General features: G+C 72.9%; 52 protein-coding genes (1 of these 52 running past the window's edge). 19 read left to right on the top strand and 33 right to left on the bottom strand.

All coding sequences use genetic code 11. The features are described 5' to 3' along the window. The 6 genes from ACFRAV_RS23035 to ACFRAV_RS23010 all read right to left on the bottom strand — a co-directional run. Positions 1-174, bottom strand: partial view of a hypothetical protein gene (locus ACFRAV_RS23035; RefSeq protein ID WP_382558149.1) — the start only. Its footprint begins 819 nt before the window's first position; the window shows 174 of its 993 coding nt (coding positions 1-174); it begins with the start codon at positions 172-174; the stop codon falls past the left edge of the window. Positions 175-365: 191 nt separating this feature from the next. After that, positions 366-677 (bottom strand): hypothetical protein, encoded by a 312-nt coding sequence (locus tag ACFRAV_RS23030; protein WP_382558148.1) that lies wholly within the window; start codon positions 675-677, stop codon positions 366-368. Position 678: 1 nt separating this feature from the next. Beyond that, positions 679-2,409, bottom strand: a complete 1,731-nt coding sequence (gene ctaD / locus ACFRAV_RS23025; protein ID WP_382558153.1) for a cytochrome c oxidase subunit I — start codon at positions 2,407-2,409, stop codon at positions 679-681. Positions 2,410-2,695: 286 nt separating this feature from the next. Continuing rightward, positions 2,696-4,699, bottom strand: a complete 2,004-nt coding sequence (locus tag ACFRAV_RS23020) for a galactose oxidase-like domain-containing protein (protein WP_382558147.1) — start codon at positions 4,697-4,699, stop codon at positions 2,696-2,698. Positions 4,700-4,997: 298 nt separating this feature from the next. Further along, positions 4,998-5,783, bottom strand: coding sequence for an SDR family NAD(P)-dependent oxidoreductase (locus ACFRAV_RS23015; RefSeq protein WP_382558146.1), 786 nt, complete (start codon positions 5,781-5,783; stop codon positions 4,998-5,000). 226 nt (positions 5,784-6,009) lie between these two features. Further along, entirely contained in the window at positions 6,010-6,345 is a 336-nt protein-coding gene (locus ACFRAV_RS23010; protein WP_382558145.1) for a YnfA family protein, read from the bottom strand. Positions 6,346-6,521: 176 nt separating this feature from the next. Here ACFRAV_RS23010 and ACFRAV_RS23005 point away from each other — a divergent pair, with 176 nt between their 5' ends. The 4 genes from ACFRAV_RS23005 to ACFRAV_RS22990 all read left to right on the top strand — a co-directional run bounded on the left by ACFRAV_RS23005 (position 6,522) and on the right by ACFRAV_RS22990 (position 10,526). Next, a complete protein-coding gene (locus ACFRAV_RS23005; protein ID WP_382558152.1) occupies positions 6,522-7,682 on the top strand; it encodes an LLM class flavin-dependent oxidoreductase in 1,161 nt (386 codons plus the stop codon). Then, the gene (locus tag ACFRAV_RS23000) at positions 7,679-8,305 is read left to right on the top strand and encodes an FMN reductase (protein WP_382558144.1); all 627 of its coding nucleotides are present in this window, start codon (positions 7,679-7,681) and stop codon (positions 8,303-8,305) included. Before ACFRAV_RS23005 ends, ACFRAV_RS23000 begins: the two co-directional genes overlap by 4 nt. Before the next feature lie 90 nt (positions 8,306-8,395). Continuing rightward, the gene (locus ACFRAV_RS22995; protein ID WP_382558143.1) at positions 8,396-9,115 is read left to right on the top strand and encodes a response regulator transcription factor; all 720 of its coding nucleotides are present in this window, start codon (positions 8,396-8,398) and stop codon (positions 9,113-9,115) included. Positions 9,116-9,119: 4 nt separating this feature from the next. After that, entirely contained in the window at positions 9,120-10,526 is a 1,407-nt protein-coding gene (locus ACFRAV_RS22990) for an ATP-binding protein (protein ID WP_382558142.1), read from the top strand. Positions 10,527-10,640: 114 nt separating this feature from the next. Here ACFRAV_RS22990 and ACFRAV_RS22985 read toward each other — a convergent pair whose 3' ends face one another. Then, positions 10,641-11,834, bottom strand: a complete 1,194-nt coding sequence (locus ACFRAV_RS22985) for an RtcB family protein (RefSeq protein ID WP_382558141.1) — start codon at positions 11,832-11,834, stop codon at positions 10,641-10,643. 191 nt (positions 11,835-12,025) lie between these two features. On the opposite strand from ACFRAV_RS22985, the gene ACFRAV_RS22980 reads away from it, so the two are divergent. The 3 genes from ACFRAV_RS22980 (at position 12,026) to ACFRAV_RS22970 (ending at position 15,635) form a co-directional block, all read left to right on the top strand. Beyond that, on the top strand, positions 12,026-12,922 hold the full coding sequence (locus tag ACFRAV_RS22980) for a DUF3558 domain-containing protein (RefSeq protein WP_382558140.1): 897 nt from the start codon (positions 12,026-12,028) through the stop codon (positions 12,920-12,922). Between the two features lie 178 nt (positions 12,923-13,100). Next, the gene (locus tag ACFRAV_RS22975; RefSeq protein ID WP_382558139.1) at positions 13,101-13,907 is read left to right on the top strand and encodes a DUF3558 family protein; all 807 of its coding nucleotides are present in this window, start codon (positions 13,101-13,103) and stop codon (positions 13,905-13,907) included. A gap of 210 nt (positions 13,908-14,117) precedes the next feature. After that, positions 14,118-15,635 (top strand): DUF2637 domain-containing protein, encoded by a 1,518-nt coding sequence (locus tag ACFRAV_RS22970; RefSeq protein ID WP_382558138.1) that lies wholly within the window; start codon positions 14,118-14,120, stop codon positions 15,633-15,635. Between the two features lie 48 nt (positions 15,636-15,683). Here the strand turns inward: ACFRAV_RS22970 and ACFRAV_RS22965 are convergent, their stop codons facing one another. From ACFRAV_RS22965 to ACFRAV_RS22945, 5 genes are all read right to left on the bottom strand, one after another. Beyond that, a complete protein-coding gene (locus ACFRAV_RS22965; protein WP_382558137.1) occupies positions 15,684-15,854 on the bottom strand; it encodes a hypothetical protein in 171 nt (56 codons plus the stop codon). A gap of 172 nt (positions 15,855-16,026) precedes the next feature. Next, complete coding sequence (locus tag ACFRAV_RS22960; RefSeq protein ID WP_382558136.1) at positions 16,027-16,800, bottom strand: hypothetical protein; 774 nt, start codon at positions 16,798-16,800, stop codon at positions 16,027-16,029. A 201-nt stretch (positions 16,801-17,001) separates the two neighbouring features. Continuing rightward, positions 17,002-17,316, bottom strand: a complete 315-nt coding sequence (locus ACFRAV_RS22955) for a response regulator transcription factor (protein WP_382558135.1) — start codon at positions 17,314-17,316, stop codon at positions 17,002-17,004. 65 nt (positions 17,317-17,381) lie between these two features. Next, complete coding sequence (locus tag ACFRAV_RS22950; protein WP_382558134.1) at positions 17,382-17,552, bottom strand: hypothetical protein; 171 nt, start codon at positions 17,550-17,552, stop codon at positions 17,382-17,384. 220 nt (positions 17,553-17,772) lie between these two features. Continuing rightward, positions 17,773-18,135, bottom strand: coding sequence for a hypothetical protein (locus ACFRAV_RS22945; protein WP_382558133.1), 363 nt, complete (start codon positions 18,133-18,135; stop codon positions 17,773-17,775). Positions 18,136-18,313: 178 nt separating this feature from the next. Here ACFRAV_RS22945 and ACFRAV_RS22940 point away from each other — a divergent pair, with 178 nt between their 5' ends. Continuing rightward, a complete protein-coding gene (locus tag ACFRAV_RS22940) occupies positions 18,314-19,303 on the top strand; it encodes a LuxR C-terminal-related transcriptional regulator (protein ID WP_382558132.1) in 990 nt (329 codons plus the stop codon). A gap of 345 nt (positions 19,304-19,648) precedes the next feature. Continuing rightward, a complete protein-coding gene (locus tag ACFRAV_RS22935) occupies positions 19,649-22,279 on the top strand; it encodes a LamG-like jellyroll fold domain-containing protein (RefSeq protein ID WP_382558131.1) in 2,631 nt (876 codons plus the stop codon). 98 nt (positions 22,280-22,377) lie between these two features. Here ACFRAV_RS22935 and lysS read toward each other — a convergent pair whose 3' ends face one another. Next, positions 22,378-24,147: a lysine--tRNA ligase gene (gene lysS, locus ACFRAV_RS22930; RefSeq protein WP_382558130.1), complete on the bottom strand. Its 1,770-nt coding sequence runs from the start codon at positions 24,145-24,147 to the stop codon at positions 22,378-22,380. Between the two features lie 224 nt (positions 24,148-24,371). On the opposite strand from lysS, the gene argS reads away from it, so the two are divergent. Beyond that, a complete protein-coding gene (gene argS / locus ACFRAV_RS22925; RefSeq protein WP_382558129.1) occupies positions 24,372-26,162 on the top strand; it encodes an arginine--tRNA ligase in 1,791 nt (596 codons plus the stop codon). A 56-nt stretch (positions 26,163-26,218) separates the two neighbouring features. Here argS and ACFRAV_RS22920 read toward each other — a convergent pair whose 3' ends face one another. From ACFRAV_RS22920 to ACFRAV_RS22910, 3 genes are all read right to left on the bottom strand, one after another. After that, on the bottom strand, positions 26,219-26,716 hold the full coding sequence (locus ACFRAV_RS22920; protein ID WP_382558128.1) for a hypothetical protein: 498 nt from the start codon (positions 26,714-26,716) through the stop codon (positions 26,219-26,221). A 167-nt stretch (positions 26,717-26,883) separates the two neighbouring features. Beyond that, positions 26,884-29,211 carry a hypothetical protein gene (locus tag ACFRAV_RS22915; protein WP_382558127.1) on the bottom strand — a complete coding sequence of 776 codons (2,328 nt, stop codon included), beginning with the start codon at positions 29,209-29,211 and terminating at the stop codon, positions 26,884-26,886. A gap of 21 nt (positions 29,212-29,232) precedes the next feature. Next, entirely contained in the window at positions 29,233-29,661 is a 429-nt protein-coding gene (locus tag ACFRAV_RS22910) for a hypothetical protein (RefSeq protein WP_382558126.1), read from the bottom strand. A 179-nt stretch (positions 29,662-29,840) separates the two neighbouring features. On the opposite strand from ACFRAV_RS22910, the gene ACFRAV_RS22905 reads away from it, so the two are divergent. After that, positions 29,841-30,641 carry a DUF4253 domain-containing protein gene (locus tag ACFRAV_RS22905; protein WP_382558125.1) on the top strand — a complete coding sequence of 267 codons (801 nt, stop codon included), beginning with the start codon at positions 29,841-29,843 and terminating at the stop codon, positions 30,639-30,641. Positions 30,642-30,706: 65 nt separating this feature from the next. Here ACFRAV_RS22905 and ACFRAV_RS22900 read toward each other — a convergent pair whose 3' ends face one another. The 3 genes from ACFRAV_RS22900 to hemB all read right to left on the bottom strand — a co-directional run bounded on the left by ACFRAV_RS22900 (position 30,707) and on the right by hemB (position 33,221). Beyond that, positions 30,707-31,117 (bottom strand): hypothetical protein, encoded by a 411-nt coding sequence (locus ACFRAV_RS22900; RefSeq protein ID WP_382558124.1) that lies wholly within the window; start codon positions 31,115-31,117, stop codon positions 30,707-30,709. A gap of 69 nt (positions 31,118-31,186) precedes the next feature. Next, positions 31,187-32,068: an SAM-dependent methyltransferase gene (locus ACFRAV_RS22895; RefSeq protein ID WP_382558123.1), complete on the bottom strand. Its 882-nt coding sequence runs from the start codon at positions 32,066-32,068 to the stop codon at positions 31,187-31,189. A gap of 160 nt (positions 32,069-32,228) precedes the next feature. Then, entirely contained in the window at positions 32,229-33,221 is a 993-nt protein-coding gene (gene hemB, locus ACFRAV_RS22890) for a porphobilinogen synthase (RefSeq protein WP_382558122.1), read from the bottom strand. 134 nt (positions 33,222-33,355) lie between these two features. Here hemB and ACFRAV_RS22885 point away from each other — a divergent pair, with 134 nt between their 5' ends. Together ACFRAV_RS22885 and ACFRAV_RS22880 are read left to right on the top strand one after the other, a co-directional pair. Beyond that, positions 33,356-33,982, top strand: a complete 627-nt coding sequence (locus tag ACFRAV_RS22885) for a hypothetical protein (RefSeq protein ID WP_382558121.1) — start codon at positions 33,356-33,358, stop codon at positions 33,980-33,982. A 102-nt stretch (positions 33,983-34,084) separates the two neighbouring features. Next, entirely contained in the window at positions 34,085-35,185 is a 1,101-nt protein-coding gene (locus tag ACFRAV_RS22880; protein WP_382558120.1) for a tyrosine-protein phosphatase, read from the top strand. Between the two features lie 26 nt (positions 35,186-35,211). Here the strand turns inward: ACFRAV_RS22880 and ACFRAV_RS22875 are convergent, their stop codons facing one another. Further along, complete coding sequence (locus ACFRAV_RS22875) at positions 35,212-36,003, bottom strand: DUF4232 domain-containing protein (protein ID WP_382558119.1); 792 nt, start codon at positions 36,001-36,003, stop codon at positions 35,212-35,214. Between the two features lie 223 nt (positions 36,004-36,226). Between ACFRAV_RS22875 and ACFRAV_RS22870 the strand changes: the two genes are divergently transcribed. Beyond that, entirely contained in the window at positions 36,227-37,948 is a 1,722-nt protein-coding gene (locus tag ACFRAV_RS22870) for a helix-turn-helix domain-containing protein (RefSeq protein ID WP_382558118.1), read from the top strand. A gap of 357 nt (positions 37,949-38,305) precedes the next feature. Further along, on the top strand, positions 38,306-38,539 hold the full coding sequence (locus ACFRAV_RS22865) for a hypothetical protein (protein ID WP_382558117.1): 234 nt from the start codon (positions 38,306-38,308) through the stop codon (positions 38,537-38,539). Positions 38,540-38,547: 8 nt separating this feature from the next. Here ACFRAV_RS22865 and ACFRAV_RS22860 read toward each other — a convergent pair whose 3' ends face one another. The 7 genes from ACFRAV_RS22860 to ACFRAV_RS22830 all read right to left on the bottom strand — a co-directional run bounded on the left by ACFRAV_RS22860 (position 38,548) and on the right by ACFRAV_RS22830 (position 45,702). After that, positions 38,548-39,111 (bottom strand): AAA family ATPase, encoded by a 564-nt coding sequence (locus ACFRAV_RS22860; protein ID WP_382558151.1) that lies wholly within the window; start codon positions 39,109-39,111, stop codon positions 38,548-38,550. A gap of 53 nt (positions 39,112-39,164) precedes the next feature. Continuing rightward, positions 39,165-39,542: a VOC family protein gene (locus tag ACFRAV_RS22855; protein WP_382558116.1), complete on the bottom strand. Its 378-nt coding sequence runs from the start codon at positions 39,540-39,542 to the stop codon at positions 39,165-39,167. A gap of 16 nt (positions 39,543-39,558) precedes the next feature. After that, positions 39,559-40,170: a LysE family translocator gene (locus ACFRAV_RS22850; RefSeq protein WP_382558115.1), complete on the bottom strand. Its 612-nt coding sequence runs from the start codon at positions 40,168-40,170 to the stop codon at positions 39,559-39,561. A gap of 309 nt (positions 40,171-40,479) precedes the next feature. After that, positions 40,480-42,168 carry a uroporphyrinogen-III synthase gene (locus ACFRAV_RS22845; RefSeq protein ID WP_382558114.1) on the bottom strand — a complete coding sequence of 563 codons (1,689 nt, stop codon included), beginning with the start codon at positions 42,166-42,168 and terminating at the stop codon, positions 40,480-40,482. After that, on the bottom strand, positions 42,165-43,124 hold the full coding sequence (gene hemC / locus ACFRAV_RS22840) for a hydroxymethylbilane synthase (protein WP_382558113.1): 960 nt from the start codon (positions 43,122-43,124) through the stop codon (positions 42,165-42,167). The genes ACFRAV_RS22845 and hemC overlap by 4 nt, the downstream gene beginning before the upstream one ends. Then, on the bottom strand, positions 43,121-44,914 hold the full coding sequence (locus tag ACFRAV_RS22835; protein ID WP_382558112.1) for a glutamyl-tRNA reductase: 1,794 nt from the start codon (positions 44,912-44,914) through the stop codon (positions 43,121-43,123). The genes hemC and ACFRAV_RS22835 overlap by 4 nt, the downstream gene beginning before the upstream one ends. Beyond that, the gene (locus ACFRAV_RS22830; RefSeq protein WP_351110971.1) at positions 44,911-45,702 is read right to left on the bottom strand and encodes a redox-sensing transcriptional repressor Rex; all 792 of its coding nucleotides are present in this window, start codon (positions 45,700-45,702) and stop codon (positions 44,911-44,913) included. Before ACFRAV_RS22830 ends, ACFRAV_RS22835 begins: the two co-directional genes overlap by 4 nt. A 465-nt stretch (positions 45,703-46,167) precedes the next feature. On the opposite strand from ACFRAV_RS22830, the gene ACFRAV_RS22825 reads away from it, so the two are divergent. The 4 genes from ACFRAV_RS22825 to ACFRAV_RS22810 all read left to right on the top strand — a co-directional run bounded on the left by ACFRAV_RS22825 (position 46,168) and on the right by ACFRAV_RS22810 (position 50,088). Next, positions 46,168-46,413 carry a glutaredoxin family protein gene (locus ACFRAV_RS22825; protein WP_382558111.1) on the top strand — a complete coding sequence of 82 codons (246 nt, stop codon included), beginning with the start codon at positions 46,168-46,170 and terminating at the stop codon, positions 46,411-46,413. A gap of 166 nt (positions 46,414-46,579) precedes the next feature. After that, positions 46,580-47,494 (top strand): HAD family hydrolase, encoded by a 915-nt coding sequence (locus ACFRAV_RS22820; protein WP_382558110.1) that lies wholly within the window; start codon positions 46,580-46,582, stop codon positions 47,492-47,494. Between the two features lie 367 nt (positions 47,495-47,861). Beyond that, positions 47,862-48,632 carry an ECF subfamily RNA polymerase sigma factor, BldN family gene (locus ACFRAV_RS22815; protein WP_351110977.1) on the top strand — a complete coding sequence of 257 codons (771 nt, stop codon included), beginning with the start codon at positions 47,862-47,864 and terminating at the stop codon, positions 48,630-48,632. Positions 48,633-48,855: 223 nt separating this feature from the next. Then, positions 48,856-50,088 (top strand): DUF5667 domain-containing protein, encoded by a 1,233-nt coding sequence (locus tag ACFRAV_RS22810; protein WP_382558109.1) that lies wholly within the window; start codon positions 48,856-48,858, stop codon positions 50,086-50,088. A 74-nt stretch (positions 50,089-50,162) separates the two neighbouring features. On the opposite strand, the gene ACFRAV_RS22805 is transcribed toward ACFRAV_RS22810, so the two are convergent. The 6 genes from ACFRAV_RS22805 to ACFRAV_RS22780 all read right to left on the bottom strand — a co-directional run bounded on the left by ACFRAV_RS22805 (position 50,163) and on the right by ACFRAV_RS22780 (position 56,262). Beyond that, a complete protein-coding gene (locus ACFRAV_RS22805) occupies positions 50,163-51,260 on the bottom strand; it encodes a lysophospholipid acyltransferase family protein (protein ID WP_382558108.1) in 1,098 nt (365 codons plus the stop codon). Positions 51,261-51,280: 20 nt separating this feature from the next. After that, the gene (locus ACFRAV_RS22800; protein WP_382558107.1) at positions 51,281-52,333 is read right to left on the bottom strand and encodes an NAD-dependent epimerase/dehydratase family protein; all 1,053 of its coding nucleotides are present in this window, start codon (positions 52,331-52,333) and stop codon (positions 51,281-51,283) included. A 229-nt stretch (positions 52,334-52,562) separates the two neighbouring features. Then, entirely contained in the window at positions 52,563-52,661 is a 99-nt protein-coding gene (locus ACFRAV_RS22795; protein ID WP_003948845.1) for a 30S ribosomal protein bS22, read from the bottom strand. Between the two features lie 154 nt (positions 52,662-52,815). Beyond that, positions 52,816-53,028, bottom strand: coding sequence for a helix-turn-helix domain-containing protein (locus ACFRAV_RS22790; protein WP_159105670.1), 213 nt, complete (start codon positions 53,026-53,028; stop codon positions 52,816-52,818). A 1,398-nt stretch (positions 53,029-54,426) separates the two neighbouring features. Continuing rightward, on the bottom strand, positions 54,427-55,599 hold the full coding sequence (locus ACFRAV_RS22785) for an acetoin utilization protein AcuC (protein ID WP_382558106.1): 1,173 nt from the start codon (positions 55,597-55,599) through the stop codon (positions 54,427-54,429). Between the two features lie 18 nt (positions 55,600-55,617). After that, positions 55,618-56,262 carry an HAD family hydrolase gene (locus ACFRAV_RS22780; protein ID WP_382558105.1) on the bottom strand — a complete coding sequence of 215 codons (645 nt, stop codon included), beginning with the start codon at positions 56,260-56,262 and terminating at the stop codon, positions 55,618-55,620. Positions 56,263-56,375: the final 113 nt, after the last annotated feature.

The raw sequence follows: 56,375 nt of genomic DNA, 5'->3' as shown, positions 1-56,375 counted from the left end.
CGCGGCGGGTTCCGTGGTCGCCGCACCGCCGGTCTCCGGGGTCCCGCCCGCCGACCGGCTCTGCGAGGCGGCCGGTATCGGGTCCTCGGCGAACGCCGCCGGAGCCGACAGCAGGGTCAGCGGTGCGACGACGGCGGTGGCCGCCGCGACGGCCAGGGCACGGCGAACTCTCATGGGAACCTCTCGCAGGTCAGGAGGGCGGCCACCCGGTCGGGAGCTCGGGCATGGCCAAGGGTTTCGCGGTGTGTGACCCGTTTGCCCCGGACAAGGTTGTACGGCAGGACGGAGGGATACAGGGATACCTCACCTCACCTGCCCGCACCCGCGGTCCCCGGGGGTCGCCGGCCGCCCCTCCGGCCCGGCCTTCACCGGTGCAGTTCCGCCCACACCCCCGCCGCCTCCCGGGTCTCGCGCCGGGAGAGCACCAGGGCCCTGAGCCGCAGGGCGACGGTGACCGCCGCGCCCGCCGCGCACAGCGCCAGCGATCCCACGCCGTCGGCGGGGAGGAGCACGGCGGTCAGGGCCACCGTGGTCCACGCCACCAGGCAGGCGGCGGCCGAGCTGCGGCGGGAGGGCGGCCGGTCCGCCGGGCCGACCTTCAGCTCCAGCAGGGCGGGCACGTACCAGACGTATCCGGCGAGGGCGACGACGGCGAACCCCAGGGCGAGGACACCCATCTCACTTCACCGTCCCGGTCTTCACCGTCTCAGCTTTCACCGTCTCGACCTCGCGGTCGCCGATGCCCGGGTGGTGCAGGTCGAAGGCCGGGGACTCCGAGCGGATCCGGGGCAGCCGCTCGAAGTTGTGGCGCGGCGGCGGGCAGGAGGTGGCCCACTCCAGCGAGCGGCCCCAGCCCCACGGGTCGTCCACGCCGACCGGCTTGCCGTACTTCGCCGTCTTCCACACGTTGTAGAGGAAGGGCAGCACCGACAGTCCGAGCAGGAACGACCCGATGGTGGAGAGGGTGTTGAGCGCGGTGAAGCCGTCGGCGGCCAGGTAGTCGGCGTACCGGCGCGGCATGCCCTCGGCGCCCAGCCAGTGCTGCACCAGGAAGGTCAGGTTGAAGCCGGCGGTCAGCGTCCAGAAGGTGACCTTGCCGAGCCGCTCGTCGAGCATCTTGCCGGTGAACTTGGGCCACCAGAAGTGGAATCCGGCGAACATCGCGTACACCACCGTGCCGAAGAGCGTGTAGTGGAAGTGCGCGACCACGAAGTACGAGTCGGAGACGTGGAAGTCCAGGACCGGCGAGGCCAGGATGACGCCGGTGAGCCCGCCGAACAGGAAGGTCACCAGGAACCCGGCCGCCCACAGCATCGGCGTCTCGAAGGACAGCGAACCGCGCCACATGGTGCCGACCCAGTTGAAGAACTTCACGCCCGTGGGCACCGCGATCAGCATCGTCATGAAGGCGAAGAAGGGCAGCAGCACCCCGCCGGTGACGTACATGTGGTGCGCCCACACGGTGACGGAGAGGCCGGCGATGGCGACGGTGGCGCCCACCAGGCCCATGTAGCCGAACATCGGCTTGCGGGAGAAGACCGGGATGACCTCGGAGACGATTCCGAAGAACGGCAGCGCCAGGACGTACACCTCGGGATGGCCGAAGAACCAGAAAAGGTGCTGCCACAGCAGCGCCCCGCCGTTGGCCGCGTCGAAGATGTGCGAGCCGAACTTCCGGTCCATCTCCAGGGCGAAGAGCGCGGCGGCCAGCACCGGGAAGACCAGCAGGATCAGCACGCCGGTCAGCAGCACGTTCCAGGTGAAGATCGGCATCCGGAACATGGTCATGCCGGGGGCGCGCATGCAGATGATCGTGGTGATGAAGTTGACGGCGCCGAGGATGGAGCCGAAGCCGGAGAGGGCGACGCCCATGATCCACAGGTCGGAGCCGATGCCCGGCGAGTAGAGCTCCGAGGACAGCGGCGCGTAGAGGAACCAGCCGAAGCTGGCCGCGCCCTGCGGGGTCAGGAAGCCGAACGCGGCGATCAGCGAGCCGAACAGGAACAGCCAGAAGGACAGCATGTTCAGCCGCGGGAACGCCACGTCCGGCGCGCCTATCTGCAGCGGCATCATCCAGTTCGCGAAGCCGGTGAACAGCGGCATGGCGAACATCAGCAGCATGATCGAGCCGTGCATGGTGAACGCCTGGTTGAACTGCTCGTTGGAGAGGATCTGCGTCCCGGGGCGGGCCAGTTCGGCGCGCATCAGCAGGGCCAGGACGCCGCCGACGCCGAAGAAGACGAAGGCGCTGACCAGGTACATCGTGCCGATCTTCTTGTGGTCGGTGGTGGTCAGCCAGTCGACCCAGTTGGCCCGCCGGGCCCCGGGGCCGGCGAGGCCGGGATCGGTGCCGGAGGCGGGGCCGGGAGGAGGTGGTCCGGTGACGGCCTTCCGTTCGTCCGTCTCCATCGGCTGTGCGGTGTCCACCGGGTCGTCCTCCCGAAGCGCTGATACGTCGGGCGGGCCGGGAGAGCGGTCCGGTCCTACGGGGGAGGAGGACGGCTGACGGCCTTCCCGGCCTGCCACCGCTCATGCTGGCCCGGGCGGGGGCCACGCCCCAGGGCCCTGGGACCCGTCGCCGGACAGCGAAAGTCCCTGGTCGGAGGGCCCCAGGTCCCGGCCGACCAGGGACTTCGGTCCCGGCGAGGTGGATGCGCGGCGTGGCGAGCGCCCCGGACGGGGCGCCGCCGGCCGCCTAGAGCGCGGGTGCGGGCGGCTCCTCGGTGGTCTTCAGCGACGTGGCGTCGTCGGACACCGGCACCTTCACCCACACCGCCTCCGACGGCACTCCCCGCCCGTCGACCGCGGTGAGCATGTACCAGCCGGGCGGCACCAGCGACGGATCGTCGGGCAGCGTGACCTTCACCCGGCCCCGCTGCTTGGTGAACTGCACCGCCACCGACCGCTGTTCCACGTTGGTGACGTGGGTGAACGCGCCCGGGCGGATCAGCCGCATCTTCTCGATCCGCGCGGCGTCCGGGCTGGCGTAGGTGGTCGACGCGCCGAGCTCGACCGTCCGGCGGGAGTCCTCGCCCTCCCGCAGCCGCGGGCGCTGGCCGCCCTGGTGCAGGTAGGGCGGGGTCCAGATCTCGATGCGCTGGTCGAAGACGGCCGGCTTGGAGTCGGCCTTGTCGGAGAAGAGCGAGTCGGAGCCGAAGGTCATCACCCGGCCGTCCGGCAGCAGCAGGCCCCCGGAGTGGTAGTTCCGCCCCACCAGCGGCTCCGCCGCCTCGCGGAACCGGTTGCTCGCCGGGTCGTAGACCGCCGCCCTGAGCACGTTGCTGTCGCCCTTGCCGCGGTAGTCGCCGGAGCCGTTGGTGACCAGGACGGTGTCGTCGGGGAGGATCACCGCGGACGGGTAGCGGGCCTGCGCGTACAGGTCGGGCCCAGAGACGAAGGCGGGCTCCTTCGCCTTCAGGTCCACCAGTCCGGTCCGGTCGGTGGACCGCGGGCTCTCGCCCACGCCTCCGCCGCCGATCACCATGTAGCGCTGCTTCTGCGCCGGCGGCAGCAGCACCGACATCGAGGTCTCCAGCAGCTTCGGGTCCTCGAGCCCGGGCACCTCGGTGAAGGCGCCGCTCTTCAGGTCCCACAGGCCGGGCTCGCGCCCCTTGTCGGCGGGCCCGTACCCGGCGTTCGACCCGGTGTAGAAGATCTTCCCGCCCTGGGCCAGGAAGAGCGCCGGGTAGGTCGGGAAGAAGCGTGACCTGGGGACGAACTCCCAGTCCTTCTTCTTCGGGTCGTAGACCTCGTTCTTGCCCGGGACCACCTGCCCGATCTCGTCCAGCCCGGAGACGGAGAGGACCTTTCCGTCCTCCAGCGTGGTCAGGGTGGGGTACCAGCGGGCCTCGTGCATCGGGTCGACCTTGATGTACCTCTCGGCGACCGGGTCGAACTCGTAGGCCTCCTTGATCCCCTGGAAGTCCTTCTTGTCGAAGGAGAGCTTCTGCGCGATCCCGTAGACGTTGCGCTTCTCGGCGCCCTTCAGCCCCTTGATCCGGTACTGGTCCTGCGAGCCGGTCTGGTGCCGCGGACCGTCCTGGGTCGCCTCCACGTAGACCCGCGCCGAGGAGGCGGTGACGGTGGCCTTCCCGGTGCCGGGGTCGATCTCCTTCTTCGCGCGCGGCACCACCAGGCTCGCCCGGGAGGCGAAGGTCTTCCCGCTCTCCTTGCCGGTGAAGAGGGTGCCCTCGGGCAGCGTCTTCGGCTTGTCGGGGTTCTCGTTGTAGACGATCATCAGGCCGCCGGCCCGTTCGACGTCGCCCTGCAGCGTCTCGTACCGCTGGGTGCCCCCCGCCACCAGCAGGTTGCCGCCGGGCAGCTGGGTGTGGCCGGCGCAGAACAGGTCGCTGGGGGTCTCCACGTTCTTGAACGTGTTGCGGACCGGGTTCCACACCACGGTGCGGAAGGACTTGGCGTCGAACATCTTGGCGTTGTTGCCGGACCCGGCGATCAGCAGCACCTTGCCGGTGCTCAGCAGCGCGGCGTGGATCGTGTTGATCCGGAACCGCTCCGGGACGTCGACGATCTGCCAGTGACCGTGATCGGCCTTGTACGACGTCTGTTCGATCAGATGGGCGTGGTAGGTCCGGGAGGCGAAATCGTAGACGGCGGGGGCGTTGAGAGCGGCCAGGACCAGCACTCCCGCGGCGCCGAGAACGGTCCGGCGGGTCCGCGGACGACTGTTCGTATCTGCCATGGAGGTGACTTCCGGAATCGGTTGCGCTGACGTTCGCTGGATCCCCGCCCCTGCAGCTCATCGGATGGATCATCAGATGTTGAGCAGCTGGGAAGATCGTAGGAACATCCGCCACTCACACCGGGCAGCGAAACGCCACGGAGAGTCACGACCCCCTCGTTCGGCGGTGCGGTCGCCACGGCGTCGGCGCGACGCGGCGGCGCCCGTCCACAGGGTGTGGACGGGCGCCGGGAGGCCGCCGTGGCCGGCTACGCGGCGTGACCCCGGTCCGGTCCGGGTCACCGCGTGGCCGCGGTGGTCACAGTTCGCGGTGCACCTTGGTGTTGGAGGCCTGGGCGCGGGGGCGCAGGACGAGCAGGTCGACGTTGACGTGGCTGGGGCGGGTGACCGCCCAGGCGATGGTGTCCGCGACGTCGTCCGCGGTCAGCGGCTCGGCCACGCCCTGGTAGACCTTGGCCGCCTTCTCCTGGTCCCCGTGGAAGCGGGTCAGGGCGAACTCCTCGGTCTTGACCATGCCGGGCGCGACCTCGATCACCCGCACCGGGGTGCCGACGATCTCCAGCCGCAGGGTCTCCGCGAGCACGTGCTCGGCGTGCTTGGCGGCCACGTAGCCGGCGCCGCCCTCGTAGGTGCTGAGCCCCGCGGTGGAGGACACCACGACCACCGTGCCGTCGCCGCTCGCGGTCAGCGCGGGCAGCAGGGCCTGGGTGACGTTGAGGGTGCCGATGACGTTCGTCTCGTACATCGTGCGCCACTCCTGCGGGTCGCCGGTGGCCACCGGGTCCGAGCCGAGGGCGCCGCCGGCGTTGTTCACCAGCACGCCGATGGTCTTGAACGCGGTGGCGAACTCGTCGACGGCGGCGCGGTCGGTGACGTCGAGGGCGTACGCGGTGGCGGAGTGGCCCGCCGCCTCGATCTCCTCCGCGAGCGCCTCGATGCGGTCCTTGCGGCGGGCGGTCAGCACCACGCGGTACCCGGCCGCCGCCAGCTGCCGCGCGGTGGCGGCGCCGATGCCGCTGCTCGCGCCGGTGACGACGGCGATGCGGGAGGCGGGGGTGGGGGTGGCGGTGTAGGCGGCGGTCATGTCGGCGCGGCGCTCCCGTTCGAATGCGTTTCCAGGACGCCGCCAGAATAGGCACGCCCCCCGCCCCGGCGGTAAGCCGTCCCATTACGTGACGGCCCTGCTCGCGGCCCCGCCTCGGCCCGTGGCCCCGGCGACGGGACCGCCCACGCCGCCGCGCGGGTACCGACCACCGCCGGCCTCCCCCGCGACGGAGGCCGGCGACCGCAGGCGAGATCAGCGGGCGAGATCAGCGGCCGCGGGGCGCGTACATGATGAGGGCCATGCCCGCGAGGCAGACGAGGGCGCCGGTGACGTCCCAGCGGTCGGGGCGGTAACCGTCGGCGATCGCCCCCCACGCGAGGGACCCCGCGACGAAGACCCCGCCGTACGCGGCCAGCACCCGCCCGAACTCCCCGTCCGGCTGGAACGTCGCGACGAACCCGTACGCCCCCAGCGCCAGGACCCCGGCGCCGATCCACGCCCAGCCGCGGCTCTCGCGGAAGCCCTGCCAGACGAGCCACGCGCCGCCGATCTCCAACACCGCGGCCAGCACGAAGAGCGCCGCGGACCTCACGATCCCCATCGGGCCACCCTGTCACGCCCGCCGCAGCCCGTCCGCCGCCGGACACCCCCGGTCCGCCTCCGGTCCGCCTCCGACCGCCTCCGACCGCCTCCGACCGCCCAGGAATACCCGTCGCACCCTCCTCGTTGTCGGATATAGTTCAACAATCAACAACATTGGAGTGAGCGACCATGACCATGGAGTTCGGGATCTTCTCGGTCGGCGACGTGACGGCCGACCCCACCACCGGCCGCACGCCGACCGAGCGTGAGCGGATCAAGGCCATGGTCGCCATCGCCCTCAAGGCGGAGGAGGTCGGCCTCGACGTCTTCGCCACCGGCGAGCACCACAACCCCCCGTTCGTGCCGTCCTCCCCCACCACGATGCTGGGCTTCATCGCGGCGCGCACCGAGCGGCTCACCCTGTCCACCTCGACGACGCTGATCACCACCAACGACCCGGTGAAGATCGCCGAGGACTACGCGATGCTCCAGCACCTCGCGGACGGCCGGATGGACCTGATGATGGGGCGCGGCAACACCGGCCCGGTCTACCCCTGGTTCGGCCAGGACATCCGCGAGGGCATCAACCTCGCGATCGAGAACTACGCCCTGCTCCACCGCCTGTGGCGCGAGGACGTGGTGAACTGGGAAGGGAAGTTCCGCACCCCGCTGCAGGGCTTCACCTCCACGCCCCGCCCCCTGGACGGCGTGCCGCCGTTCGTCTGGCACGGCTCGATCCGGTCCCCCGAGATCGCCGAGCAGGCCGCGTACTACGGCGACGGCTTCTTCCACAACAACATCTTCTGGCCCGCCGACCACACCCGCCGGATGGTCGAGTTCTACCGCACCCGCTACGCCCACTACGGGCACGGCCGCCCCGAGCAGGCCATCGTCGGGCTCGGCGGCCAGGTGTTCATGCGGAAGAACTCCCAGGACGCGGTCCGCGAGTTCCGCCCCTACTTCGACAACGCCCCGGTCTACGGCCACGGCCCGTCGCTGGAGGACTTCACCCGGGACACCCCGCTGACCGTCGGCTCCCCGCAGCAGGTCATCGAGCGCACGCTGTCCTTCCGCGAGGTGGCCGGCGACTACCAGCGCCAGCTGTTCCTGATGGACCACGCCGGCCTGCCGCTGAAGACCGTCCTCGAGCAGCTCGACATCCTCGGCGAGGAGGTCGTCCCGGTGCTCCGCGAGGAGTTCGCCAAGGGACGCCCGGCCGACGTGCCGGACGCCCCGAGCCACGCCGCGCGGGTCGACCGGGCCCGGGAGCGCGCCGCCGCGGAGGCCACCGCCCCCGCCACCGCCGCCCCCGCCACCACCGCCGTCACCGCACCCGAGAAGGAGGCCGCACGATGAAGCTGGTCGTCGTCTCGGCGGGCCTGAGCGTCCCGTCGTCCACCCGTCTGCTGGCCGACCGCCTGGCACAGGCCACCGCCGACCGCACCGGCGCCGAGGTCACGGTGGTCGAGCTGCGCGACCTCGCCGTGGAGATCGCGCACAACTTCACCAACGGCTTCGCCGGCCGCGAGCTCGCCGCCGCCCAGGAGGCGGTGGCGGCCGCCGACGGACTGGTCGTCGTCACCCCGGTCTTCTCCGCCTCCTACAGCGGGCTCTTCAAGGCCTTCTTCGACGTCCTCGACCAGGACGCCCTCGACGGCAAGCCCGTGCTGATCGCCGCCACCGGCGGATCGGCCCGCCACTCCCTGGTCCTGGACCACGCCCTGCGGCCGCTCTTCTCCTACCTGCGCGCCGTGGTCGTGCCCACCGGCGTCTACGCGGCCTCGGAGGACTGGGGCGCCGAGGGCCTGCAGGAGCGGATCACCCGCGCGGCCGGGCAACTGGCCTCGCTGATGACCGGCCCCGGCCGGCTGCCCGCCGCCCGGGCCGCCCAGGAGGACGAGAGCGACGTCGTGCGGGTCGGCGACCTGGAGACCGTCCCCTTCGAACAGGCCCTCCAGGCACTGCGCCGCCCCTCCTGACCCCGTCCCGGCCCCGCCCGGCCCACCACCCGCGCCGGGCGGGCCGCCGCGGCCCGAAGGGGCCGGGCACAGGAATGACACACTGGGCCCGTGCCCCACACCGTGCTGCTCGCCGAGGACGACCGCGCCATCCGCAACGCCCTGGCCCGTGCCCTCACCCTGGAGGGCTACGAGGTCACCGCCGTCGCGGACGGCGCCGCCGCGCTGGAGCAGGCCGCCGCCACCGCCCCCGACGTGCTGGTGCTGGACGTGATGATGCCCGGCGTCGACGGGCTCCAGGTCTGCCGCGAACTGCGCGCCCGCGGCGACCGCACCCCCATCCTGATGCTCACCGCGCTGGTCGAGACCGCCGACCGGATCGCCGGCCTGGACGCCGGCGCCGACGACTACGTGCCCAAGCCGTTCGAGGTCGACGAGGTCTTCGCCCGCCTGCGCGCCCTGCTCCGCCGGGCCGGCAAGGAACCCGTCCACGCGCCCGCCCCGCGCCCGGCGGACTCCGCCCAGGACCCCCGGACCCTGACCGCGGCCGGACTGCGGATGGATCCCTCGGCCCGCCGCGTCTGGCGCGGCGCACGCGAGATCGAACTCACCCGCACCGAGTTCGACCTGCTGGAACTCCTGCTGCGGCACGCGGGCGTCGTCCTCGACCACACCACCATCTACGACCGCATCTGGGGCTACGACTTCGGCCCCGGCTCCAAGAACCTCGCCGTCTACGTCGGCTACCTGCGACGCAAGCTCGACGAGCCGGGCGCCCCGCAGCTGATCCACACCGTGCGGGGCGTCGGGTACGTGCTGCGGGAGGGCTGAGCGGATGCGCGCGCGTCTGGGCCGGCTGGCCTCGCTGCGGACCGGCTTCGCCGTCTCCTTCGCGGCCGTCGCCGCCGCCGTCACCGTGGTGGTCGGCCTGCTCTCCTACAACGCGGCCGCCCGGATGGTCCGCATCGACCAGCAGACGATATTCGCCGAGGTGGTCGGCGACCTGCGGGCCGAGGTGCGGCAGCGCCGCATGACGCCCGAGGACTTCTCCTCGCACGTCCCCGGCCACGACATCGTCCGCCCCAGCCGCACCGTCGTGCAGGTCCTCGGCCCGGACGGCTCCGTCGACGACCCCGGCCGCCCTGCCCTGCCGGTCACCGACGACGACCGGCGCACCGCCCTCCGGCAGGCCGCCGGACACAGCGTCGAGCACGCCGACATCGAGGCGGGCCACGACATGTACCGCATCGCCACCGTCTCGCTCGGCGGCGGACGCGGCGCGGTCCAGGTCGCCCACGAGTTCAGCGACACCGAGGACCTGCTGCGCGAACTGCAGCGCCGCACCGCCTGGCAGATCGTCGCCGTCGTCTTCGCCGCGGGCCTGTTCGGCTGGTGGCTCGCCCACCGCATCACCCGCCGCCTGGTCGCCCTGACCGACGCCGCCGAGGCGGTGGCCCGCACCCGGCGGCTGTCCATCCAGGTGCCCGTCACCGGCGCCGGCGAGGTGGGCCGCCTCGGGCGCGCCTTCGACCGCATGCTCGACCGGCTCGCCCAGTCCGAGGAGGACCAGCGCCGCCTCGTCCAGGACGCCGGCCACGAACTGCGCACCCCGCTGACCTCGCTGCGCACCAACATCTCCATGCTCGGCCGGATCGACGAGCTCCCGCCGCGGGTCCGCGAGGAGCTGGTGGAGGACCTGGCCACCGAGTCCCGCGAGCTGACCGACCTGGTCAACGAGCTGGTCGACCTCGCGGCCGGCCAGTCGGACACCGAACCGGTCCGCCCGGTGGACCTCGCGGACCTCGCCGAGGACGTCGCGGTGCACGCCCGCCGCCGCACCGGACGCGACGTCCGGGTCGCCGTGGCCGGCGACACCACCGTCGACGGCCGCCCCTCCGCCCTCCAGCGGGCCATCTCCAGCCTGGTGGAGAACGCCGCCAAGTTCGACCAGGAGGGCACCGCCCCCATCGACGTCCGGGTCACCCGCCCCGAGGGCGCCGCCCACGTCCGCGTCGAGGTCCTCGACCGCGGCCCGGGCATCGCCCCCGCCGACCTCGGCCGCGTCTTCGACCGCTTCTACCGCACCCCCGCCGCCCGCAGCCTCCCCGGCTCCGGCCTGGGCCTCGCCATCGTCCGCGAGGTCTCCGCCTCCCACGACGGCGCCCCCTTCGCCTTCCGCCGCGACGGCGGCGGCTCGGTCATCGGGTTCACGGTGAACGAGGAGGACGAGAGGCAGCGGTAGCAGCGGCGGTACCGGTGGGGGCACACGAGCGGTGGGCGCCCGCCGAAGCGAACGCCCACCGCTCTCCCCCGTGTCCCCCGTGGGTCCGCTCCCGCGGTCCCATCGGCCCTGCCGTCAGCCCTTGACGCAGACGACCTGCTTCAGCTGCGCCACCACGGCCACCAGGTCCCGCTGCTGGTCGATGACCTGCTCGATCGGCTTGTACGCCGCCGGGATCTCGTCCACCACGCCGGAGTCCTTGCGGCACTCGACGCCCTGCGTCTGCCGCTCCAGGTCCGCCGCCGTGAAGCGCCGCTTGGCCGCGTTCCGGCTCATCCGCCGGCCCGCGCCGTGCGAGGCGGAGTTGAACGAGGCGTCGTTCCCCAGGCCCTTCACGATGTACGAGCCGGTGCCCATGGAGCCCGGGATGATCCCGTACTCGCCCGACCGTGCGCTGATCGCGCCCTTGCGGGTGACCAGCAGGTCCATCCCCTCGTACCGCTCACGGCTGACGTAGTTGTGGTGACAGCTGATCTCCGGCTCGAAGGTCACCTTGGCCTTCTTGAACTCCTTGCGGACCACGTCCTTGAAGAGCGCCATCATGATCGACCGGTTGAACTTCGCGTACTCCTGCGCCCAGTACAGGTCGTTCTGGTACGCGGCCATCTGCGGGGTGTCCGCGACGAACACCGCGAGGTCGCGGTCGATCAGCCCCTGGTTGTGCGGCAGGCCCTGCGCCACACCGATGTGGTGCTCGGCGAGCTCCTTGCCGATGTTCCGCGAACCGGAGTGCAGCATCAGCCACACCGAACCCTCGGTGTCGAGACAGAACTCAATAAAGTGATTTCCGGATCCGAGCGTTCCTGCCTGCTTCGCAGCCCTTTCCTGACGGAACTTGACCGCATCGGCGATCCCGTCGAACCGCTCCCACAGGTCGTCCCACGCGGCGGTGGCGAAGCCGTGCATCCGGCCCGGGTCCACCGGGGAGTCGTGCATCCCCCGGCCCACCGGGATGGCCTGCTCGATCTTCGACCGCAGCCGCGAGAGGTCGCCCGGCAGGTCGTTCGCGGTCAGCGACGTCTTCACCGCGGACATCCCGCAGCCGATGTCGACGCCCACCGCCGCCGGGCACACCGCGCCCTGCATGGCGATCACCGAGCCGACCGTCGCGCCCTTGCCGTAGTGGACGTCGGGCATCACCGCGAGGCCCTTGATCCACGGCAGCGTCGCGACGTTCTGCAGCTGCCGCATGGCGACGTCCTCGACCGCGGCGGGGTCCGTCCACATACGGATCGGCACCTTCGCGCCCGGCACCTCGACGTACGACATGACCGACCATCTCCCCCAAAACGACAACGAAAGACGCCCAGAACCTGACAGGCCAGGACAGTCCCGAAAAGCATGACCAACATCACGAATGCGACCGCAGACCGGCGTTCCCGGTGGCGTGTGCGATACACATTGTCTGCCGGGACCCGGTCCCGTCGGCAACCGATTAACCCCTGGAGAGGAGCCCGTCCGTGCAGCGGAAGGCGTACACCCTCGGCATCGCCGCGCTGGTCACGGCCGTGCTGGCCGGCTGCAGCGGCGGCCCGTCCGAGGGGGAGCAGGCCGACGACTCCAAGCCCGGCGCGGCCGACGCCACCGTGGCCGAGGCCGAGCCCGGCCGTTACCGCACGCTGCCCGAGCCCTGCGGCGCGGTCGGTGAGGAGCGGCTGGACCAGCTGCTGCCCGGCCTGCGGCGGATCGCGGACGACAAGAAGCGCGAGGCCGCCTACGAGGGCACGGCCTCCCTCACCTACGACCTGGACCGTCAGGTGGGCTGCCGCTGGCAGGCCGAGTCGAAGTCGGCGACCTCCTCGCTGTCCGTGGACTTCGAGCGGGTGGTCTCCTACGAGCCCGAGGTGGGCGACGACGACAAGGCCGCCGAGCTCTTCACCGCCCAGCGCGAGAAGGCCGGCGTGCCCGCGCCCGGCGCCGAGCCCTCCGCGGACGCCGACCCGTCCTCCTCGGCCTCACCCTCCTCGTCCTCGTCCTCCTCGTCGTCGAGGAAGCCCGCGGACAAGAGCGCGGGCGAGGCGACCGGGGACGAGGGGACCGGGGCCGCCGCGAGCGGGTCCGGGACCTCGGACGAGGCCGGGGACACCGGGAGCCCGGAGGACCCGGCCGGGTTCGGACCGTCGCCGCGCTCCCTCGACGAGCTCGGCGACGAGGCGTTCGTCGACGACACCCTCGGCACCACCGGAACCAGCGCTTCCGAGCGCACCGTGACTGTGGTGTTCCGCACGTCCAACGTCCTCGTGACGGTCGAGTACACCAGCCGTCCGACCCGCGCCGGCGAGAGCGCCGACAGCGAGGAAATGCAGGACAGGGCCCAGGAACTGGCCGCCGAGCTGGCCGAGGAACTGGCCGGCTGACACCCTGGCACAGCGCTCGCCCGCCTGTCCGCGGAACGCCTCGGGCCGGGCGACGGCCCTCGCTCACCGCGTACCGTGGCCTGTCGGACCGGATCGATCACCGGACCTGACGTCATCCGCCGGGTCGGGGGTATCCGGGTCCCGCAGGAGCCGAAGCGAAGCCGTGAGTGAAGGAACCATGCAGCGAGCGCACCGAGCCAACCGTCCCGTTCAGCGAGTCGTCCGCGCCCTGACGGGCGCGGCAGTCCTCCCCGTGATGCTCGTCGCCGCAGGGTGCTCCTCGGACGCGGAGCCGAAGTCCGACGCCAAGCAGAGCGCGAGCAGCGACAAGCCCTCCGCCAAGCCCTCCCCGACGCTGGAGCCGGCCGCCTACAAGGAGCTTCCGAAGGCGTGCGACGCGCTGGGCAAGAAGACTCTCGACGATCTGGTGCCCAAGAGCAAGAAGTCCGAGAAGGCCGGCCGCACCGACGACGCCGGCACCCGGGCGAGCTGCACCTGGAACAGCCTGGACGACAACGGCGTGAAGGGTTCGCAGTACCGCTGGCTCAGCGTCTCCCTGCTGCGCTTCGACTCCGACACGGTCCGCGGCGCGGCCGCCGAGCAGGCGAAGAAGCAGTACGAGACGTCGATCGAGGACGCCCGCGACACCGCGGACGCCAAGAAGGTCGCCGACAAGCCGGTCAAGGGCGTCGGCGACGAGGCCACCCTGGTCACCTACGACCTGAAGAAGAAGGAAGGCCTCTTCAAGCAGCAGACCGTGGTCGTGCTGGTGGAGAACGCCGTCGTGACGATCGACTACAACGGCGCGGGTCTGGCCGGCGAGGGCGCGCCGAGCGCGAAGAAGCTGAGCGAGCAGGCCGTCGACGCCGCGAAGGAGGCCGTCGGCAAGGTCACCGCGGCCAACGACGCCGAGGGCGCCGGCGACACGGACGGTTCCTCCGCCTCCCCGTCGGCCTCCGCCTCGAAGTCCGCCGCCAAGTCCTGACCCCCGGGCCGCCCGCCCGGCCCGCGAGAACGGCCCAGGCCGCGTCGCGGCGGCGGGCGGCCGGCAGGGCCGTGCGAGACGTCCCCTACGTCCTGCGCCGTCCGGGTCGTGCGGCACCTCACGGGTGCCGGTGCGGTCGACCGACCGACCGGCACCCGTACACATGTGCAACCCTGGTGCGCGCAACGGACTGTCTGGAAGGGGAGTCGGGTGGCCACGCCACAGCTCACACGGACGCATCGCATACTCATCGGGGTGGTGATCGCGGGCGCCGTGGTCATCGCCGGCATCGGCTTCGCCGGCTCGTACGCGGCCGTGCGGGAACTCGCCCTGCAGAAGGGGTTCGGGAACTTCTCGTACGTCTTCCCGATCGGCATCGACGCCGGCATCTGCGTCCTGCTGGCGCTGGACCTGCTGCTGACGTGGATCCGGATCCCGTTCCCCATGCTGCGCCAGACGGCCTGGCTGCTGACGGCCGCGACCATCGCCTTCAACGGCGCCGCCGCCTGGCCGGACCCGCTGGGCGTCGGCATGCACGCGATCATCCCGGTCCTGTTCGTGGTCGCCGTCGAGGCCGCCCGGCACGCCATCGGGCGCATCGCCGACATCACGGCCGACAAGCACATGGAGGGCGTGCGCCTCACCCGGTGGCTGCTGTCGCCGGTGCCGACCTTCCTGCTGTGGCGGCGGATGAAGCTGTGGGAGCTGCGCTCCTACGAGGAGGTCATCAAGCTGGAGCAGGAGCGGCTGGTGTACCGCACCAGGCTGCGGGCCCGCTTCGGCCGCGCCTGGCGCCGCAAGGCCCCGGTGGAGTCCCTGATGCCGCTGCGTCTGGCCAAGTTCGGCGTCCCGCTGGCGGACACCGCCGCGGCGGGTCTGGCGGCGGCGGGCATCAAGCCGGCCGTCGTCCCGGCCGCCGAGGTCGAGCGCGAGACGCACCCCGCCGCCTCCGCCGTGGGCGCCGCCGAGGCCGTCCCGCAACTGGAGGGCGCCGCCGCGCAGCAGCCCCAGGCCCGCGCCCCGCAGTCGCAGCCCCAGCAGCCTCCCCGCTACGAGCGGCAGCAGCCCGGGCAGCAGTGGCAGCAGCAGCCCCAGCAGGGCTACCAGCGGGCGCCCGCGGATCAGCAGGGCTGGGCCGGGGAGCCGCAGATGCCCGCCGATCAGCAGATCCACTACGGCGAGGACGGCAGCGCCTGGTTCTACGACCCGCGCCTGGGCAGCTACAGCCCCGCCACCTACCAGCCGGACCCGGCCACCGAACAGTGGTACGCCCAGCAGGCGCCCTACCGCCCCGAGCAGGACCCGCAGCCGGATGCCGCCCCGTCCACAGCCTCGCCCGAGGACACCGGCACCTTCCCGGTCCCCGTCGGCCAGCCCGGCGGCCGCACCCGTCGGCTCGGCGAGGGCGCCCCGCCCGAGGCGGAGCAGGCCCTCGAACCGGAGCCCGCGCCGGTGCCGGCGCCGGAGATCACCATCCCGGGCCAGCGCCAGGAGCAGCAGCCCGAAAGCAGCGCCCCGGTGGAGTTCGAGTCGGAGCGGGAGCGCGAGGACGCGTACTACCAGGTGTTCCGCCGCGCGATCGACAACGGTTTCCCCACGCCGCGTCAGTTCGGCGAGGAGATCGAGGCGGAGTACGGCCACAAGCCGACGTCGACCGAGCTCAAGGCCATGGTGGAGCGTTTCGCCACCCGTCACGACGTCGAACTGGCCCAGGACCACATCGCCTGACGCGGCCGGTGGGCGGGCCGTGGGCGGGCGGTGACGCGACCCGGCGGTTCAGCGCGTCGACCGGCGCCGCCGGTGCCGGTGCAGGACCAGGCCGAGGGCTCCGACGAACAGCACCCCCAGAATGGCGACCTCGGGCGTGCCCGCCCGGGATCCGATCAGCAGGAGCAGGGCGGCGAAGGCGATCACCACGATCACGAGCTGCCGAATGAGCTGACCCATCTGCGTTCCTTCCGGAGTGCGTACTCGAGATCGTGCGTCGTTCGTGCGGTGGACCGAGGGGCACTGTAGCCAGGCGTCCCCCGGCCGGGGACCCGAACCGGCCACCCGTGGAGACGGGCGGCCGGTTCGCTCATGTCCGGTCGGACCTGGCACTGGACCAGGTCACGTCCGGTCAGGAAGAGGCCTTGGAGCGGGAGTAGGAGCCGCCGCCCGTCACCCGGGTCTGGATGGACGGGTAGGTGGTGGCGTAGCAGCCCCAGGACCCGAAGGAGCAGAGCTTCACCTTGTACTTCATGGTCGAGTAGGCGGTCGACGTCGGCAGGGCGGACTTGCTGTTGTACTCGCGGCCGATGGTGTCCACCACCGAGGACTCACGGGTGAAGTAGTCGTAGCGGCTGCCCCAGGCGACGACCTTGGAGCCGTTGTACTTGAAGTTGACGACCGTGTGGTAGTCGTAGATCACGCTGCCGAGCAGGCTGTGACGGGTGACGGAGTAGCGGACCTGCTTCCACCGGCCGGTGGCGTCGGTGGCGTCGGGGTTCGTGCCGTCGGTGGGGGCGTCCAGTCCGGGGATGACCACTTCGTCGCTGGTGGTGAGGTCGGCCCCGGCCGGCACGGCCAGGACCTCGTTCAGCTCCTCCGAGGTGTAGTCCTCGGAGACCTTCCCGCCGTCGGCGAGGACCGTGTAGTCGATGGTCTCCTCGTGGTACTCGTCCGGCGTGCCCGGGCAGGTGAGGCCGTCCGCGATGGAGGACGTGGCGGCCAGGGAGCAGTCGGCCTGCCCCGCGGTGCCGTCGATGACCTTCTCCACGGCGGATATCACCGCCTGGTCCGAGTCCGGGTCCACGGCGTGGGCGGCCGGCATCCCGGCGGTCAGTGCCGCCACGGCGGTCGCGGCGACCAGGAGGTGCCTGGTGATTCTGTTCTTTCCGGTGGTGCGCTGCATGAGGAATTCCCGTCTGGTCGCATGGCGTGCCGCTTGTGCGCGAGAAGATGCGCGAGAAGACGGGCATTACCGCGCGAACGGTGCGCGAATTCTCTGACCTCTCAGCGGAATTGCCGGATGGCGTCGAACGGCCGCTATATTTCTCGGCCGCCGACGTCCGTCGCAATTGGACCTTCGGGATAAGCGGATCGGTCAGGGTCGTCAGACAGTGACCTTCGGCAGGGGCTCGCACGGGGATCCGGCGCCGCAGGTGCAGGGGCGCAGGATGGAGACCGCGACGACCGCGGCCGCGGTCCGGCTCTCCAGGCCGAGCTTCAGCAGGATGCGTCCGACGTGGGCCTTCACGGTCCCCTCCGAGACGCCGAGCCGCCGGGCGATGGCCTGATTGGTACCGCCGGTGGCCAGCAGCGTCATCACCTGGTGCTCGCGCACCGACAGCCGGCCGATGCGGGCCAGGGCCGGGCGCAGGTCGGGCAGCTCCGGTGCGGGGGCGGCGGGGATGGTGTTCCCGGGCATGCGTTCTCACATTCGATCGCGGGGAGTGTGCTCGGACGGCGGAACGGGCCGGACGAACTCCCAGGTCACGGACCCCAGATGCCGCTGTCCTCGCCGGCCTCCGGCTGGGACGTGACAGGGGCGTCGCCCGTCGCGCGGAGGTCACCCGGTCCGGAGGCGGAGGTGAGGCTGAGGACGAGGGCCAGCGGGACGGCGGTGAGGGCGACGACGACGGACGCGATGCGGGCGCGGATCACGACAACTCCTTGGCGGGCGGAACGGCGGGACGGCGGGTCCCGCGGGTTGCGGCTTCGGGCGGGCGGAGCAGGGGCGGGGCGCCCCGCGGTGGCGCCCGCCGGCCGCGTCCGGGTGTGCCCGGTGCGGCCGTTCCTCAGCTTCCACCACGGCCGGGACCGGAGAAAGCGCCTGGCCGTGGTCGGAAGCGGCCCTGGCACAAAGGGGCCTGGCGACGGCCGCTCAGGACGGGGGTAACCCCGGCCCGGTCCCCCGTCCGGGGCCGCCCCGGCCCGGCCGCAGCCGGAAGTCCGCCTCGAAGACGGGTGCCACGAAGGCTGCTCCGCACCGGTCGAGCCCGCAACCGGCCAGGGCCGGGTGGGAGCGCAGGACCCGCAGGCAGGCGGTCTCCGCCGCCCGTTCCGCCTCCACCAGGCTGGGCGCGGCCACGAACAGACCCAGGACCGGCCCGCCCTGGGCGTCGGGATGCGGGGTGACGTGCTCGATGCTGGTCGTCCCGGTGACCTGCGCGCGCAGCCGGGCCTTGAGGTCGTCGGGCAGTTCCAGCCCCGGGGGTCCGGTCAGCCGGGCATGGATGAGGTACATGCTGCCCACCCTGTCGAGCCCCGGCCGATCGGCCTAGGGCGGCTCGCGGGCCGCTTCGGGCCATGGCCGAAAGGGGCCGCTACGCCGTTGTCAAAGCCATGGCGAAAGATGAAGATCATCCCGCTCCGAGTGGAGGAGCCGTGCCGACCCGCCCCGGGGAGGGCGGACAGGGGGGAACATGCTGGAGACCTTGGGACTGGACCAGCAGGCGGAGGCGGTCTACCGCTGCATGCTGACGCGACCGACGATGCGCCTGGCCGAACTCATCGCGATCCTCGGGCAGTCCGAGGAGGCCGTGACCTCGGCGCTCGACCGCCTCAGCGCCCTGGCGCTGGTGCAGCCCGACCCGGACGGAGGGGTCCACGCCGTCCGCCCGGAGGTCGGGATGGAGCGGCTGCTGGCCCAGCAGCAGGCGCAACTGGCCAGCTGGCAGCAGCAGATGGAGATGTCGCGGGTGGCCGCGGCGCAGCTGATCTCCGAGTGCACCGACCTCACGCGGGGCATGGACGACCCGGGCGCCGAGCGACTGGTCGGAATCGACGCGATCCGTGCGCGCATCGCCGAGCTGACCGGGCGGCTCCGCGAGGAGATCATGACGTTCGCCCCGGGCGGGGCGCAGCGCCCCGCGGACATCGCCGAGGCCCGCACCGTCGACCGGCCGATGCTGGAGCGCGGCGTGCGCATGCGCACCCTCTGGCTGGACAGCATCCGCAACGACGGGCCGACGCTGGAGTACGCGACCTGGCTCCACTCGCTCGGCGGGAGGGCGCGCACCGTGCCCACGCTGCCGGTTCGCATGATCATCCTGGATCGCGAGTGCGCCCTGCTCCCGGTGGACACCGCTGACGCGACCGCCGGCGCGGTGGTGCTGCACGGTCAGGGGACGGTGGCCGCGCTGTGTGCCCTGTTCGAGCACCTGTGGCAGTCCGGGACCTCGCTGGGCGCCCCGCCGTCCCCGGACGAGGAGGGCCTGACCGGGCAGGAGCGGGAGTTCCTGCAGCTCCTGGGGCAGGGGCTCACCGACCAGGCGATCGCCGGCCGGCTCGGCGTCTCCCACCGGACGGCCCGCCGGATCGCGGCGGCGCTGATGGAGAAGCTGGGGGCGCGCAGCCGCTTCGAGGCCGGGCTGAGGGCGGCGGCGCGTGGCTGGCTGACGCCCGACATCTGACGGTTCAGGCGTCCCACCTCTCCGGGCCGTGGTCGATTTTCGGCCACGGCCCGGTGCCGTTTGCGTCCGCCCTCGCCGCGAGGACCGCTCCGGACGGGCCGGCCCGGCGGGAGCGGCCTGCGCAGACGTTCCCCTTCTCCGCCCCGAACGGCCCGCCACCCGCAAATCGCTTTTTGGCCAAAGATGATCAAGGCGTCGGGAATTTGTTGACCTCTCGCGATCGCGACTGCTTTATTTCGTCCGCCCTTCGCAGAAGATCCAGCCGTGTTTCGGCGCGCCGGGACGCATTCGCGATTCCCGAATTCCCGCGGCCCCCGTGGCGGTCCGCATTCCAGACGGAGCGAGATGAGAAGAACCATTTGGTCGGTCGCCGTGGCGGTCTCCGCCATGACGATCGGGGCGGTCCCGGCCCATGCCGCGCCGCCGATGTCCGAGACCCCCGCCGCGGTCGTCGCCTCCAAGGTGGAACCGGAGGTGCGCGAGCAGGCCGCCGAGGGTGAGACCGTCCGGGTCAACGTCGTCACCCGGACCAAGGCCGACATCCCCGACGCGGCCCAGGTCGGCGAGGTCATCCAGACCCTGGACCAGCTGCGCGTGGTGACCCTGCGGGTGAACGAGGGCGACCTGGCCGACCTGGCCGCCCAGCCGGGCGTGACGAGCGTGACCGAGGACCGTCCCGAGCCCGCGTCGCTCGCCCAGAGCGTCCCGCTGATCGGCGGTGACAAGGCCCGTTCCGCCGGCTTCACCGGCGCGGGCAGCGTGGTGGCCGTGCTGGACACCGGTGTCGCCACCCACCACCCGTTCCTCGCCGGCCGCATCGCGGGCGAGGCCTGCTTCTCCGTCACCGACCCCGACTACGAGGCCAGCAGCCTGTGCCCCGGCGGGGAGGACGATCAGCAGGGCACCGGCTCGGCCGACGCGGACAGCGGACCCTGCGCCGAGCTCGACTGCTCGCACGGCACCCATGTGGCCGGCATAGCCGCCGGCAACGGCAAGGACCTGGCCGGCGCCCCCGCGGCCGGCGTCGCCCCCGGCGCCGACATCCTCGCCCTCCAGGTCTTCAGCAGGATCGACTCGGAGGACTTCTGCGGCGAGGGCGCCGCACCGTGCGTGCTGAGCTTCCCCAGCGCCCAGCTCTCAGCGCTGGAGGACGTGCTGGCGAAGAAGCAGAGCGGCATGCCGCTGGTCGCCGCCAACATGAGCCTCGGCAGCGGCCAGTACGCCGCCGCCTGCGACAACGACCTGCGCAAGCCGGCCGTCGACGCCCTGCTCGCCGCGGGTGTCGCCACGGTCGTCTCCGCCGGCAACAGCGCCTACGCGAACGCGGTGAGCGCCCCCGCCTGCATCTCGTCGGCCGTCGCGGTGGGCAGCACCACCAAGCAGGACGACCTCTCCTACTTCAGCAACCGCGGCCCGCTGCTGGACGTCTTCGCCCCCGGCAGCGGCATCACCTCCTCGGTCCCCGGCGACGGCTGGGCGTCGATGAGCGGGACGTCGATGGCCGCCCCGCACGTCACCGGCGCCTTCGCCGTGCTCCGCCAGGCCTTCCCCACCAGCGGCGTCGCCGAACTCACGGCCCTGCTGAAGGGCACCGGCAAGGCCGTCACCGTCTCGGGCGTCACCACCCCGAGGATCCAGCTCGACGCGGCCACCGCGTCCGCCACCAGGCCCACGTCCGGCGAGAACCGGTGGAAGCTCGCCGCCGACGGCACGGACACCGCCGGCACCAACCCGTTCACCGCGGTCGGCGGGGCCGCCTTCGGCGCCTCCGACGCGCCCTACAGCCTCTCCGGCGCGGCCACCTTCAACGGCAGCACCGGATACCTGAAGAGCCGGACCAGCGCGGTGAAGACCACCGGCGACTACACCGTCTCCGCCTGGGTCAGGATCAACTCCGCCACCAGCGGCATGGCGCTCTGCCAGGGCACCAGCACCCACCAGGCCTTCTACCTCGGCTACGACCCGACCAACAAGGGCTGGATGTACCAGACCACCACCACCGACGACGACAGCACCGACTGGCCGACCGCCGAGGGCGGCACGGGCTCAGGACCGGTCGGCACCTGGGCGCACCTGGTCGCCACGTACAGCAGCAGCACCGGTGCGATGGCGCTGTACCAGAACGGCACGCTCCAGGGGAAGGCCGTCAACCGCACCCCCCAGTACAACTCCGCTCTGCCGCTCACCGTCGGCGGCTGCACCAACCCGTCCATGGGGACCGACCCGTACTACACGTTCCCCGGCAAGATCGCCGACGTCCGCGTCTACCCCTACGCGATGAGCTCCGCGCAGGCCGGACAGGCCAGCGTCACCGTCCCCACGGGATGGACGGACGGGATGCCCGAGGACCAGTGGAAGCTGGCCACCGCCGGCACCGACACCGCGGGCCTCAACCCGCTCACCGTCGGCGGCGGCGCCGCCTGGTCCACCGACCGGCCCGCCGGCACCAGCCTGACCGGCTCGGTCGCCTTCAACGGCAGCACCGGCCTCCTCAAGGGCAAGCAGGCCGCGGTCGACGCCCACCGCGACTACACGGTCGCCGCCTGGATGAAGATCAACTCGGCGGTGGAGGGAACCGCCGTCTGCCAGGGCACCAGTGAGCACCAGGCCTTCTACCTCGGCTACGACCCCGGCAACAAGGGCTGGATGTTCCAGACCACGACCACCAACGGCAACGACACCGACTGGGTGACCGCCGAGGGCGGAACGGGCTCGGGACCGGTGGGAACCTGGGCGCACGTGGTGGCCACCTACGACGCCGACACCGGCGCCATGGCCGTCTACCAGAACGGCGTGCTCCAGGGCCGGGCCACCAACGCCACCCCGCAGTACGACTCCGGTCTGCCGCTCACCGTCGGCGGCTGCGTCAACTCGGCCTCGGCGACCACCCCGTACCAGGCCTTCCCCGGCAACGTGGCGGACGTCCACGTCTACCCCCGCACGCTGACCGCCACCGAGGTCTCGGCGCTCGGCTGACCCGGCGTCCACGCCGCACGACGGCCGAAGGCACCGGTGCCCCGGTGGTCTCGCGACCACCGGGGCACCGTCGTGCGCGCGCCCGCGCGGGAGCGGCGTCAGCCGGCTCGGCCGCCGAGCAGCGACCGGACGCGGTCCGCGCCCACCGCGAGCAGCAGCGTGGGCAGCCGCGGGCCGGTGTCCCTGGAGACCAGCAGCCGGTACAGCAGCACGAAGAAGGTGCGCTGCGCCGTCTTGATCTCCGCCGGCAGCTCCTTCGGCGTCGCGTCCGCCGAGAACCCGGCCTGGACCTTCGGCACGCCGTAGACCAGGTGGGTCAGGCCGTCCAGCGACCAGTGGTCGTCCAGCCCGTCCAGCAGCAGCCGCAGCGACTCGCGCCCGGCCTCGTCCAGCGAGCCCAGCAGCTCCGCGTCCGGCTCGTCGCGCACGATGGTCCGCTGGTCGGCCGGCACCTGCGTGTTGATCCACGCCTCGGCCTTGTCGTACCGCGGCCGCGCCTCGTCCAGCGAGGACAGCGGGTGCTCCGGCTCCAGGTCGCTGAGGATGCGCAGCGCCTGGTCCTGGTGGCCGCCGGTGATGTCGGCGACCGAGGCCAGCGTCCGGTACGACAGCGGACGCGGCGTCCCCGGCAGCTCACCCGCGGCCGTCGACGCGGCACGCGTGTACGCGGCGATGTCGCCGGGCAGCGCGCTGCCGTCCTCCACCTTGGCCCCGAGCCGGTCCCACTCGTCGTAGAGCCGCTGGATCTCCTGGTCGAAGGCGACCTTGAACGACTGGTTCGGCCTGCGCCGTGCGTACAGCCAGCGCAGGATCTGCGGCTCCATGATCTTCAGCGCGTCGGCCGGCGTCGGCACGCCGCCCTTGCTGGAGGACATCTTCGCCATGCCGCTGATGCCCACGAAGGCGTACATCGGGCCGATCGGCTGCTCGCCGCCGAAGATCCCGACGATCTGACCGCCGACCTGGAAGCTGGAGCCCGGCGAGGAGTGGTCCACGCCGGACGGCTCGAACACCACGCCCTCGTAGGCCCACCGCATCGGCCAGTCGACCTTCCAGACCAGCTTGCCGCGGTTGAACTCGCTCAGCAGCACCGTCTCGGAGAAGCCGCAGGACTCCACCGTGCAGGTGTAGGCCATCTCGGTCGTCTCGTCGTCGTACGAGGTGACCGTCGTGAAGTCCTTGCCGCAGCCGCCGCAGTACGGCTTGTACGGGAAGTAGCCGCCGGCGCCGGAGCTGCCGTCGTCCTCCTCGGCCGCGCCGGAGCCCTCGGCGGCCTCCAGCTCGGCCTCGTCGAGAGGCTTCTGCTGCTTCTGCTTGAGCTCCTGCGCCGGGTCCTTCTTCTTGGTCCGGTACTGGTCCAGGATCGCGTCGATGTCGCCGCGGTGCTTCATCGCGTGCAGGACCTGCTCGCGGTAGACGCCCGAGGTGTACTGCTCGGTCTGGCTGATGCCGTCGAACTCCACGCCCAGCTCGCCCAGCGAGGCGACCATCGCGGCCTTGAAGTGCTCGGCCCAGTTCGGGTACTCCGAGCCCTTCGGCGCGGGCACCGAGGTCAGCGGCTTGCCGATGTGCTCCGCCCACGACCCGTCGACGCCCTCGACGCCGTTCGGCACCTTGCGGTAGCGGTCGTAGTCGTCCCAGGAGATCAGGTGCCGGACCTGGTGGCCACGGCGGCGGATCTCGTCGGCGACCAGGTGCGGGGTCATCACCTCGCGCAGGTTGCCGAGGTGGATCGGCCCCGACGGGGAGAGACCGGACGCGACCACCACAGGTTTGCCCGGGGCCCGACGCTCCGACGCCTCGATGACCTCGTCCGCGAAACGGGAGACCCAGTCGGTGGTCTCGGTGCTCTGAGCCACGATCGGCACGTCCTTCTTTCCTGAGGGGAGACGCCCGGCCGCCGCGACGCCCGCGCGGCCGTTCCCCCATTCTCCCAGGTGCGGGCCCCACCGTGAAAACGCCTTTCCCTCCCGTCCCACGCGCCGCGCCGCCCGGCCCGCCGCGCGCCCGCGAAACGGCGAGGCGGCCCGGCCCCCGGCGGTGGGATACTGGGCGGGCACACCCATCCCTCGAGGAGAACGGCACCCACTCCATGACCTCGGTCAAGTCCCTCACCGCTTCCGTCCACGCGCGCCTCGCGGACGCCCTCTCGGCTGCCCTGCCGGAGGCCGCCTCCGCGGACCCGCTGCTGCGACGAAGCGACAGGGCGGACTACCAGGCCAACGGCATCCTCGCCCTCGCCAAGAAGGCCAAGGCCAACCCGCGCGAGCTGGCGACGCAGGTCGTGGAGCACGTCGTCACCGGTGACCTGATCGCGGACGTCGAGGTCTCCGGCCCCGGCTTCCTCAACGTGACCGTCTCCGACAGGGCGATCACCGAGAACCTCGCCGCGCGCGCCGCCGACGAGTCGGGCCGCCTCGGCGTGCCGCAGCGTGAGGACGCGGGCACCACGGTCATCGACTACGCCCAGCCGAACGTCGCCAAGGAGATGCACGTCGGCCACCTGCGCTCCGCCGTCATCGGCGACGCGGTGCGCCGGATGCTGGACTTCACCGGCGAGAAGACGATCGGCCGCCACCACATCGGCGACTGGGGCACCCAGTTCGGCATGCTCATCCAGTACCTGATCGAGCACCCGCACGAGCTGGACCACGAGGCCGACCCCTCGGCGGACGTCGAGGCGGCCGGTGAGGAGGCGATGTCCAACCTCAACCGCCTCTACAAGGCCTCGCGGGCCGTCTTCGACTCCGACGAGGAGTTCAAGACCCGCGCCCGGCAGCGGGTGGTGGCCCTGCAGTCCGGCGACGAGGAGACCCTCGCGCTGTGGCAGCGGTTCGTCGACGAGTCGAAGATCTACTTCTACTCCGTCTTCGCCAAGCTGGACATGCCCGTCGCGGACGACGAGATCGTCGGCGAGTCGGCGTACAACCCGATGATGGCCGAGACCGCCCGCATGCTCGAGGAGTCCGGCGTCGCCGTGCGCTCCGAGGGCGCGCTGGTCGTGTTCTTCGACGAGATCCGCGGCAAGGACGACAAGCCGGTCCCGCTGATCGTCCAGAAGGCCGACGGCGGCTTCGGCTACGCCGCCTCCGACCTCTCCGCGGTCCGCAACCGCGTCTTCGACCTCAAGGCCGACACGTTGCTGTACGTCGTGGACGCCCGGCAGGCCCTGCACTTCCGCATGGTCTTCGAGACGGCCCGCCGCGCCGGCTGGCTGAGCGACGCCGTCAAGGCCGTCCACCTGCAGTTCGGCACGGTCCTCGGCAAGGACGGCAAGCCGTTCAAGACCCGTGAGGGCGAGACGGTGCGCCTGGAGGACCTCCTCGACGAGGCGTCCGAACGCGCGGCGGCGGTCGTGCGGGAGAAGGCCGAGGAGGGCAACATCGAGCTCACCGAGGAGGAGATCGCCGAGCGCGGCGCGCAGGTCGGCATCGGCGCGGTGAAGTACGCGGACCTCTCCACGTCCGCGAACCGCGACTACAAGTTCGACCTCGACCAGATGGTCTCGCTCACCGGCGACACCTCGGTGTACCTCCAGTACGCGTACGCCCGTGCCCGGTCCATCCTCCGCAAGGCCGGCGAGGCCCGCCCCGTCGCCCACCCGGAGCTGGAACTCCACGCGGCGGAGCGGGCGCTGGGGCTGCACCTCGACGGCTTCGCCGACCTGGTCGCCGAGGCCGCCGCGGAGTACGCGCCGCACAAGCTGACGGCGTACCTGTACCAGCTGGCGTCGCACCTCACGTCCTTCTACGCGGACTGCCCGGTCCTGAAGGCCGACACCCCCGAGCAGCGGGAGAACCGCCTCTTCCTCTGCGACCTCACCAGCCGCACCCTCCGCCAGGGCATGACCCTCCTGGGCATCCAGACCCCCGAGCGCCTGTAGCCCTCCGCCGCCCCCGGGTGAGGCCCGCCGCGACCCTTGCGGCGGGCCTCACCCGTTCACCGGACGGTGACGGTGTCCGGGATCCGGGGCCGGTTCCGACAGGGGATGTACCGCACCATCTGCCGGGCGACGTGCAGAACCACGTCCTCCTGCAGCCGGGCTTCGGAGGCAGTCAGTCGTTCGAGGCGCACCTGCACCTCCAAGGGCAACGCCGCCGCCTGTTCAGGGGGAGCCCCCCGCACCTTGCATGCCATTGCCAGCCGAAGGACGGGGTAGACCTCCGCACTGCGTTGCAGGTACAGCCCGTCTCCCACCGGCTCGTACGGCTCCCGCGGTACGCGGTTGCGCAGCATGTCCAGCGTGAACGGCGCCCAGTGAACCGTCACGCTGAACCGGGCCGTGCTCTTCAGGCTTTGCAGCCCGCACGGCTCTGTGCCGTCCCCGACCGAGGGGGACTCACCCGGTTTCCACCGAACCGCTGTGGAAGACAGCGACTCAGCGGCCTGTGCAACCTGGGTACTGCTGCTGAATGCGGTGAACGGTCCACCACCCATGGCGCGGACAACAGCGCCCACACGGTCACGCCCAAGCAACTCATCGCATCCGGGTGCGGAGGTCGAGAGGGGATTCCTTTCCCCGTCCGGCGCCGTGGCGCAACCACTCAGCGCGGTTACCAGGAACACGGCTCCGGAGAGGGCCCTCAGGCTTGGTCTCCTCCCGTTCACTGCGCCAGTTCCCTGTCCTTGATCGTGCCCCTGCCCTGGTGGTACGACCGGCCGACGTCCTGGTTCAGCTGACCCACCTGCTCGTACCCCATCCCGGACCGCATGGCGTAGCGCTCCGTGGGCCGCACGGCGCTCTTCTCGCCTTCTTCCGTAACGGCTCCGGCCTCAATGATCGCCCGCCCGTCGTTGTTGAACTCGCTGGCTTCCAAGTACTCCAACGTGTGTGTCCCGTAGGCCGTGTTGACGGTGGAGCCGACGGACTCCACGAAGATCGGCACGGCCACGGCCGTGACCACCCCCGCTGCGGGTCCCGCGATCAGCGCCACTCCGGCACCGACAACCACGCCCACCCCGGCGCTGACGCCGTTCTTCCGCCACTCGGCCGCCTGCTCGCCAGCCAGGTTCTTCTCGTCCTCCACGTCCCTGAACTCCTGGCGCACGGCATGCGCTCGCGACTCGTCCAACATGCCATGCAGCTCTGCTGTGTTCTGCGCGAACAGGCTGCCCCGGCCGTGATCGTTCTCCAGCGCCGCCAGGCCGCTCGCCACATACAGCGACTGCGCGGACTTCAGCGTCCCGTAAGCCTCCTCGTGGCCGCCCGCCAGCATGAGGAAGTTCGCGATGTCTGCCTCTCCGAAGGCCGGTTCCGATCCGAGTCTGCTGGAGTCCGCGAAGATGACCTCCCTGTTCGCGTGATCACCACCCCCGACGCCGTAGCTCCCGTAGTTGAACTCGTCGATGTACGCCGCCCCCATGCGGCCGAGGCTGTCCATCATCGCGTCCGGCGGTGGCGTCTCCCGCGTGATGTTGTACCGGTCCATCACCTTCCGCATGATCTCCACCGACTCCGGATCCCGCGGTAGCGCCCCGTGGGCGGAGTCCCACGCCGCGCCCGTGACCGCCGCCTCCAAGGCATGGCCCAGCGCGTCCGGGCCATGGGCCGCTGCGGCGATGCCCTTCTCGCTGCCGGGACTCGCCGAGGATTCCAGCGGCCAATCGAAGTCCGCCCTCGTGAGCTCGTCGAAGTAGCTGTAGCCCAGCTTCCCCGCCGGCTCCACCGCGCCGTCGTCCCGGTACACGGTCGGCGTCGCGTCGGAGAAGAACTGCTTCGCCGCCTCCGGGCTGTGTCCCAGCCCTTCCAGCACACTGGCCAAGGGGTCGTACCCGTTGCCCGTACCGCCCCGCGGGTTGAAGCCGAGGTCGCTGTCCTCACCCAAGGCCCCGGGGGTCGCCAGCTCGAAGAGGTGCGGGCTCCGATGATGCAGCTGCGTCACGTGCTCGGCGATCGGCAGCAGGAAGCGCGGGTCGTACTCCCCGTGCCGCAGCAGCCCGCCCAGGACCTGGTAGCCGAGCGGCTGCACGGGTCCCAGCGGGTTCACCGCGACCGGCTGCGTGCCCAGCCGCCGGAACTCCTCTCCCCAGCCGGCCGGCAGACTCACCCGGCTGTCCGGATCCGTCGCCGTGGCCAGCGCGAGGCCCATCCCCTCCTGCAGCCGCCGGGTGAGCGCCAGCCGGCTCGCGTCGTCGCCCTCCGTGCCGTCCAGGGACATCCGGCCGTAGAACTCCAACACCTCCTCCGGCTTCCCGAAGGACCGGTAGAACCCGGTCGCGAACTCCGCGTCGCCGACGTTCCCCTCCAGGATCAGGTCCAGCTCCCGCAGCCGCGCCTCGCTCAGCGTCTCCCCCCGCCCGGCCAGGGCCCGTGCGTGCGCGACCAGACGCGCGGCCCGCTCGACCTCGACCTGGTCGACGGTGACGTACCGCCCGTCGGCGTCGTGCGGGTCCCCGCCGTGGATCCGGGCGAGCGCCGCGGCGACGTTCTCGTCCAGCTCCGCCGCCACGTCACGGATCCGGTTGATCTCCGCCTCCAGCGCCTTCCTCCTCGCCTCCCGCGAGGTCTCAGGCTGGACGGCGACGGCGACACCCGCCGCGTCCGCCGCGTCCGCCACGGCGGCGAACCGGCAGCGGGCCCTGCCCCCGCTCGCCTCGCCGACGATCAGGCCCAGCCGCGTCGCCTCGTCCACGGCGGCACGCATCCGCGTCTGGCAGCCGGACAGCTCGGCGTGCGCGTCGCTCAGAGCCCGGTGCACGCCGCGGGCCTCGCCGTACAGGTCGCCGATCTCCTTCACCGTCATCCCGACGAACTCCCGGGACACGGTCGCGTTCACCCCCGCCCAACGCGCGGCCTCCGCCTTCGCCTTCAGGCCCTTCCGCGCCTGTTCCCGCAGTGCCTTCAGACCGGCGGCCGTCCGCTTCCAGTCGTCGGCGGCGTCCGCCAGCACGCCCAGGTCGACCTGGTACAGGTCGGAGAACGACAGCCCCATGACCTACGGCCCCGTCCGTCTCTACCTGAAGTACGTCGCGAGCACCGACACCGGTACCGCGGAGGACCCGTCCGGCCCGGTCAGCACGGCCGCGATCTCCGCGTCGTCCCGGGCATGGGACTTCCTGCTGTGGTCGAGGTGGTTCGAGATGTGCGCCGCCGCCTGCAGCACGGTCCGCACCTGCGCCGACCAGGTCTCCAGCGTGGTCGCCAGCGCGCCGCCCGTCGCGAAGCCGGAGGCCCTCAGCACCGTGGCCGCCCGCCAGGTCACCCCCTCACCGTCCGCACCGTCGCACCCGACGTCGGCGACCCCGCGCAGGCCCTCGTGCAGCACGAACGCCTCGTGCCCGACCGCGCCGAGGTCGTCCTGGTGCACCCGGAGGTCGGAGCCGTCCCGCCCCTGCCGTGCGGCCGCCTCCCCCTTGAGCCGCTCCCACTCGCTCCAGGCCATGTCCTGCCCCGTTCCACCCCTGCCCGCGCGAAGCCCCTGCTTCGGTGGAGGCAGCAGATCAGCTTGGGGCACCTCGTGTCAAAGGGTGCGAACAAGACATATGGACCGATGGTGCGATCAGAGTCAACTTCTCCGCACCGCAGGCCGACTGTCGGCGCCGCCCTCTACAGTCCGACCCCATGGCCAGCCTTCCCAACGCCCTCGTGAACCCGCCCGCCTCCCTCCGGCTGCCGCCCGGCCGTCTCGTCGACACGACCGTCGACGGCCCCTGGCACGAGCCGCTGCTCTGGTACGGCGACGCGCCCGCCGCCGTCGGCGACTGGGCGTCGCTCCGGGCCACCGGGCGCCCCCTCGGCCTCCTGCCGGTCCTCCTGGACGTCGGCACGGGGCACGGCGAGCCCGCCGGCTGGGGGCTCGACCCCGCCGGCACGACGTACCCCGGCGACCACGACCCCGCCGCCGTCCTCGACGACCACTGGTCCGGCTACCAGGAGTACGCGAACCTGGTCGGCCCCGACGAGGCGGGCGTGCGGGCCGACGCCTGGCAGGGCCTGGCCCCCGCCGCCGCGCCCCGCACCGATCCGGACCGCGACGCCGCCGACACCGCGGACGTCGTCGTCGAGGGGGTCCCCTGGCTGAAGGACGTGCGACCGGCCCTCGTCCCGGCGCGCCGCAGCGCCGACATACCCGCGGCCATCGGCTGGAGCGGCCCGCTGAACCACGAGGGGGACGTGGCCCGCCTCTGCGCCGTCCTGCGCTCCTGGGAGGACCGCTTCGGCGCCCGCGTCCTCGCCCTCACCTTCGACCAGCTGGTCCTCTCCGTCGCCTCCCCGCCGGGCACCCAGGAGCACGCGGAGGCGGTGGCCGCCGAGCACTACGCGTTCTGCCCCGACAACATCGACCAGGGCATCTCCCCCCTGAAGAGCTACGCGGAGCGAGCAGTCCTGAACACCCACCTCTGGACCTTCTGGTGGGACTGAGCGGCCGTTGCAGGTGAGTCCCGGACGTGTCGCCCCCCGCAGCACGTCCGGGACTCACCTGCGCACTACACCGGCCTCGGGGCGTGCTCCCGCAGGGCGGCGGCCTCCTCCAGGAGGGTCCAGCCGTCGGCTGTCGTCTCGCCCGGCACGTCCGGCTGCCAGCCGCGGGTCAGCGCCACCTGGAGCAGGGCGCGCACGGCGCCGGGCTCGTGCAGGTTGAGGCCGGCGCCCCGGACGAAGCCGACGTCGCCGGAGCCGGTGAAGCCGCCGCCGGGGACGTAGCGGCCGGGGCCCTGGTCGAAGACGACGCGGAAGCGGCTGACGGCCCGCTCGCCCGGGCGGTACGTCAGCGTGAGCGTCTGGCGGCAGTCCACGGGCGGCCCGCCGTTCGGCCGCCGGTGACTGTGGCTGTGCGTCCACCGGTACTCGCGCCCCTCGGCGACCAGACGGCGCGGCGCGTGCGCCTTACGCGGCATGGCACCGGGCGTGACGGCCGACGCCTCGGGCCGCGCGGAGTCCGGGCCTCCCCGACCGCCCCGGCCCGCTCACAGCTTGCGGCCCACGGCGCCGTGGACGCTGATGTCCTCGTCGGTGACGTCGTTGATGTCGGCGTACCGCAGCCGGTCCACCGGCTCCATGGCCGCCAGCAGCTCCGGGGCCGGCGGCTCGGGCACCGGGGCCGCGCCGTCGGGGCGCCAGCGGTGCACGGGGACGATGCCCGGTTCCTCGACCACCAGCCCGTTGCCGTCGAAGAAGCGCCCGACACCGGCCTCGTCCCGCAGGACGAAGGTCATGCCGCGCTCCCGCATGGTCCGCTGGACGGGCAGGATCCGCTCCGGGTTCCGGTCGTGGCCCAGGTGGCTGAGCACCATCCGGCTGCCGGAGGGCAGCGCGTCCGTCAGCCGCTTCACCGTGCCGTACGCGTCGGCGTCCTCGACGAAGTGCAGGACGGCGGCGAGGACCAGGACGACGGGGCGGTCGAGGTCGAGGGTGGCGGAGGCCTGTTCGAGGAGGGCGTCGGCCGCCCGCAGGTCGCCCTCGACGTAGGCGGTGCGGCCCTCGGGACTGCTGGTCAGCAGGGCCCGGGCGTGCGCCAGGACGATCGGGTCGTTGTCGGCGTACACGACGCGTGCGGACGGCACGAACCGCTGGGCGATCTGGTGCACGTTCTCCTGCGTGGGCAGGCCCGAACCGATGTCCAGGAACTGGTCCATGCCCTCGTCGCGGGCCAGCGAGGTGACGGCGCGGCGCAGGAAGTCCCGGTTGTGGCGGACGTCGAGGTAGCCCCGGGGGTTGACCCGGGCGGCGGCCGCGGCCGCGGCGCGGTCCACCTCGTAGTGGTCCTTGCCGCCCAGCAGCAGGTCGTAGACCCGCGCCGGGTGCGGCCTGCTGGTGTCGATCCTGCGCCACACGTCGTCGTCGGACATGGAACGTCCCCTCCCCCGAGGCATGCCGTGCCGGTTCCGGTCGACAACCTAGCGGGACGGGGGCGCGGGGCGCGGGGCGTCTTTCCGCCAAGATCGGGGCGGACCTGCCGCAGGTCCGTCCCGTTCCGTTCCGCCCCGTCCCGTTCCGCCAGGTGGTGGGTCAGCGCAGCATGCGCGCGGCCTCCACCGCCCAGTACGTGAGGATGTTCTGCGCGCCGGCCCGCTTGATGCCGGTCAGGGTCTCCAGAATCGCCTTGTCGCGGTCGACCCAGCCCTTCTCGGCCGCCGCCTCGACCATCGAGTACTCGCCGGAGATCTGGTAGGCCGCCACCGGCACGTCCACCGCGTCGGCGACCCGCGCCAGGATGTCCAGGTAGGGGCCGGCCGGCTTGACCATGACCATGTCCGCCCCCTCCTCCAGGTCGAGCGCCAGCTCGCGCAGCGACTCGCGGATGTTGGCGGGGTCCTGCTGGTACGTCTTGCGGTCGCCCTGGAGGGACGAGCCGACGGCCTCACGGAAGGGGCCGTAGAAGGCGGAGGAGTACTTGGCGGTGTAGGCGAGGATCGACACGTCCTCCCGCCCGATCTGGTCCAGCGCGTCGCGGACGACGCCGATCTGGCCGTCCATCATGCCGCTGGGGCCCACGACGTGGGCGCCGGCGTCCGCCTGGACCTGTGCCATCTCCGCGTACCGCTCCAGCGTGGCGTCGTTGTCCACCCGGCCCTCGGCGTCCAGCACGCCGCAGTGACCGTGGTCGGTGAACTCGTCCAGGCACAGGTCCGACATGACGATCAGGTCGTCGCCCACCTCGGCCCGCACGTCGCGCAGGGCGACCTGAAGGATGCCGTCCGGGTCGGTGCCGCAGGTGCCGAGGGCGTCCTTCTTCTCGTCCGCGGGGACGCCGAAGAGCATGATCCCGGAGATCCCGGCCTCCACCGCCTCCGCGGCGGCCTTCTTCAGGGTCTCCCGGGTGTGCTGGAAGACCCCCGGCATCGAGCTGATCGGCACCGGCTCGCTCACGCCCTCCCGCACGAAGGCGGGGAGGATGAAGTCGGCCGGGTGCAGCCGGGTCTCGGCCACCATGCGCCGCATCACGGGGGTCGTACGCAGCCGCCGCGGCCGCGTACCGGGGAAGGATCCGTACGTCGTCATACCCACCACGCTACGCCCGCGGACGGGCACGTCTTGCCGACGCCCGGTCGGTCCGCCGCCGGGGCGGGAACCCCGGGTGGCGCGGGTGACGTCCCAGGGGACGGACCCGGCGGCCACCACGGGGAGTGCCCGACATGGCGACGACACACCACTCGCGGCAGGAGGGCCCACCGGAGATGTCCCTCCGGCGCTGGACCGCCCTGCTGCTCCCGCCCGTCACCGCCCTCGCGGTGTACGCGTGGGCGTACTGGTTCTACTCGTCGAGCGGACTGCCCCTGTCCGTGGGCATGGCGGTGGGCGGCGCCGTGACGGTCGCGGCGCTGATCGCCTACACGGCACTGGTGAGGGGCGTGGGCTGCTTCTTCGGGGTGCTCCTGACCGCGCTCGCGCTGTTCGCCGTCGTCACCGCGGCCGAGCGCGTCACTCCGCGCGCGGTGGCCGTCGACTGCGAGGTGACGGAGGCGACGGGCGGCTCCCGGGAACCGGGCACCGACGGTCCCGCCGTACCGGGCCGGTCCGTCCTCACCCTCGACTGCCCGGGCGGTCACCCCGCGCAGATCACCACCGCGCGGGAGTACCGGGCGAAGGACCGGGTGCGGGTCTCCCACGACCCCGAACGCCGGGTCTCACCGAAGGCCGAGGGCGAACCGGCGCCCTGGTTCATCGGCGTCCTCGCGCTGCTGATGCTCGCCGTCTCCTCGGTGATCGCCCGCTACGACGGCGGCCGGACGGAGGCCCCCACCCCCCGGCGCCGCCGGTGAGGCGGGCGGGGGAGGCGGTGTCGCATGCCGCCCGCCCGGGGGACGCCCACGGTTGGGCGGGAGTTCGCCGTCGGCTCATCTCCGGCGCGCACGATCCGATGCATGACACACACATCTCGCGTCAGGTGCACCGCCCACGCCCTGGCCACCATCGCCGTACTGGCGGGCGCGACGGCCACCGCCGCCGCGACGACCCCCGGTACCGCCCACGCCACCGCGTCGCACCGGCAGGACTCCTCCCGCGTCCCCTTCACTGCGGCGGAGGTCACCGCACGGGAGGACGGCTCGTACCGGATCACCTGGCAGGCGCCCGGCGTGCACCGCGTCACCGTCCGCGCGGACGGCCGCACCGTCGCCACCGGCGGTTCCACCGGCTCCGTGACCGTCCGCGGTCTGCCCGCCGCCGACCGGCAGTGGTTCGACCTGGTGCCGGAACGGGGCGGGCCGCTCCGTCTCGCCGACCGGCTGGTGCGGCTCGACGGCGCCGTCAACTTCCGTGACGCGGGCGGCTACCGCACGGCCGACGGCCACTGGGTGAAGATGGGCGTCGTCTACCGCTCGGACTCCCTGGAGCACCTGACGGACACCGATCTGGCCAAACTGGCCCGGCTGGGTCTGCGCGTCGACTACGACCTGCGCACCACGTCCGAGCGGACGGCCGCTCCGGACCGGCTTCCCGCCCGGGTGCGGTACGTGGTGGCCGACGTCATGGGCGGCACGGACGGCGCCGGCGCCGGCTTCGAACTGCCGGCCACCGCCGAGCAGGCCGAGCAGTTCATGATCGACGGCGAGAGGAACATGGTCGGCGGGGCCACCGCACGGGCGGCGTACACCACCGTCCTCGGCGGGATCACCGCCGACGCGGGCGGCTCGCTCTACCACTGCACGGCCGGCAAGGACCGCACCGGCTGGGCGAGCGCCGCCCTGCTCACCGCCCTGGGCGTGCCCCGCGGCACGGTCATGCGGGACTACCTGGCCTCGAACGACTACCGCGCCGAGGCGAACGCGGCGACGCTGGCGGCCCTCCCGCCGGAGCAGGCGGCGGTCTACAAGCCGCTCCTGGACGTCCGCGCCTCCTACCTCAACGCCGGTTTCCAGGAGGTGGAGGACGTGTACGGCTCCTTCACCCGGTACGAGAAGCAGGCCCTCGGCCTCGACGCGCGGGACGTCAGGAGGCTCAGGGCCCAGCTCCTCGTCGGCTGAGGCCGTGCGGCCCGCCGGGCAGCGGGTCACCAGGCCAGCGCCTGGTCCATCTCCTGCTGCCAGTAGGTGACCGTGTGGGTGCTGTCGACGTACACGCCGCCCGCGGGCAGCGACACGGTGGCGGCGCCGGAGCTCGCGCCGCCGGAGCGCCCGGCGAAGGTGACCGTCACCTTGCGGGCGGTGCGGCCGCCCTCGCCCTCGCCGGTGGCCGCCGCGGTCATCACCCCGGCGTAGGCGGCCTCCCCCGGCTCGAGGGTCACCACCGCCTGGGGCCGGCTGTCGTCCAGCACCGGAACGGCCGCCTGCGCGTCGTCGAACCGCAGGAACGGCGCGTGGTAGGCGAGGCAGGGGGCGTCGCCGGTGTTGACGGCGGTGATCAGGACGTGGTTGATCGGGCGGGAGACGGTGGTGACGCGGATCTTGGTGTTGGCGGCGGTGCAGGTCACCAGGGCGGTACCGGAACCGGAGCCACCGGAACCGGAGCCACCGCTGCCGGAGCCGCCGGTGGAGCCCCCCGTGGAGCCTCCGGTGGAGCCGCCCCGGTCCGAACCCTGGTTTCCGGCGGAGCCGGTTGAGGCGCCGTCGCCCTTGCCCGTGGTGGAGGCGCCGCCGGTCGACTTCTCCGTGCCGGCCGGCTTCGTTTCCGTGCCGGCGTCCGGGCTGCCGGCGGAGGCGGCGGGACGCGAGCCCTCCGGGGAGGGAGCGGGGGAGCCGCCGTCCGAACCGCTGTCGCAGGCGGTGAGCGAGAAGGCGGCGAACGCGGCGGTCGCGACGGTGAGGACACGGACACGGGGGCGGCGGAAGGTGGAGACACGCATGGCGAAATACCTCTCAAGGCGGTGGAGTTCGGCAGCCGCTCGACCGGTCGGGCCGAGCGGCGTGCTTGGATGACCACAGTTTGTGGGCGGATTCGTCCCACCGGCGCCGATGCCGGGGCGTACGGGACGCTGGAACGTTCCCGACGCCCTGACCAGCCAGAACGCGGTCGCCTGGAACGCCCGGACGGGACGTCCCGGACGACGGACGAGGGGGAGAGGGACAGTGACGGGGGCAGAGGACACCGCGGAGTTCGCGCGGCGGCTGCGGGAACTGAAGGACCGTTCGGGGCGCAGCTACGGCATGCTCGCCAAGCGGCTCCACATGAGCACGTCGACGCTGCACCGGTACTGCAACGGGGACGCGGTGCCGGCGGAGTACGCGCCGGTCGAGCGGTTCGCCCGCGTGTGCGGGGCGTCCACGGAGGAGCTGGTGAGCCTCCACCGGGCCTGGGTCCTCGCCGACGCCGCGCGCAGACGTCCGGCCCCTGCCGCGGGGAGCGCGGCGGCGGATGGTGCGACGCCGGCGAGTGGCTCGGCGGGGGGCGGCGGTGCCGTCGGTGACGCCCGTGAGGCGCGCCCAGCCGCGCAGGCCGCCTCCGGGTCCGCGCCGGCCGGCGCGGCTTCCGCCACGGAGGCCGATCGGGCGAACGGCGCCCCTTCGGCAGTGGCCCCGGCCACGGGCACCCCGGCAGAGCACGCCTCCGCCGCGGGCACCCCGGCGGCGAACGCCCCGGCACCGGGCGACCCGACACCGAAGGACGCACCGGCTCCGGACGCCCTGACGCCGGGCACTCACCCGTTGGACACCCCCGCGGAGGCTCCCCCCACGGGCTCCGTCCGCGCGCACTCCCCGGCGGCCGACCAGGCCGGAACGGCGGTCGCCGCCGGCAGCCCGCCGAAGGCCGGGGCCGAGGCAGGAGCGGGGGCAGGAGCGGGGGCAGGAGCAGGAGCCGGGGCCGAGGCAGGAGCCGGGGCCGAGGCAGGAGCCGGGGCTGGGGCCGGGGCCGGGGCAGTGGCCGGGCCGGAAGCCGGGGCGACCCCCGGGCCCGGCACCCGCACCCCCCACTCCCCCGCCCGCCGACGCCTGCTCGTCGGCTCCGCCGTCGCCGCCGTGGCCGCCGTGGTCCTCACCGGCACCCTGATCGCCCGTCACGGGGCGGACGACGACCACGCCCCGGACCGCACCGCCGCCGGCGCGGCCGCGTCCGACAAGGACCCCGCCCCCACGCCCGCCTCCTCCGAAGACCCGGCCTCCCCCTCTCCCTCGGTGTCGGCGAGCAAGGCGAAGGAGGACGAGCCGGAGGCGCCCACTCCGCTCCCCGACGCCTCCGCCGCCCCGCAGTTCACCGGTACGCCGCTCACCATCTCCACCCGCCCCTACGTGTGGGAGAGCCCCTGCAGCCAGCACTACCTGGTGAACCGGCCGCCCGCCGAGCTGGGCCCGCCGCCCACCGAGCCGGACGCGCCCGGGTGGGTGGCCGCCATGGGCGCCGTCTCCGCGCGCGACCAGATGGTCGCGCTGACCTTCCAGGCGAAGGGCGACCGGACCGTCGTCCTCGACGCGATCCACGTCCGCGTCCTCAGGTCCGCCGACCCGCTGCCCTGGAACGACTACGCCATGGGCGTCGGCTGCGGCGGCAACGTCGCCACCAAGTCCTTCGACGTCCGCCTCGACGACCCGCGCCCGGCCGCACGGCCACAGGGGGGTCAGGGCGCGTTCCCCTACAAGGTGAGCGCCGCCGAGCCGCTGGTCGTGTACGTCACCGCGCACGCCTCGGCCCACGACGTGAGCTGGGCGCTGGACCTGGAGTGGTCCAGCGGCGGCCGTTCGGGGACGGTCCGCGTCGACGACCACGGGCGCCCGTTCCGTACCAGCGGCAGCTCCGGCCGCCCCCGGTACGAATATCCGCTGGGCGCCACCGCCTGGAACAGCCCCCTCGCATGACGCAGGATGTGCCGTGTGGGGGAACCGAGTTGACGTCGACGAGTTGCTGCGCCGCGCCGGGCTGGAGGTGGTCGCTCCGTCACGCCACGGCGCCCCGCCTCCGGTCCTGCCACCGCTCCTGCCGGTGCCTGCCGCCTGGCAGGCGGCGACCGACGGCGAGGTCGCCCCTTCGGCGGAGATCCTCGCCGACCGCCATGCCGAAATAAACGCCGCCTGGCGCGAACTCGCCTCGACGCCCGCCGCCGGCCCCGCCGACACGTCGGACCCCGGACCGGCTGCGGACGCTTCGGACCCGGGTCGGCCACGGACGCGGCGGCCCCCGGTTCCCCGTCCGGACCGGCCGAGTTCCTCGTCCAGGTGACCGGCCTCCGGAGCAGCGCCCCCCGCACCTGCGCCCACCCGCACCACGCCAACCGACTTCTCGACCCGGATCCCGATCCCGGCCCCTGGATCCGGCTGCCCGCCCGGGTGCTGGCCCGCCTCCTGCGTGATCCCCGCACCGCCGCGCGCCCGGTCGGTCACCCGGGCGTCCCCGCGGCGGTCCGCCGCCGCATGGCCGGGATCGTCGAGCTCGCCCTGGGCGCCGGCTGACGAGCCGCTCAGCCGGCGCCCTCCGCGCGGGCGCCCTCCACACCGGCGCCCTCCGCGCCAGCACCCTCCGCGCGGGCGACCACCGCCTCCTCCGCACCCGCGAGGATCGCGTCCACCGTCTCCTCCACGGTGAGCCGGGAGGTGTCCAGCCACAGCCCGAGCCGCGGCGTGTCCTCCCGCAGCGCGCGGACGAAGCCGTCCACCGCCCAGCCGCCGGCGTAGCCGTTCTTCGCCCGGCCCGCCTCCCGCTCGCGCACCGCCTCCGCCGACGGGGCGAGCGCCACCACGTACAGCGGACGGCTCCGCACCCGCGCGACGAACCGCGGCAGGTCGTCCCCCAGCAGGATGTCCTGCACCACCGCCGTGAACCCGGCGCCCGCGTACTCGTCGGCCACCGTGGCGGCGAGCCGCTGACGCAGGTCGAGCTGGGCGAGCGCGCCGGGGGCGAGGTCCGGCGTCATCTCCTCACGCCCGGAGACCACCATCCGCCGGAACACGTCACCCCGCACGTGCGCCGCCCTCGGCAGCCGCGCGGCCAGAGCCTCGGCGACGGTGGACTTCCCCGCGGCCATCACCCCCGTGACGACCACGACGGAGCCCGGCGGCGGGCCGGAGGCCCCGGCCGTCACTCGCGCACCAGGCAGAACGGGTGCCCCACCGGGTCCGCGTAGACGCGCCAGCCGCGCCCCGGGTCGCCCGCCTCGAGCAGCGTGCCGCCCAGCTCCAGCACCTTCGCCTCGGCGGCGTCGAGGTCGGGGACGCCGAGGTCGAGGTGGTACTGCTGCGGGCGGGACGGGTCCGGCCAGGCGGGCGGCCGGAGGTCGGGGGCCTGCTGGAAGGCGAGGACCGGGCCGCCCGGCGTGTGCAGGGTGGACCACGCCTGGTCGGTGGACCAGCGGGGATCCTTGCGGTCCACCTCCCCGCCGAGCAGCTCCCGGTAGAAGGCCGCGAGTTCACGCGGTCGCGGGCAGTCGATGACGAAGCACTGCAAGGTCGCGATCATGCGCCGAGCCTAGGGATCACGCCGAGGTGAAGGCGAGCGAAATGCCGAGGGCGACGAGAACGGCGCCGATGGTCCGGTTCAGCGGGACCTGACGCCTCAGCAGCCGCGCCCGCAGCGCCGGCGCCGACAGCACGCCCGCGACCAGGGAGAACCACACCAGGTGGGCGACCGAGATGAACAGGCCGTAGCCCGCCTGCCGCAGCAGCGGGGTGCCCGCGTGCACCACCTGCGTCCAGGTGGACACGATGAACAGCATGGTCTTCGGGTTGAGCGCGTTGGTGAGGAACCCGGTGCGCAGGGCCGCGCCGTGCGACAGCGGCTCGCCCACCTCGCCCGAGGTGTCCACCTCGACCCGGGAGCGGAAGGTCTTCCAGCCGATCCACACCAGGTAGCAGGCGCCGGCGATCCGCACCGCGGTGAACAGCGCCGGCGTCCCGGAGAGCAGCAGCCCGACGCCCAGCATGGTGTAGGAGACATGGACCAGGACGCCCAGGCTGATCCCCAGCGCGGCCAGCAGACCCGCCGTGCGCCCGTACAGGTAGCTGTTCCGGACGATCATGGCGAAGTCGGCGCCCGGGCTGATCACCGCGAGCACGGTGATGACGGCCACGGCCAGCACCTCGGCCACCAGGCACCTCCGGGGAAGAACGGCCGCGAGCGGCCGGGAACGGCTGGGGAACGCGAGAAGACTACGGCGAGCCCCCGGGGCGGCAGGAGCGCGGGTGACCTCCGGGCCCCGGCGACTGCCGCGGCCCCCGCGGCCATTGCGACCCCTGCGACCCCGGCGACCGCCGCGGCTCCCGCGGCCCCGGCGGCAGGGGGACGCCGGGACGTGCGAGCGACTACCGCCCCCGCGACGGGGAAGGCGGGGGCGGGGAAGCACCGCGCCCCCGCACCCGGGACCCGGGTGCGGGGGCATGGCAGGACGGACCTGCCGTCAGCTGGTCGTGGCCCTCCGGCGACGCGCGCCGGGACGCCGCTCGGACGGCCGGGTGACCGGGTCGCCCGCCGCCAGCGCGGCCTCACGCCGCTTCGCGCCGAACTCGGCGAGCGCCGCCGCCAGCTTGGTGACCGACGGCTCCGGGGCCATCACGTCGACCCGCAGACCGTGCTCCTCCGCCGTCTTGGCGGTGGCCGGGCCGATACAGGCGATCACCGTCACGTTGTGCGGCTTGCCGGCGATGCCGACCAGGTTCCGCACCGTGGACGACGAGGTGAACAGCACCGCGTCGAAGCCGCCGCCCTTGATCGCCTCACGGGTCTCCGCCGGAGGCGGCGAGGCGCGCACGGTGCGGTACGCCGTGACGTCGTCGACCTCCCAGCCCAGCTCGATCAGCCCGGCGACCAGGGTCTCCGTGGCGATGTCGGCGCGCGGCAGGAAGACGCGGTCGATCGGGTCGAAGACCGGGTCGTACGGCGGCCAGTCCTCCAGCAGACCGGCGGCCGACTGCTCGCCGCTGGGTACCAGGTCCGGCTTCACGCCGAAGGCGATCAGCGCCTTGGCGGTCTGCTCGCCCACGGCCGCGACCTTGATGCCCGCGAAGGCGCGCGCGTCCAGGCCGTACTCCTCGAACTTCTCCCGGACCGCCTTGACGGCGTTGACCGAGGTGAAGGCGATCCACTCGTAGCGGCCGGTGACCAGGCCCTTGACCGCGCGCTCCATCTGCTGCGGGGTGCGCGGCGGCTCCACGGCGATGGTCGGCACCTCGTGCGGCACCGCGCCGTAGGAACGGAGCTGGTCGGAGAGCGAGACCGCCTGCTCCTTGGTACGCGGCACCAGGACCTTCCAGCCGAACAGCGGCTTGGACTCGAACCAGGACAGCTGATCACGGCGGTCCCCCGCGGCGGCGCGCTCGCCGACCACGGCTATGACGGCCTGGCCGCCGTCCGCGGAGGGCAGCACCTTGCCCTGCTTGAAGACCTGCGCGATGGTGCCCAGCGTCGCCGTCCAGCTGCGCTGGCGGGTCGTGGTGCCGGCCACCGTCACGGTGAGCGGGGTGTCCGGCTTGCGGCCGGCCGAGACCAGCTCCGCCGCGGTCGCCGCGACGCCGTCCAGCGTGGTGGAGACGACCACGGTGCCGTCGGAGGCGCCGAGCTCGGTCCAGCAGCGGGCGTTGGCGGTGCGGGCGTCGACGAACCGCACGTCCGCGCCGTCCGCGTCGCGCAGCGGCACACCGGCGTACGCGGGCACGCCCACGGCCGAGGCGATGCCGGGCACCACCTCGAACCGCACGCCCTCGGCGGCGCAGGCGAGCATCTCGCGCGCCGCGTCGGAGTCGAGGCCGGGGTCGCCCGTGACGGCACGGACCACCCGCCTGCCGGAGCGTACGGCCGCCATGACAAGATGAACGGCATCACGTTCCGCCGGAACGGCAACGGTTGTTGACGTGCCGTCAACCACCGTGAGCTGCGGCGTGTCCGTGTCCGCGCCGGTGCTCTCCAGGACGGCGCCCGGCCTGGCGTGTGTGCGCACCACGTCCAGCACGTCGGGTTCGCCGACGAGGACGTCCGCACTCGCCAGCGCCTCGACGGCGCGCAGCGTGAGCAGTCCCGGATCGCCGGGGCCGGCACCCAGGAAGGTGACGTGCCCCTGATCGGGAACCGCGGGAAGGGTGGTGGGGCTCACTGTGCTCGCTCCCCCATCAGACCGGCCGCGCCCCGGGCAAGCATCTCGGCGGCGAGTTCGCGGCCGAGCGCCATCGCCTGCTCGTGCGTCTCGGGGACGGGACCGGTGGTGGACATCTGCACCGTCCGGGAGCCGTCGGTCGTGCCGACGACGCCCCGCAGGCGCATTTCCTTGACAATCTGCCCGTCCCCCAGAAGGTCGGCCAGGGCACCCACAGGTGCGCTGCAACCGGCCTCCAGGGCGGCGAGCAGTGATCGCTCCGCGGTCACGGCGGCCCGCGTGAGCGGGTCGTCGAGCTGCGAAAGTGCGGCAATCAGCTCCGCGGCGTCCGCGGAGCACTCCACGGCCAGGGCTCCCTGGCCGGGAGCCGGCAGGACGGTGTCGACCGACAGGAGCTCGGTGACCTCGTCCGCGCGGCCGATCCGGTTCAGGCCCGCGGCGGCGAGGACGACGGCGTCGAGGTCCCCGCTCTCCACGAACCCGATGCGGGTGTCGACGTTGCCCCGTATCGGCACCGTCTCCAGCAGCAGCCCGTTGGCCCGCGCGTACGCGTTGAGCTGGGCCTGGCGGCGCGGCGAACCGGTGCCGACGCGGGCGCCGGCCGGCAGGTCGGCCAGCTTGGCCCCACCGGCGGCGACCAGCGCGTCCCGCGGGTCCTCGCGGACCGGTATCGCGGCCAGCGTCAGACCCTCGGCCGGGTAGGTCGGCAGGTCCTTCAGCGAGTGGACCGCGAAGTCCACCTCGCCGCGCAGCAGCGCCTCGCGCAGGGCGGCGACGAACACGCCGGTGCCGCCGATCTGCGTCAGGTGCTCCCGCGAGACGTCGCCGTGCGTGGTGATCTCGACGAGCTCGACGGGCCGGCCGGTGACCCGGCCCACAGCCTCCGCCACGTGCCCGGACTGGGCCATGGCGAGCTTGCTCCGCCGGGTGCCGAGCCTCAAAGCCTTCTCTGTCATGCTCGCCCTCGGTTCTTGGCGTTGGCGTCGATCAGGGTGTTCTGGAGGGTGTCGTCGGCGCTGCGGCCGGCGGCCTTGTCGGCCCGGGAGACGGACGCCACCGTCTCCGGGTCGAGGTCGAACAGGGTGCGCAGCGCGTCCGCGTACCCGGCGCCGCCGGGCTCCGCGGCCAGCTGCTTCACCCGCACGGTCGGCGCGTGCAGCAGCTTGTCCACCACACGCCGGACGGTCTGGGTGATCTCCTGGCGCTGCTTGGCGTCGAGGTCGGGAAGCCGGCCCTCCAGCCGGGCGATCTCGCCAGCCACCACCTCGGCGGCCATGGAGCGCAGCGCCACCACGGTCGGCGTGATGGTCGCCGCCCGCTGGGCGGCGCCGAACGCGGCGACCTCGTCGGCGACGATCCGCCGCACCTGGTCCACGTCGGCGGCCATCGGAGCGTCCGCGGAGGCGTCGGCCAGCGACTCGATGTCCACCAGCCGCACCCCGGCGAGCCGGTGCACGGCGGAGTCCACGTCACGCGGCATCGCCAGGTCCAGGACCGACAGGACCGGCTCGGGGCGGATCGTCTCCACGGCCTCCGGACGACGGCGCTCGGGGATCCGGCCCACCGCGGCGGCGGTCGCGGCCAGCGCGGTCACCAGCTCCGGGTCGGGCTCGGGCCGCACGTCCTGCCCGGTGCGCGCGGCCTCCAGGCGCTCCGCGTCGCCGCGGTCCACCCAGGCGCCGTGCTGCTCCAGCGTGGCGGCGTCCATGCCGGCCACGGCCGCCTCGCCGGAGGCGGGGAAGCCGGCGCCGGGCGCGCCCTGCGGCAGTTCGGTCAGGTCGGCCGGCGCGGCCGCGCCGAGGCCGACGGGGCAGCCGTCGGCGTCCTCGGCCTCGCGGGCGCCGGAAGGCTCCGCCGTGCGCGGTGCGCCGCCGGCGGTGACGTCGGTCGGACCGGCCGGGCGGACCCGGCCCTCGACCGCGGCCGCCACCTGCTGGGCGGTGAGCACCAGGCCGGTGGCGCCGGTGCAGGACACGGCGATGTCGGCCCGGGCGAGCTCCGCGGCGACGGCGTCCATGGTGACCGCGCGGGCGCGGACCGGGGACTCGCCGCCCGCGGTGAGGATCTCCACGAGCCGCTCGGCGCGCTCGACGGTGCGGTTGGCGACCACGATCTCGGCGACCCCGCCGCGCGCCAGCGTGGCGGCGGCCAGCGACGACATCGAACCGGCGCCGATCACCAGCGCCCGCTTGCCGTCCAGCCAGGCCGGCACCTCGGCGCCGTCGGCGAGCTGCTCCAGGCCGAAGGTGACCAGCGACTGGCCGGCCCGGTCGATCCCGGTCTCGGAGTGGGCGCGCTTGCCGACCCGCAGCGCCTGCTGGAACAGGTCGTTGAGCAGCCGGCCGGCGGTGTGCAGCTCCTGCGCCTGGGCCAGGGCGTCCTTGATCTGGGCGAGGATCTGGCCCTCGCCCACGACCATCGAGTCCAGCCCGCACGCCACCGAGTACAGGTGGTGGACGGCGCGGTCCTCGTAGTGCACATAAAGATAAGGAGTGAGTTCCTCGAGCCCCACCCCGCTGTGCCGGGCCAGCAGCGTGGACAGCTCGGCGACACCGGCGTGGAACTTGTCCACGTCGGCGTAGAGCTCGATGCGGTTGCAGGTGGCCAGCACCCCGGCCTCGGCGGCCGGTTCGGCGGCCACCGTGTCCTGCAGCAGCTTGGTCTTCGCCTCCGCGCCCAGCGCGGCGCGCTCCAGCGCGCTGACCGGCGCGCTGCGGTGGCTCAGACCGACGACGAGCAGACTCATGCCGGCATCACGGCGGGGGCTTCCCCGTCGGTGCCCTTCGGGTCCGCCTCGTCCATCGCGGCGGCGGCCGCGGCCGCGCCCTTGACGGCAGGCGGCACCGGCCTGTCGGAGTCGGCGGCGGCGTCCTCGCCGGCCTTGCGCTGCTCGTGGAAGGCGAGGATCTGCAGCTCGATGGAGAGGTCCACCTTGCGCACGTCCACGCCGTCCGGAACGGTCAGCATGGTCGGCGCGAAGTTCAGGATGGACGTCACGCCGGCCCCGACGAGACGGTCGCAGACCTGCTGCGCCGCGCCGGCCGGGGTGGCGATGACGCCGATGGAGACGCCGTTGTCGCGGACGATGTCCTCGAGCGCGTCGGCGTGCTGCACGGGGATCCCGGCGACCGGCTTCCCCGTCATCGCGGGGTCGGCGTCGATCAGCGCCGCGACCCGGAAACCGCGCGAGGCGAAGCCGCCGTAGTTGGCGAGCGCCGCGCCCAGGTTGCCGATGCCGACGATGACCACGGGCCAGTCCTGGGTCAGACCGAGCTCGCGGGAGATCTGGTAGACGAGGTACTCGACGTCGTAGCCGACGCCCCGGGTGCCGTAGGAGCCCAGGTAGGAGAAGTCCTTGCGCAGCTTCGCGGAGTTGACCCCGGCGGCGGCCGCGAGCTCCTCGGAGGAGACGGTCGGCACCGAGCGCTCCGACAGAGCGGTCAGCGCGCGGAGGTACAGCGGAAGCCGGGCGACGGTGGCCTCGGGAATTCCTCGGCTGCGGGTCGCCGGTCGGTGAGTTCGGCCAGTTGCCACGATGCTCCTGCGGGTAGAGCGGGGCTGGGGGCGGCCACACGTCCCCGGACCGCCTCGTCGGATGCAGGCTATGTCTTTGTGAACGTGTGCACAAAGATGGTGTCCGTTTTGCCCCACCGACGTGACCGGGGTCACGCGGCGTTCACGCACGCGCGCGGAACCGGCGGACGGACGTCCGGCTCCCTCACTCGTCGGGGACAAAGCAGCACACGCTCCTCGTTCGATGCACGCCCCCGCAAGCAAATTCGCGGTCAAATCGTAAGCCACACAGCCGGTTCCGCCGAACCGTCACATCTGGCGAATCCGCAGGTCAGCGGCTGATTCCGGGGTCCCGTGAGAGCTATCTCTCCTCAACGGGGCGTCCCTGACCGCCGAGAGGGCGCCGCATTCGTGAAGACGATCACGACCTCGTCACCGTCCGCCCGCCGCCCACGCCTGCGCGTGACCGCTCCGGGGCGCGGGACAATGGCGGACATGAGTGGTCTGGTGACATTGATCGGCAAGCCCGGGTGCCATCTCTGCGAGGACGCGGAGAAGGTGGTGTCCAAGGTCTGCGACGAACTCGGCGTGCGCTGGGAGCAGAAGGACATCACCCAGGACACGGAACTCCACCGCGCCTACTGGGAGCAGATCCCGGTGGTCCTGATCGACGGGCGACAGCACACCTTCTGGCGGGTGGACGAGTCCCGCCTGCGCGCCGCCCTCGCCTGATCCGCCGCACCTCCCGGGCGGACCCGCGCCGTGCGCCGGCGGCGAGCGTGCCGCCGGCGTACGGGAGGGCAGCGCCCTGTGAGGGAGGGCCGCGCGGTGTTCGGTGTTCACAGGACGACAACCTCTCCGCCCCGAACCCGTCCCACGATCTGGATATGCTCACCGCATGGCCGCACTTGGATGGCTCCTCCCCCGAAAGCGCTTCGCCACGGCGCGCAGTGTCCTGGCCGGCGAGGCCGCGGCGGAGGCCGCCCGCAAGTCCTCCGGCGCGCTCGAGCAGGAGGACCGCTTCCCGGTCCTCGGCGACACCAGCGCCGCCGCCTTCTTCGACCTGGACAACACGGTCATGCAGGGCGCGGCCCTGTTCCACTTCGGCCGGGGCCTGTACAAGCGGAAGTTCTTCGACACCAAGGAGCTGCTCCGGTTCGCCTGGCAGCAGGCCTACTTCCGGCTGGCCGGCATCGAGGACCCCGCCCACATGCAGGAGGCCAGCGACGCCGCCCTGTCCATCGTGAAGGGGCACCGCGTCGAGGAACTCGAGATGATCGGCGACGACATCTACGACGAGTACGTGGCCGGCCGCATCTGGAGCGGCACCCGCTCCCTGGCCCAGGCGCACCTCGACGCCGGACAGAAGGTGTGGCTGGTGACGGCCGCCCCGGTGGAGATCGCCCAGACCATCGCCCGCAGGCTCGGCCTGACGGGCGCCCTGGGCACCGTCGCCGAGTCCGTCGACGGCGTCTACACGGGCCGTCTGGTCGGCGAACCCCTGCACGGACCCGCCAAGGCCGAGGCGATCCGCGCCCTCGCCGCCGCCGAGGGCCTGGACCTGACGCGCTGCGCCGCCTACAGCGACTCGTACAACGACATCCCGATGCTCTCGCTGGTCGGCCACCCCTACGCGGTCAATCCCGACCCCCGGCTGCGCAAATACGCACGCGAACGGGAATGGCGACTGCGTGACTACCGCACCGGCCGCAAGGCCGCGATGGTGGGCATCCCTGCGGCCGCCGGAGTCGGCGCGGTCGCGGGCGGAACCGCTGCCGCGCTGGCCCTGCACCGCCGCCGGCGCCTGGTCTGACCGGCGCTTTCCCCCGTCCCTCAGCCCGTCCGACGCCCGACGGCGCCCGGCCCCTCGCGGCCGGCGACGCCGCCGGGCGTCGTCGTGCGCGCCCCTCGCCGCCCTGACGCTCCGCTCACATCGGCCGGAGCCGGACACCGGATGCTCGCAACATGGCCGGATACGGTCGCCAAACGATCTCTCCATGTCATCGAATTCGACCCGAACCGGGCAGGGAAGCGACGTAATCGACGATTTAGGCAACTCGGCGTAGCAGGCCCTGCACGAAGCGTTATTCTCCTCAGACGCAATTCGGTACCTCTCCGTCGCCACGACGGGTGAACGGTTCCGCACTGCACGTGATGGAAGCTCTGCCTCTGGGAGTCCCGTGTACCCACACGTCGGGGTTGACGCCTCGGGCCTGGCTGCGCTCCGCTCAGCGGCCCTGGAGCTGTTGCGCGGCTTCGTCCCCACCGCGTACGCCGTTCCCGCCCTCGCCGCCCCCGCCGGCCCGTGCTACGCCCTCGCCGAGAGCTCGGGCACGGTCGTCCGGAGGGGCCGCGCGGGCGCCACCGCCGCCGCGCCCGCCCGCCGTCCCGCGGCGGACAGCGACAGCGCACGCATGATGGATCTGGTCGAACGCGCCCAGGGAGGCGAGGCCGAGGCCTTCGGGCGGCTGTACGACCAGTACAGCGACACCGTCTACCGCTACATCTACTACCGGGTGAACAGCAGGGCGACCGCCGAGGACCTCACCAGTGAGACCTTCCTGCGCGCCCTGCGCCGGATCGGCACCTTCACCTGGCAGGGCAGGGACTTCGGCGCGTGGCTGGTCACCATCGCGCGCAACCTGGTCGCCGACCATTTCAAGTCCAGCCGTTTCCGTCTCGAGGTGACCACCGGCGAGATGCTCGACGCCAACGAGGTCGAGCGCTCGCCCGAGGACTCCGTCCTGGAGCATCTGTCCAACGCCGCCCTGCTCGACGCCGTCCGAAGGCTCAACCCCCAGCAGCAGGAATGCGTCACGCTCCGTTTTCTGCAGGGGCTCTCGGTCGCCGAGACGGCGCGGGTCATGGGCAAGAACGAGGGCGCCATCAAGACACTGCAGTACCGCGCCGTCCGCACCCTGGCCAGGCTGCTTCCCGACGACGCCCGCTGACCGGGGGGCCGGCCTGCGGCCGCCCCCGGCGGCCGTGTCTCGGGAGGCCACCCTCCGCAATCATCAACTCACTTAAGGTGAAAGGCGGTTGATTCCACCGCCAGTCCGCCCGAAGTCCGTAACCGAAGTGCCCAGCCGCTCGTTGTCCGGGATACAGGCTCCCTGCGGACTCCCCGAGGTCCACGCCGGGAGTCGTCCGTCATGACGAGAGGAGGTGCCGCCAGTGATCGCGAACGTATCGGCGCACCGGCGGGCGAACGCCTTCGCCCAGGCCCTGGAGGAGCTGTCCGACCGGGGCACGGCGGCCGAGCAGCCACAGGGATCGGCGGCACCGGACCCCGCTGCCGCGGAAGACACCGGGCAGGCGGCCATGACGGCCGTCGCCGCGGGTCTCGGCGAACTGCCCAAACCGGAGCTCGACCCCGAGGTGAAGGTCGTCCAGCGCGCCCAACTGGTGGCCGCCATGGAGGCCATGGTCCAGGAGGGCGCCCTGGGCACGGACGCGTCCACGCAGGTCCCCGGCCAACGCTCACCCCGGGCGCGGGGCGCCCACCGGGCGAGCGCCCTGGGAAAGCTCCGGCCGCGTTCCCGCCTGACCAAGGGCCTGGCCGCCGGCGGGCTCAGCGTCGGCGTGGCGGCCAGTGCCTTCGGAGGCGTGGCCGCGGCCAGTTCCGACGCCCTCCCCGGTGACTCCCTCTACGGCCTCAAACGCGGGATCGAGGACTTCCGTCTCGGTCTCGCCGACGACGGCACGGAGCGCGGGGAGATGCTCCTCGACCAGGCCTCCCGGCGCCTCGCGGAGACCCGGCGGCTGATGGAGCGCGGCCGTGGCGGCCATCTGGACCACGAATCGGTGGTCGAGATCCGCCGCACCCTCTCCGGCATGCACGAGGACGCGGTCGAGGGCCACCGCCTGCTCCACGACGCCTACCGGCGCGACCCCGACTCCCTGGCCCCCATCCGGGCGCTCTCCTCCTTCACCGACCGGCACGGCCGGACGTGGCACGAGCTGCGCGGCCGGCTCCCCGTGCAGCTCGGCGACGTGAGCGAGGAGGTGTCGTCGGTCTTCGACGCCATGGAGCAGGACGTCGCCCCGCTGCGGCCCCTGCTGCCCGAGGCGCCCTCACCCGGCGACGACCTGCGGCCGGGCCACGGGACCGGCTCCCGCTCCCCCGGTTCCTCCCCGTCCGGCGAGTCCACCGCCCCGGGCAAGGACAAGGACGAGAAGGGCTCCTCCACCGGCACCGGGGGCGAGCCCGAGGCGTCCCCGTCCTCGGACACCGACGGTCTGCTCGGCGGCGGCACCGGCGGCCTGTTCGATCCGCCGGACGAGGCGGACCAGGGCTCGACCTCCCAGCCGGAGGACGAGGAGGACAGCGGCCACCGGGTCACGCTGCCCCCGCTGCTCCCCGACCTCCTCCCGGGCCTCGGCCTCGGCGGGGACTCGTCGGAGTGACGTCGTGAGGAGGGGGACGTCCGCAGGGCGTCCCCCTCCTCCGCATGCCTGCCGGGGCGGGCCTGCCGGGCCGGTCAGAAGAAGATCGACCGCCGCCGGACCAGCAGCTTGTACAGCGTGTGCTGGATCTCCTCCCGGACCTGGTCGGTCAGGTTGAACATCAGCATCGGGTCGTCCGCCGCCTCGGGCGCGTACCCGTCGGTGGGTATCGGCTCCCCGAACTGGATGGTCCACTTGGTGGGCAGCGGCAGCGCGCCCAGCGGCCCCAGCCAGGGGAAGGTCGGCGTGAGGGGGAAGTACGGCAGCCCCAGCAGGCGGGCCACCGTCCGGGCGTTGCCCACCATCGGATAGGTCTCCTCCGCGCCGACCACCGAGCACGGGATGATCGGCGCCCGCGCCCGCAGCGCCGTGGAGACGAACCCGCCCCGGCCGAACCGCTGCAGCTTGTACCGCTCCCCGAACGGCTTGCCGATGCCCTTGAAGCCCTCCGGCATCACGCCGACCAGTTCGCCCCGCCCCAGCAGCTCGGCCGCGTCCTCGGCGCAGGCCAGGGTGTGACCGAGCTTGCGGGCGATCTCGTTGACGACGGGCAGGGTGAAGACCAGATCGGCGGCCAGCAGCCGCAGGTGACGGCCCGCCGGATGCTTCTCGTGCACGGCGACCTGCATCATCAGGGCGTCCAGCGGGATGGTCCCGGAGTGGTTGGCGACGATCAGCGCCCCGCCCTCGGCGGGGATGTTCTCGATGCCCTTCACCTCGACCCGGAAGTACTTCTCGTACAGCGGGCGCAGCATCGCCATGAGCACCTCGTCGGTGAGCTCGGCGTCGTAGCCGAAGTCGTCGACCTCGTACTCGCCGGTGACCCGCCGCCGCAGGAACGCCAGCCCTTTCGCCAGCCGCCGCTCCAGCCCGCCGCCGCCGTGCGAGGGGTCCTGGCCGCCCGCACCCCCGCGAGGGGCGTCCGCACCCCCGTGGGAGACGCCCTTGCCGCTGCCGGAGGCTCCCTGACCGCTGCCGGGGCTGCCGGGGGCTGCCTCGTCGCCCTGCCCTCCCGCGCCGCGGCCCTGGGCCGGCAGCGGGACCGCGGCTCCGTCGCCGGACCTCGCGCCGCGGGGCGCGGAGCGGCGCCTGGCGCGGTCGTCGTCGAACGGTATGACCTTCGCGTCCGCCATGGTGACTGTGCTCCTTACGTCTACCGCTCGGCCTGGGTGCTGGTGTCCGGCGCCACGCGCCGGGCGATCCGGTCGACGGCCGCGGCGAGCGCGGCGGGCGGCAGGAGCCCGGGCCCGGCGGCCGAGGCGAAGTCCGCGAACGTCTCCGCCGTGCTGTGGCGCGGCTCGAAGCCGAGGATCTCGCGCATCTCGTGGGTGTCGACGACCCTGCCGTGGGTGAGCAGCCGGATCTGCTCGGGGGAGAAGTCGGAGAGCCCCAGGGTCCGCAGCAGCGACCCGGTCAGGGTGACCGCGGGCAGCAGCACCGGCGCCGTCGGCCGTCCCATCCGCCGCGCGCACTGCGACAGCGTCAGCACGCCGTCCCCCGCGATGTTGAAGGTGCCACTGTTCAGCGTCCCGCGCTCGGGCTCCCGGGAGGCCCGCAGCAGGACCTCGGTGACGTCGTCCTCGTGGACGAACTGCAGCCGGGGATCGTAGCCGAGCACGGTCGGCAGCACCGGCAGACGGAAGTAGGAGGCGAGCGGGGTGTCCACGCCCGGCCCGAGGATGTTGGCGAACCGCAGCACGCAGACCGCCGCGTCCGGCCGCCGCCGGGAGAAGCCCCGGACGTAGCCCTCGACCTCGACGGCGTCCTTGGCGAAGCCGCCGCTGGGCAGCACCTTCGGCGTCGTCGCCTCGTCGAACACCGCGGGGTCGCGGGAGGCGGAACCGTAGACGGTGGTGCTGGACTTCACCACCAGCCGCCGCAGCGTCGGCGACTGCTGGCAGGCGCCCAGCAGCTGCATGGTGCCGATGACGTTGGTCTCCTTCACCGAGGACCGCCCGCCACCGGCCAACGCCGTCCCGGTGACGTCGAGATGGACCACGGTGTCCACGGCGTGCTCGGCCAGCACCCGGCCGATCGCCGGCTGGCGGATGTCCGCGCGCACGAACAGCGCCTCGCCCAGGTCGTGCTCCGGGGTGACGGCGTCCACCGCCACCACCCGGGCCACGTCCGGGTCCTGCAGCACCCGGCGCACGAAGTGGCTCCCCAGCCGCCGGGCCGCCCCGGTCACCAGCACGATCCTGCCCAAGACCAGCGCCCTCCCGTCGTCCGCGCGGGCTCCCTCCCGGCGGTATGCGACAACTTAGCCGCTCCGTGTTGCGCGGGTATGGCTGTCACGCTGCCACCGCCCTCCACCCACGCCTCCCACACGTCTGCCCCACGGAGCCGACCACAGCACCGCGGGAACGTCTGTGGCCCCCCACCGAACCGGTGGGGGGCCACAGACGTACGCTTCGCGCGGCGTGTGCCGCGTCGCGTTACTTCTTGTTGCGACGCTGGACGCGCGTGCGCTTGAGCAGCTTGCGGTGCTTCTTCTTGGCCATCCGCTTGCGCCGCTTCTTGATAACAGAGCCCACGACTTACCCTCGCTCACTTCTCATCACTCGGCGTTGGGCGCCATGGGCCCATACGACCTTCGAGGGGAAAGCCTACCTTCCCCCGGCCATGAGGTCGTAATCGAGGGGCTGCGCGACGGCCCGGGAGAGCCCCGGACCGCCGCGAGCGACTGCCTCAGGCCGTCTCCACCCCCACATAGCTCTCGCGAAGGTACTCGTGAACCGCTTGCTCCGGGACCCGGAACGACCGTCCGACCCGGATGGCGGGCAGATGACCGCTGTGCACCAGCCGGTACACGGTCATCTTGGACACGCGCATCACCGAGGCGACCTCCGCCACGGTAAGGAACTGAACCTCGTTCAGAGGCCTTTCGCTGCCAGCTGCCATGACACACCTGAACCCTTCGCACTCGACGGCCACCGGCTTCCCCTTCCGGTGACTCTTCGTCGCTGCGTGCTCACTCCCCAAGGTAGGGGCGGATGATGCGAGTGGGGAAGAGGAGCAGCCATCACCGGCCTACCGTGACAGACACCCGCGATTGAGCACGCAACGGATAAGCGGGGGACGCCGCCCGGGCCCCACACCCACCCCAGCCGGAACGCCGGCGGAGATCCGCGCCCCCCGCACCACCGGCGGCCCTCACCGCCCCGCCCGCCCCGGCCCGCACGCCTCGCCGCACCCGCACTGACCTGCCCGGCTGGCCCGGAAGCCTCCCCTCCCCGCGGGCCCGGCACCCGCCCCGCGGAACGCCGGCCACCGCACCCGCCGCCGGCCACGGCACGCGGTGGTGCGCCCCCGGCGGCGGAATCCCCTCACCACCGGCGGGGGGACGGGCGCGGGGCTGCCGGGGTTGCTGATGCGTAGGCGGAACCGGGTCGTTTTGTCGACACTGCGGCCCTGCATCGGACGCAGCGCATCACCGCGGAACGTCGAGTGCCCGCCTGCCGGCCGGTCCGAGCGCGACTCGCACCGGGGGCGCGCCGCCGGCCCCGGAAGCGGGGGCTCCCCGGTGGCCCGGGCCCGCGGCGGGGGTTCCGGTTGGCTCCGGGACGAGGCGGACCGTCTCGTCGACGCGATCGTCCCCGATCACATACTGCCCGCCCACCCGCCAACAATCGACAACAACCCACTAAATCCCGACCACACCCCACCCCACCCGCCGGCCCATTCGGCCCCGTCCCCACCCCGTCCCCACCCCGCGACCGTCGCGCCCGCCGTGGCTGCCGTGGCTGCCGTGCCTGCCGTGCCTGCCGTGCCTGCCGTGCCTGCGGGGGCGGCCGAGCCGCAGAGCGCCACCCCTCACCTCCACCCCTGCGGGCGGCCGGGCCGCAGCGCCCGCTCCCGCTGCGGGCGGCTGGGCCGCCCAGGGGGCGATGGGGGTCCTCCCCCAGACTTCGTCCGGGGGTACCCCCACCTGCTCGAGCGAAGCCGAGAGCTTGGGGGAGGGCGGGCGCAGGGCGGTGCCTCCGCGGTGAGCGGCTCCCCTCACCTCGCGCAAACCGACGGCACCGTACGCACGTGGCCCTGCCGCAGCACGCCCCAGGGCCGAGCCTCGGTGGAGCGCACTGTCTTGTTCCCCCGACCCGCCCCCTTCCCAGGAGGGGACCTGACGTTCCGGGGGGCGAGCCGTCGTGTGAGGACGTGGGCCCCCTGCGCCCACCCGTGCCGCCCAGCGGCACGATTGCCCGCAGGGGGGCGGGGTGGTGGGTGCGGCTGCCCCCGGGACCGGAGGACCTCACCGCCGCACGAGGCGACGTCCGCGCCCGCAGGGGGAACCGCGAAGGGTCACGGCATCAGCCCCCGCAGGGGGAACACCGCCTTCCGCGTGGCGAGGATCGCCTGATCCAGCCGATCCGCCGGGTCGTACCCGTCCCCCCACGACCGGAACGTCACCGGCCACCGCCCATCCGTCATCCGCCGCGGCCCCGCCTGCCGGGTCAACGCGTACACCTCCTGCCGCCACCCCTCCGGCACCAGCGTCTCCGGCGCCACCGGCCGCCCCGCCGCCACGGCGACCAGATGCGTCCACGACCGCGGCACCACGTCGACCACCTCGTAGCCCCCGCCGCCGAGCGCGATCCACCGCCCGTCCGCGTGCGCGTGCGCCAGCCCATGACAGGCCGCCTGCACCGCGTGCTGCGCGTCCAGTGAGACCGCCAGATGCGCCAGCGGGTCCTCGAAGTGCGTGTCGGCGCCGTGCTGCGTGACCAGCACCTGCGGCCGGAACTCCTCCAACAGCTCCGGCACCACCGAGTCGAACGCCCGCAGCCACCCCGCGTCCCCCGTCCCCGCCGGCAACGCCACGTTCACCGCCGTGCCCTGCGCGCCCGGGCCGCCCGTCTCCTCGGGCCACCCGGTCTGCGGGAACAGTGTGCGCGGGTGCTCGTGCAGGGAGATCGTCAGAACACGGGGGTCGTCCCAGAAGGCCGCCTGGACGCCGTCCCCGTGGTGCACGTCGACGTCCACATAGGCGACGCGCTCCGCACCCAGCTCCAGGAGCCGCGCGACGGCCAGCGCGGCGTCGTTGTAGACGCAGAACCCCGACGCCGCCCCCGGCATGGCGTGGTGCAGCCCGCCGGCGAAGTTCACGGCGTGCAGCGCGTCCCCCCGCCACACCGCCTCCGCCGCCCCCACCGACAGCCCGGCGATCAGCGCGGAGACCTCGTGCATCCCACGGAACGCCGGGTCGTCCTCCGTGCCCAGCCCGTACGAGGGGTCCGCGGCCTCCGGATCGGCCGAGGCCGCCCTCACCGCCTCGATGTAGTCCTGGCGGTGCACCAGCCGCAGTGTGGAGTCCCCCGCCGCCCTGCCCCCGGCCACGGTGACCTCGCGGTCCAGCTCCAGCGCCGCGACCAGACGCCGCGTCAGCTTCAGGCGGACCGGATCCATCGGATGCCCTCGCCCGAAGTCGTAGCCGGTGACTGCCTCGTCCCACATCATCTGCGCGCGGCCGCTCATGGACGCCACGGTAGCCGTTCAGGCCAGGAGAGCCCCCAGCTCCCCCATCGTGGTGAACGGCGCCTTCACGCCCACCAGCTTCTCGGCCGGCGTCATCGCCGTGAACCCGTACACGTCCATCCCGGCAGCAAGACCCGCCTGCACCCCCAGCGGACTGTCCTCCACCACGGCGCACCGCTCCGGCGCGACCCCCATCGAGCGTGCGGCGTGCAGGAACAGGTCCGGTGCCGGCTTCCCACGACCGACGTCCTGCGCACTGAAGATCCGCGCGTCGTCGAACCACCGGTCCAGCCCGGTCTTCCGGTGACCCACCCGGATCCGCTCATGGCTCCCCGAGGAGGCCACACAGAACGGGACCCCGGCCGCGGCGAGCTGCCGCAGCACGTCCGCGACGCCCGGCACCGGCTGCAACTCCCGCTCGAACGCGGCGAAAACGCGGGCGTGGAACTCGTCGTCGAAGTCCTCCGGCAGCCGCTGCCCCGTCCGCTCGAGGATCAGGTCGTGGATGCGGTGCATGGCCGAACCCATGTAGTCCCGGACGGAGTCCTCGTAGGAGGTCTCGTGCCCGAGTTCGGTGAGGTAGCCGGCCAGCAGCCGGTTGGAGATCGGCTCACTGTCGACGAGCACACCGTCGTTGTCGAAGAGGACCAGGTCGTAGCGCATGCACAGACCATAAACTCTCCGGAAATGCAGAAAGCCCCCGCACAATGTGCGGGGGCTTTCCCAATATTTGTTCGGCGGCGTCCTACTCTCCCACAGGGTCCCCCCTGCAGTAC

The organism is Streptomyces sp. NPDC056600, assembly GCF_042792855.1.
Taxonomy (GTDB): domain Bacteria; phylum Actinomycetota; class Actinomycetes; order Streptomycetales; family Streptomycetaceae; genus Streptomyces.
The sequence above is the reverse complement of the archived record's forward strand: the minus strand, read 5'-3'. Positions and strand labels throughout refer to the sequence as shown.

Excerpts from the sequence above, each read along its gene's own strand:
- ACFRAV_RS23030 (WP_382558148.1), bottom strand. The coding sequence starts at position 677 with ATGGGTGTCCTCGCCCTGGGGTTCGCCGTCGTCGCCCTCGCCGGATAC.
- ctaD (WP_382558153.1), bottom strand. The coding sequence starts at position 2,409 with ATGGAGACGGACGAACGGAAGGCCGTCACCGGACCACCTCCTCCCGGC.
- ACFRAV_RS23020 (WP_382558147.1), bottom strand. The coding sequence starts at position 4,699 with ATGGCAGATACGAACAGTCGTCCGCGGACCCGCCGGACCGTTCTCGGC.
- ACFRAV_RS23015 (WP_382558146.1), bottom strand. The coding sequence starts at position 5,783 with ATGACCGCCGCCTACACCGCCACCCCCACCCCCGCCTCCCGCATCGCC.
- ACFRAV_RS23010 (WP_382558145.1), bottom strand. The coding sequence starts at position 6,345 with ATGGGGATCGTGAGGTCCGCGGCGCTCTTCGTGCTGGCCGCGGTGTTG.
- ACFRAV_RS23005 (WP_382558152.1), top strand. The coding sequence starts at position 6,522 with ATGGAGTTCGGGATCTTCTCGGTCGGCGACGTGACGGCCGACCCCACC.
- ACFRAV_RS23000 (WP_382558144.1), top strand. The coding sequence starts at position 7,679 with ATGAAGCTGGTCGTCGTCTCGGCGGGCCTGAGCGTCCCGTCGTCCACC.
- ACFRAV_RS22990 (WP_382558142.1), top strand. The coding sequence starts at position 9,120 with ATGCGCGCGCGTCTGGGCCGGCTGGCCTCGCTGCGGACCGGCTTCGCC.
- ACFRAV_RS22985 (WP_382558141.1), bottom strand. The coding sequence starts at position 11,834 with ATGTCGTACGTCGAGGTGCCGGGCGCGAAGGTGCCGATCCGTATGTGG.
- ACFRAV_RS22975 (WP_382558139.1), top strand. The coding sequence starts at position 13,101 with ATGCAGCGAGCGCACCGAGCCAACCGTCCCGTTCAGCGAGTCGTCCGC.
- ACFRAV_RS22965 (WP_382558137.1), bottom strand. The coding sequence starts at position 15,854 with ATGGGTCAGCTCATTCGGCAGCTCGTGATCGTGGTGATCGCCTTCGCC.
- ACFRAV_RS22960 (WP_382558136.1), bottom strand. The coding sequence starts at position 16,800 with ATGCAGCGCACCACCGGAAAGAACAGAATCACCAGGCACCTCCTGGTC.
- ACFRAV_RS22955 (WP_382558135.1), bottom strand. The coding sequence starts at position 17,316 with ATGCCCGGGAACACCATCCCCGCCGCCCCCGCACCGGAGCTGCCCGAC.
- ACFRAV_RS22945 (WP_382558133.1), bottom strand. The coding sequence starts at position 18,135 with ATGTACCTCATCCATGCCCGGCTGACCGGACCCCCGGGGCTGGAACTG.
- ACFRAV_RS22940 (WP_382558132.1), top strand. The coding sequence starts at position 18,314 with ATGCTGGAGACCTTGGGACTGGACCAGCAGGCGGAGGCGGTCTACCGC.
- ACFRAV_RS22935 (WP_382558131.1), top strand. The coding sequence starts at position 19,649 with ATGAGAAGAACCATTTGGTCGGTCGCCGTGGCGGTCTCCGCCATGACG.
- argS (WP_382558129.1), top strand. The coding sequence starts at position 24,372 with ATGACCTCGGTCAAGTCCCTCACCGCTTCCGTCCACGCGCGCCTCGCG.
- ACFRAV_RS22920 (WP_382558128.1), bottom strand. The coding sequence starts at position 26,716 with ATGGGTGGTGGACCGTTCACCGCATTCAGCAGCAGTACCCAGGTTGCA.
- ACFRAV_RS22915 (WP_382558127.1), bottom strand. The coding sequence starts at position 29,211 with ATGGGGCTGTCGTTCTCCGACCTGTACCAGGTCGACCTGGGCGTGCTG.
- ACFRAV_RS22910 (WP_382558126.1), bottom strand. The coding sequence starts at position 29,661 with ATGGCCTGGAGCGAGTGGGAGCGGCTCAAGGGGGAGGCGGCCGCACGG.
- ACFRAV_RS22905 (WP_382558125.1), top strand. The coding sequence starts at position 29,841 with ATGGCCAGCCTTCCCAACGCCCTCGTGAACCCGCCCGCCTCCCTCCGG.
- ACFRAV_RS22900 (WP_382558124.1), bottom strand. The coding sequence starts at position 31,117 with ATGCCGCGTAAGGCGCACGCGCCGCGCCGTCTGGTCGCCGAGGGGCGC.
- ACFRAV_RS22895 (WP_382558123.1), bottom strand. The coding sequence starts at position 32,068 with ATGTCCGACGACGACGTGTGGCGCAGGATCGACACCAGCAGGCCGCAC.
- hemB (WP_382558122.1), bottom strand. The coding sequence starts at position 33,221 with ATGACGACGTACGGATCCTTCCCCGGTACGCGGCCGCGGCGGCTGCGT.
- ACFRAV_RS22885 (WP_382558121.1), top strand. The coding sequence starts at position 33,356 with ATGGCGACGACACACCACTCGCGGCAGGAGGGCCCACCGGAGATGTCC.
- ACFRAV_RS22880 (WP_382558120.1), top strand. The coding sequence starts at position 34,085 with ATGACACACACATCTCGCGTCAGGTGCACCGCCCACGCCCTGGCCACC.
- ACFRAV_RS22875 (WP_382558119.1), bottom strand. The coding sequence starts at position 36,003 with ATGCGTGTCTCCACCTTCCGCCGCCCCCGTGTCCGTGTCCTCACCGTC.
- ACFRAV_RS22860 (WP_382558151.1), bottom strand. The coding sequence starts at position 39,111 with ATGGCCGCGGGGAAGTCCACCGTCGCCGAGGCTCTGGCCGCGCGGCTG.
- ACFRAV_RS22855 (WP_382558116.1), bottom strand. The coding sequence starts at position 39,542 with ATGATCGCGACCTTGCAGTGCTTCGTCATCGACTGCCCGCGACCGCGT.
- hemC (WP_382558113.1), bottom strand. The coding sequence starts at position 43,124 with ATGACAGAGAAGGCTTTGAGGCTCGGCACCCGGCGGAGCAAGCTCGCC.
- ACFRAV_RS22835 (WP_382558112.1), bottom strand. The coding sequence starts at position 44,914 with ATGAGTCTGCTCGTCGTCGGTCTGAGCCACCGCAGCGCGCCGGTCAGC.
- ACFRAV_RS22825 (WP_382558111.1), top strand. The coding sequence starts at position 46,168 with ATGGCGGACATGAGTGGTCTGGTGACATTGATCGGCAAGCCCGGGTGC.
- ACFRAV_RS22820 (WP_382558110.1), top strand. The coding sequence starts at position 46,580 with ATGGCCGCACTTGGATGGCTCCTCCCCCGAAAGCGCTTCGCCACGGCG.
- ACFRAV_RS22805 (WP_382558108.1), bottom strand. The coding sequence starts at position 51,260 with ATGGCGGACGCGAAGGTCATACCGTTCGACGACGACCGCGCCAGGCGC.
- ACFRAV_RS22790 (WP_159105670.1), bottom strand. The coding sequence starts at position 53,028 with ATGGCAGCTGGCAGCGAAAGGCCTCTGAACGAGGTTCAGTTCCTTACC.
- ACFRAV_RS22785 (WP_382558106.1), bottom strand. The coding sequence starts at position 55,599 with ATGAGCGGCCGCGCGCAGATGATGTGGGACGAGGCAGTCACCGGCTAC.
- ACFRAV_RS22780 (WP_382558105.1), bottom strand. The coding sequence starts at position 56,262 with ATGCGCTACGACCTGGTCCTCTTCGACAACGACGGTGTGCTCGTCGAC.